Genomic DNA, 55636 nt, shown 5'->3' with positions numbered 1-55636 from the left:
CCGGCGCCGGTGAAACTCAAGAATTGCTGCAATTATACTATGCCTGATAGCGCATTGCCCGTTTCAAATCAATAAACCTCCGGTTCTGCCCAGGAACCGGAGGTTATTTATTTTTGTTAAATGAGGACAAGGGTGGCATATTTTTCATGATCGGTGAATACAAGTTTCGGTCCGGGCGGCATATACATAGAAGGGAAGGTGGGGCAGACTGGCTGCCGCGGGCGGCCGGGTGCCCGGGTAAGGAGGGGGAAGCGTGCAAGCTTGGACGGAAATGTTCGGAGTGATGAATACGGCTATCCCGATCTTCATCATTGTCATTCTCGGCATCATCGCAATGACGGCGGCGGGTGGAATTAAGCGTTATTGGTCCAACAGCCGGCAGCCGGTGCTGATCGTCCCGAGCGTGATCGTAAGCAAGCGGACCGAGGTTTCTCACAGGCATGATACGGATCTCTCTGTGAACCGCTCGGACAGTAAATATTATTTGACCTTTGAAGTGGAAAGCGGGGACCGTCTGGAATTCGCCGTGAGCGGGTACGAATACGGTCAGTGTTCGGAAGGGGATGAAGGGAAGCTTACTTTCCAAGGAAGCCGTTATGTCGGCTTTGAACGGATAAGTAAAGCCTACCAAGCCGGGTTGCGTGAATACCGCCATTATTAGAGTATGGATCCGATAAAAAATAATGAAGAGCTGCCCTGAAGAGGACAGCTCTTTTTGTTGGCGTTAGTAGAATGAATTAGTGCACAAGCGCCTTGGTCTCGGCTTTCTCCGCGAGCAGCATCCGGGCGGCGGCCCGGCCGCTGGAGAATGCGCGTTCCGCAAGCTCGCCCTTTCCTTCGCAGCCGTCGCCGCAGAATAGAAAAGGAAGTCCCGTCAATTTGTTAGGGAGCAGCTTGTTGGTATGAATGTTTTTCACACTGGATACCATGGCTTTCTTGGAAACCCGTTTCACTGCCGTATGTTCCCGCCAATCCGGGTAATACGTGTCAAACAGCGCCTCCATTTGCAGCGTCTTGCTCTCCAAATACTGCTTCTTTTGCTCTTCGTCGCCGAATTCGTCGTTCAGATAAGCGATCCCTTGCAAAAGCTGTCCGCCTTCCGGCACGATCGTGTGGTCGGTCGCGGAAACATCGCTGATAAATACTTTGTTGTCCATGTCGCTGATATAATGAAACGGCCGGGCGACTACTTTGGAGAAGCCGACGTCGTATACAAGCACTTCAGTGCAAGTGTTCTCCTTGTACGGATTGAGCGCCTGCGCCCATGGGGAGGACTCCAGCAGCTTGCAAACCTGCTGTACCGGCATCGCCAGGATCACCCGGTCGAATTCCACGGCCTCGCGCGTTTTGGTGCGCAGGATGAATTTTCCGTTCTCCATCGCGATCGATTCCACCGCTTCCTTGACCGCGATGTCCCATTGTTTGTTTCCGTTGATTTTACCGACAAGCTGATCCGTAATGGTCGCCCAGCTCCCGAGAATGTAATTGACCGGCTTCTGGGACAGGAACAAATTATGGTAATAATCGGCGATGACCTCGCCCGAAACCTTCCGCGCGTCTTCGGGGGTGATGAAGAAGTTGGAACAAACCAGGTGCGCCCAAAGCTCCTTTACATCCGCCGATGCGCCGGATTGATCCAAATATTCGCCAAGGGTCCGGTAACGCTTCAATTGATGAAGGTTGCCGATGACGGCGGCAATCTCGGCCACAAATCTTACCTTCTCCATCGCCGTGAGCACATCGGTCTTCATGATATTGATGAAATCCAGCGGGGCGGGGGTTAAATGGCCATGCTTGGCATACATGACCTTACGCTTATCCACCTGTTTGCTTTGGAACAGAAGCCCCAGTTCCTGTTCCATCTGCTGCAGCGTGTGCCTGTCGATTCCATATACGGCGTGAGCACCGTAATTGAGGGTGAAGCCGGATTTCTCGTAAGTGAAAGCACGTCCGCCAAGCTGCGGGCTGCGTTCGAACACCGTGCCTGAGGTGTCCTGGCTGTCGGAAAGATACGCGGCGGCTGTCAACCCGGCCAACCCGCCGCCAATGATAGCGATTTTCATGGGAGAACCTCCTAATAGGGTTTAGAGGTAATTCATAAAATCTTTATGCCTTTTTCACGGATAGCCTTGTTTCTCTTTACAGTATATGCTATTCGTGTAAGCGCGTCCATAGAAATGGACACGAAATATTCAAAATTGAAACCGTATACATAGATTGAATCGGATTTACAGCTTGACAGTTTGTATTTTTGTTTGGGCGAATACACCAAGATAGGCATACGCACATAGACTATAGCGTCGAGACGAGAGGAAAGGGGGAAATGATTTGGCTGTCATTAAAGCAAATTCCGAGGATGTTAAAACACTGGCAAGGCTGATGCGGGCGGAAGCCGAAGGGGAAGGCGAGCAGGGCATGCTGATGGTCGGCAATGTCGGCGTCAACCGGATCCTTGGGGGATGTCTCGATTTCCAGAACATACGCAACATGAATGATATGGTATTCCAGTCACCGGGCGGCTTCGAGGCCACGCAGAAGGGATACTTCTATCAAAGAGCCCGTGAGCGCGATATCCGGCTTGCCCAAAGAGTTATCAACGGGGAGAAGGTTTGGCCCGCCTCGAATGCGCTCTGGTTCTTCAGACCGGCGGGTGCTTGCCCGGGAACCTGGTACGATCAGCAAAATACCGGACGTTTCAAGGCGCATTGCTTCTTCGCCCCGACCTTCGAGAATTGCCCGGCAGTTTTTTGAAGGCAACAGTACCTATCCGTTCCTTGCCTCATTTAAACATGGGTTTACAAAGGTATTTTCACATTAAGGAGGACTTATTCAATGTTTAATCAATTTTATCGGCCGGTAGGCTACAGCATGAATGCCGTACCCGGCTCAGCTTACCCGATGGGAACCGCAGCGACCGGCCAACAGCCGCCGCAGGTTCCGAGCGGGGCTCCGATGACTTCTGCCGGCACGGTCGTGCCTACGCCATTCCCGGCCAACGAGCAATCGTTCATCGAGAACATTCTGCGTTTGAATCTGGGCAAGGTCGGAACTTTTTACATGACCTACGAGAACAACTCCGAATGGAACGCGAAAATCTTTAGAGGGGTGCTCGAAGCCGCCGGCCGGGATCATATCATTATCAGCGATCCGAAGACGGGCGTCCGGACGATCCTTCTGATGGTGAATCTGGATTTCGCCACGTTCGATCAGCCTCTCGTATACCAATACCCGGGAACGATCGGCAATCCGCCGACGACCCGAGGATAAGCAGCGCCCAGGGCCTCCGATAAGGAGGCCCTTTTTGTGAAAATCATTAAAAAAAAGGCCCGGCAGGCCCGCTTCCGTAGTCATACACCAGGGTTTGACTGTGTAGTGTATAATTATATAATTAAAGTAATTCATAATTTTTCAAACAGTTAAGGGAGAGGATTCCATTGGGAAATTGACGATATACGAAACCTGCTATGCATATCATTTTAAACCGCGAAGGAGGTGCACCTATTCGCCGCAGGGATAAGCGGGAATAGGAAACGTATTGACTGACCCTTTACCGAGTCTTTTTTCATTGGGACTGATGGTTTTACTGGTTTTGTTGAATGGATTCTTTGTATCCGCCGAATTTGCCATCGTAAAAATCAGAAGCGGCCGGATCGACACTCTGGCCGAAGAAGGACGAAAAAACGCCGTCATTGTCAAAAGCTTATTGAACCATCTTGACGGTTACTTATCCGCCTGCCAGGTAGGCATTACGCTTTGTTCCCTCGGCCTCGGCTGGCTCGGCGAACCGGTCGTAGCCCGGATGCTCAGCCCGTTATTCGAGCTCGTGGGCTTTGGCGAAAGGCCCGTTCATATCGTTTCATTATTTGTATCCTTCTTATTGATTGCCGTCCTGCATATCGTGCTGGGGGAACTCGCCCCCAAATCAATCGCCGTACGCAAGGCGGAACAGGTTACCTTACTTACGGCCCGCCCGATGCGGGTATTTTACAAAATGATGTATCCGCTTGTATGGCTGCTGAGCCGTCTGTCTTCCGGATTATTGAGATTGTTCGGCATCGCCCCGGTCTCCGGGCAGGACTCCTTGCATACCGAGGAAGAAATCCGGGTAATGATGAAGGAGAGCTCCGAGAGCGGATTGATCGACAGCACGGAGATGTCGCTGGTCGACAATATTTTTGAATTCGCCGATACGACGGCGCGGGAAATTATGATCCCCCGCACTGAAATGATTTGCCTTTATACTCAGAACTCGCTCGACGACAATCTGACGATTGCGCTGGAAGGAACGCGAACCCGTTATCCCGTATGCAATCATGATAAAGACCATATTATCGGATTTATCCACATTAAAGATTTGATCCGTTCCAACACGCAAGATTACCGCGATTTGCTGAGACCGATCATGGCCGTGCCGGAATCGATTCAGATCAGCGATCTGATGAAGCGGATGCAGCGCGGCAGAACGCAGATCGCCATTCTGATCGACGAATATGGCGGAACATCCGGCATGGTAACGCTGGAGGACATCGTCGAACAAATCGTCGGGGAAATTCAGGACGAATTTGATGAGGAGCGGCCGGGCATCGAACAATTGGACGAAAACAGTCATTCCATCGACGGCTTAATGCTGATCGAATCCGTCAACGACCGCTTCGGACTTGATCTGGATTCGGAAGATTATGATACGATCGGCGGCTGGCTTTATTCCAGAATAGAGATTCTGCCTCCGCAAATCGGCCAAACCGTGGACTACGCGGGTTACTGTTTTGTGGTGGAAGAGACCGACAACAAGAGAATTTCACGCGTCAAAATGCTGAAACAGCAGCTGCTTCCGCTTGAGGAAGCCGGCGCCTAACATACATGAAGAACCAAGCGGGCAGTCTCTAAGAGACTGCCCGCTTAAATTTGGGTTCGTTTAATTCAAGCCGTTGGCGATAGCCAGCATTTCTTCCTCGCTGACATCGCCGAAGGCGTTGAAATAGACATTCCCGATCATCATATTGATTTTGGTGAGGTCGCCCGTAGTAATAAACGCAATGTTTCCGTTGTCGAGCTCGACCTCCTTCGTGGCTTCCCGCTCCGTCGTACTGAGCAACTCATTGTTCATCAGCAGATCAAAAATGAGCCTTAACATATGGTCGTCCGCTGTCTTATAAACCAAGTGGGCGCTTTTCCCGAATGTATTGGGGTCCTCGGGAGTACCCTCGGGAATGACGACATTAAGGGACTGTAGGGTGAAACGTTCCGGTATATAGGTGATACGGGGGAGGGAAAAGGCCAACCGTTCCCTGGCCTCATCTATATTCATCTCCACATAATTATAGGTTCCCGCATCGACCAGGTGTACGGTTTTCTTAACTTCCCTGAGTTCATCTTCGGTCAGCCCGTCCGGAGGCGGCGGTGTCTTGGCCCCGGCGGAATTCTGTTGCTGCCGCCCGTAACCGAACACGAGTTGCGTTACCCCGCTGCCCAGGTTTTTGAGTTCCTGGTAAATGGGGGAGATCGCTTTGGTGACGACCGGCGGGCTGAACAAGGCGGCTCCCAGAATCATGGATGCCGCGACAAGGCCGAAAGTCTGCGCTTGGCGGCGCAGTCTGAGCCGTTTGCTTTGCCGGTTGACCCGATGTTTCACTTTCTCCCAGGACTGGCGGCGCTTCTCTTGCGAATAAGCGGGGAGGGAGTTGGCGGCTTTGCGGAAGGCGTCTTCGAACAGCGATTCATACTCTTCGGGATACTTTGGCAACCCCTTTTTCTCTTGCTTGATATTCGCCACCCCACTCTCTGAACAGCATTTTTTTGATTCCTTCCCGGGTTCTGAAAAGCCGCTGCCTGACAATATTCTCGCAGAGGTTCATCCGCTCGCCGATTTCTTTATAGCTAAGCCCCAATTTCCAGCGCATTTCGATCAATTGCCGGTATTCGGGCTTCAATCTGCTGAGATGGGCGGTTATCGCTTCTTCCATTAACTTCGTTTCCACCGTCTGTTCGACGGATGGGGTATAAGCGGCATTAGAATCTATATCCATAAAAACACGCTCTAAGTCCAGATGGTTACGAAATTTTTTATTTTTTCGGAAATAATTGATCGTCGTGTTCCGGGCAACCGTTTTCAACCACGATTTCATGACCTGTTCGTTTTCGAACCGGGGCTTCTTGGTCACAACTTTAATAAAAGCCTCCTGAATAATATCCTCGGCAGCCTGATGATCTTTAACCAGATAAAAAATGGTTCCATATACGAAATCGTAAAAGGCGTAGTAGACTTCTTCCTGGATATGGTCCGGCAGGTGATGATAATCGGCTCCGAGCAGCCACTCCAAGCGTTCCGGCATGGTACTCCCCTCTCTAGCCGTTAAGGCGCTTCTAAGTAAAGCTTCTATAAAAAACCAATACCCCGATTTTACTATATCCATGGCCGTAAAGGAACGTTTTTCCATAAAAAAACCGGAGGGATTCCCCATACGGGAGGAAACCTCCGGTGCACCGAGACATTCGCTCCGCCATCACATTAATCTTCGCCGGGCGCGAGCGAATCGTAATTCTTGGCGTTTCGCTTGGATGCCGTCGCGGGCGAATCGGAGTTACCGTACCCTTCGACGGTTCGCCAGGCATTCGCATCGTCGAATCGGCCCGCGTCCCGCTGGCGGCGTTCTCCGGAGCCCTTCGGCGGGGGAGTGATAACTTGTTCCTCGACGGGACGGTAGTCCGCTGCGTCCCGTTCAGGGGTATGCTCCACGCAGAAAGCGGTATAAGGTACCGCCTTCAGGCGTTCGAACGGAATTTCCGCGCCGCAAACGGCGCATCGGCCATAGTCGTCGCCGTTGGCGAGGCGCTCCAGAGCCTCGTTTATTTCGTCCAGGCGTTGTCCGAGATTATCGTCAACCGCCATATCGCGCTCCCGTTCAAATACCTCCGTTCCGACATCGGCCGGATGATTGTCGTAAAGGGATAATTCGCCGGTCGTGTTCCGGAGGGATTCCTCATCGCCGCCGGGCGCTCCGGCATCAAAGTGGGCCTCGAGTTCCCGCTTCTCCTGCCGAAGCAGCTCTTTCAAGTGCTGCAGCTGCGTCTGTGTCAGATGGCTCATGGTTTATCCTCCTTCTGAGTTAAGGCTGGCTTCGACTTTCGTCTACATAAGGTTTACCCGAAAGGGAAGTAGGGTGAAGCACGAAGAGGCCGCCGTGTCATCACGGCGGCCTCTTTCGATAGAGTCACAGTTGCTTAAAATGCCCAATTACCCTTGGCAAAGATTTGTTCTTCCTTGCCGTCGGCGGTTACCCCGAAGATGTCCATTTCCGCCGAGCCGACCATAAAGTCTTCGTGCGCGAAGCTGGCGTTCAGGCCATGCTCGTTCAATTGCTTGCGGGTCATCGATTTGCCGCCTTCCAGGTTGAAGGCATAAGCGTTGCCGATCGCCAAATGGTTGGAGGCATTCTCGTCGAACAGCGTATTGTAGAACAGAATTCCCGATTGCGAGATGGGCGAACCGTGCGGTACCAGTGCGACTTCGCCGAGATAATGCGATCCTTCATCCAGTTCGACGAGCTGTTTGAGGGTGGATTCTCCGACCTCCGCCGAGAAGTCCACGATCCGTCCGTTCTCGAATTTGAGCTGGAACCGGTCGATAATGTTACCGTTATAGCTGAGCGGCTTGGTGCTGGAAACCGTGCCGTTGACGCCGGTCTTCAGCGGTGCGGTGAAGACTTCTTCCGTCGGCAGGTTGGCGAGGAAGGTCTTTCCTTGCGCATTGATGCTTTCCGCGGCGACCCAAATATGCCCTTCGGGCAACTCGATGGTCAAATCCGTTCCCGGAGCGAGATAGTGGAGCTTCTTGTATTTCTTGGCGTTCAGGTATTCGGATTTCTCGGTCAGATTGGCGATATGCGTCCGCCAAGCGCCGATCGGGTCCGGCTGGTCGATCCGTACGGTCCGGAAGATCGCCTCCCAAAGGGCGTTCACTTGCTCGGATTCCGGCAGGTCCGGGAATACTTTGGCGGCCCAGGTCTTCGACGGAACGGCGACGATCGACCAACTGAACTTGTCGGCCATTTGCAGCTCGCGGTATTTGCTCATCGCTTTGCCGTAGGCTTTCTGATGGTTGGTGATCCGCTCCGGATTTACGCCCGTTAGCAAGTCGGGGTCGGAGGAGATGACATGCAGCACGGCCGCGCCGTTCTCCACATATTCCAGCATTTCTCCCGCATACCATTTCGGATCGTCCAGAAACGATTCATCCGCGGCCAGCTCATAGCGGAGCCGGGTGACGGTGTCGTCGCTCCAGTTGACTTTGACGAATCTGGCTCCCGCTTCATAGGCTTGCTTCACGATCAGGCGGACAAGCTCCGCCGAATCCACCGTGGCATTCACGATCAAATTTTGGCCGGGCTGTACGTTGACGCCTACTTTAACCGCCAATTCGGCATATTTTTGCAATTTGGTTTGAAAATCTGTCATGTCGGTTCCTCCGTAGTCTAAAAAATGGTTATTGATATATCATACTACGAATTAGTTATTCTATCCAATTAACCAATGGTTATTTTTCCTTCGGGGTATTTGTACAGCTCTTTTTCCGCTTTCGGCGCAATTGCGTAAGCCAAGGTGACCGGACCTACCCGGCCGAGGAACATGACGACGCAAAGTACGACTTTGCTGACATCGGTCAGCCGGGGAGTCAGGTCGAGGCTGAGTCCGGCCGTGGCGAACGCCGATGTCGTCTCGAACAGCAGGGGCAGAAATTCCCGGTCCTCAAGCGCCGACAGCACCATGGCGACGAAGATGACGAGGAACAGCGCCAGCCAGGTTTGCGTGATCGCCCGCATGATCGAGCCTTTGGACAGGCGTCTGCGGAAGAAGACGATGTCTTCGCGGCCGCGGATCATGGAATACATGGCTCCGAGCAGGATCGCGAACACGGTGACCTTGATCCCGCCGCCGGTAGAGCCGGGCGCGGCTCCGATGAACATGAGCAGAATGAGCAGAAACTGCGTGGAATGCTCCGTGTCGGCCATGCTTAGCGTGCTGACGCCGCCGGATCTTGAGCTGATCGAATGAAAGAACGAGCTCATGATCCGATCGCCCCAGTTCATCGGCTTCAGGGTCGCGGGATTGTTGGCCTCCAGGACCAGCATCAACAACGCTCCGGCGAAGATCAGGATCGCGGACATGCTCAGGACCACCTTTGAATGCAGGGAGAGCTTCCGCGTTCGCGGGTAGTGAAGCAAATCGGAAATGACGATAAATCCGATCCCGCCCAGCACGATGAGGATCATGACGACGACATTGACGAACGGATCGTCCGCATATTCCCCGAGCCCGCTGAACGGGCCGTGCACCGGCCCGAACAGGTCGAAACCGCCGTTGTTAAAGATCGAGATGCTGTGGAATATACCGAAATACAGTGCTTGATACCAAGGCATGTCCAACGACCATCTTGCGGCCAGCAGCAGGGCGCCGGTTCCTTCGATTACTGCCGCATACATGATCACCCGGCGAATCAGCGTCAGTAAGCCTTCCATAGAGTTATAGTTCATCGCTTCCTGCAACACGAGCCGGTCCCGGAGCGAGATGCGCCGGTTGAAAGCCAAGGCGATCAGCGTGCCGATCGTCATGAAGCCGAGCCCTCCGGTTTGGGTTAGTGCCATAATTACGATTTCGCCGAACAGGGAGAAATGCGTTCCCGTATCGACCACCGCCAGCCCGGTTACGCAGGTGGCCGAGGTAGCCGTGAAGAAGGCGTCGATCAGTCTGAGCGGTTTCCCGTCAGCAGAGGCGGGGGCCAGCGACAGCAGGAAGGTCCCGATGATTATAATCAAAGCAAAGCCGAAGCTGAGCACTTTGGCCGGAGTGAGCGGATGCGTAATACTGCGCAGTTTGGACATTTTGGACAATGTAGGTTCACCTCATACATGATCTTGCTATTGACGTAAAACATGGTACGATAAATGCAATAAGTTCAACTTTAAGCTTTTTCAATTATAAGCTCAACACTCCAATTATAGTTGAAACCCGTTATAGTTGAAACCTGCCGACAGTTAAAATGAGTTTAAAGAAATTTTGCGAAAAGGAGCTTAAGTGAAGCAATGAAACCGAATATTTTGGAAGCGAGCATGCGTAAAGACGAGGAAGGCGCGCTGCTCGGCAGAACGGTCTTTGAGGTGGAAGGACACAAAGCCGCCTACGAAATTACGTTTTACAGCAAAAAAGGCCAGGAATGGGACTACAGCTTGAATTATGCCAGCGAGTCGGGAATTGAAGCCGAGTTTCTCAGTGTTGACGAACGGGTCGAACAGGACGACGATTTCTTCGATGCTTTGCTGGACGCGGCGTGGGACACGCTTGAAGAGTAGAGGGTGCCGGCAAGCATAGGAACAAGGGTCTAACCGAGCCGAAAAGGGGGGATGCGCAGTTGATGGACAAGCCTTTTTACAGAAGGTGCCTTGGTGTTATTATGGTCCTCACCATCATTTATTTGATTCACAAGGTTCATTTTATTTTTAATCCGGTGGTGACGCTGGTTCAAATTCTGATCGTTCCGTTGACGATATCGGGGTTTCTGTATTATTTGCTGCGCCCGGTCGTTCAATTTCTGGAAGGCAAAAAAATGAACCGGGTGCTCTCGATTCTGCTGATTTATTTGCTGTTTGCCGGAGTCGTCACCATTTTCCTGATGGTCGTGTGGCCGCCGCTGCAGAAGCAGATTACCGAGTTCATCAACAATGTGCCGAAGCTTATCGACGGATTGCAGAGCCAAATGGATGAAATTCGTAACAACAGCTATTTCTCGATGTTTGACAATGAGAATACCCGGCTTATGGACAAGATCACCGAGTACATCAATGAAGCCGTTGAACGGGCCAGCGTATATATATCGCATGTTTTTAATTTCCTGAACGATTTCTTCATCGTGGTCGGTACCGTACCGATTATGCTCTATTACATGCTGAAAGAAGATCACCGGGTGACGCCTGCGCTGACGCGAATGGTTCCGAAGCGCTACCGGCATGAAGGGGAACAGGTCATCCACGATGTCGACACAATGCTGAAAGGGTTCATCGCCGGCAGAATGATCAGCGCCTTTGTCCTGGCGGTGATGTGTTTTGTCGGATTCTGGCTCGTCGGGCTGCCGTATGCGCTGCTTCTGGCCGTCGTCGGGGCGCTGTTCAATTTCATCCCTTATTTCGGCTCGCTGCTGGGGGCGATTCCTTGCGTCATCGTCGCATTCACCGTCTCGCCGACGATGGTGATCTGGGTGATCATTATTGTGGTCATCGCCCAGCAGGTGGAGGGGAATCTGGTCTCTCCTTACATTTACGGAAAGACGATCAACATCCATCCGCTGACCACGATCGTTCTGTTGTTGATTGCCGGCGACTTTGGCGGTATCCTTGGCATGATTCTGGCGATCCCGGTCTATATGACGCTGAAAATTATTGTCGTCCGGATTTACCAGATATTTCTATCGGAAAAAGTAGAAGAAATGAATACGTAATTATTTCCATTTGCTGCAAAATGGTGACGAAAATCATATCCCCATTTCCGGTCCTTGCGAGATGATTAACCTAGTAAATTGGTGATCAATAATTCTCGGGGGATGATATAGCAATGGCAGTAACCGCCAAAAACGGGAAGTATTTTTATGCCTGGAGCAAAATACTTCCCGACGGATCCTTTTACCTGCCGGATCAAGCCCTGCAGGAATACGATATTCATACCGATTCGAATGTCATACTCATGTCAGGCCGCAACACCGCCAAAGGCTTTAGCGTGGTATGTAAGGAACTGATCGATAACTCCCCGCTGGCGAAGGTGTTCGCAAGCCTCCCCGAACTGCTTAACTTCTCCATTCCGGAGGGACAGACCATCAGTTTTAAGGAACGGATATTTTGCTGGACGTATTTGAGCAGGGACCGCTACATTCGGTTACCGCTGGAGACCTGGAAGCAGCTCGACCTCGTTCCCGGGGACAAACTGCTAAGTTTGCGGGCTACCCATCTTGCCTTCAACAATCTTGCCGACGGGCCCTTTATCGAACTGGCCAAACAGGTCCGGGGGATGCCGGTTTACGAGTAACGACGGATTTGGAATTTCTTGAAAGGGCATTCTTGCCGCAATTTTGCGCAGGAATGTCTTTTTTCTTTGCTGCTTTCTTTCTCGTTTATGGGAATTGGCTCGGGGTAATGGTTAATAATTCACCGTTAGCTTGTGCAGAATGAACATGAGCGAAGAAAGGAGCGGAAGCATGAAGGCAGTCACCTATCAAGGCAAAAAGAGCGTTCGCGTCAAAGAAGTGCCCGACGCCAGGTTGGAGAAGAAAGACGATATTGTGGTCCGCATTACCTCGACCGCGATCTGCGGTTCCGATCTGCATATTTATAATGGAGAGATTCTCGGGATGTACGATGATTATGTCATCGGCCATGAACCGATGGGCATCGTGGAAGAGACGGGACCGGACGTGACCCGGGTGAAAAAGGGAGACCGCGTCATCATCCCGTTTACCGTCGCTTGCGGGGAATGCTATTTCTGCAAGCACCAGCTGGAAAGCCAGTGCGATCATGCCAATGAGAGCCGGGATACCGGCGGGTATCTCGGGTATTCCTCCCGTTACGGCGATTATGCCGGCGGGCAGGCGGAGCTGCTAAGGGTTCCCTACGGCAACTTCGTGCCTTTCGTCGTCCCCGAGCATGCGGAATTGGAGGACGAGAAGCTGTTGTTCCTGTCCGATATTGTGCCGACGGCATACTGGAGCGTGATCAACGGCGGGGTCAAGCCGGGGGATACGGTCATCGTGCTCGGCTGCGGACCGGTGGGGCTGTTGACGCAGAAATTCGCCTGGCAAAAAGGGGCGAAGCGGGTCATCGCCGTCGACCATCTGGATTACCGGCTGAATCATGCCAAGCGAACGAACGGAGTCGAGGTGTTCAATTTTGAGACAACGGACTCGCTTGAGGAACATTTAAAGGAGATCACTCTAGGCGGAGCGGACGTCGTGATCGACTGTGTAGGAATGGACGCCAAGAAATCGGCCTTGGAAATGGCCGAGACGGCGCTGATGCTGCAGGGCGGCTCGCTCGGTGCGTTCAACATCGCCTCCAAGGTCGTCCGCAAAGCGGGTACGATTCAGGTGACGGGGGTGTACGGGTTGAAATACAATCTCTTCCCGTTCGGCGACCTGTTTGAGCGGAATATTACCGTCAAAACCGGCCAGGCCCCGATTATCCACCTGATTCCGGAGCTGTACGAGCAAATCGCCGACGGGCGGTTTGACCCGACGGACATTATTACGCACCGGCTGCCGCTGGATCAAGGCGAGCACGGGTACAAAATTTTCAGCGAAAAACAAGACGATTGCATCAAAGTGATACTGAAACCGTGATAACGTTAAAAGGAGCGGTCAAGGGTGAGCGTTAAGGCCCCCATCGAGCGCTCCTTCTTTATATGCTTTATTTGGTGTCAGTGGTATCTCTCGATAATTCTATCATAAGCCTCCCGCGGCCGTAGCCCGATCAGTTTCTCCACAGGTTCCCCGTTATTGAAAAAGATTACGGTCGGAAGCGACATAATTCCGTATGATGCAGCCAGTTCCGTCGCTTCATCGCAATTCACTTTCAGCAGGTTGACTTTTCCTTCGTAATCGTCATGCAGTTGTTCCAGTACCGGGCCGAGTACTTTACAAGGCGGGCACCAGGGGGCGTCGAAATCCACCAAGGTGATTCCGGCAGAAGACATCTCTTGGCTAAATTCGGCAGGCGTTGTAACTCTTTTAATGCTCATCTTTGATATCCTCCTTCAATTTCGGATTTTCTTCCAGCAAGAAGGCGATCCGTTCTTCCAAATTGGATTTGATCGAGGTCAGCAAGGCAAGCTGCTCGTCGATTTCTTTCAGCTTACTGCGGTAGATCGGCATAATCTGTTCACAAAAAGCTTCTTTGCTCGTCATGACACAATTCAGGAAACCGGAAATTTGCTCGGTCGTGAGTCCCAATTGCAAATAGAACTGAATCGTTTTGACCTGCTCCACCGTTAAGCTGTAATAATCCCGGTACCCGTTATCGAGCCGCCGGGACGAAATCAGGCCCTGCTGTTCATAATAACGCAGCGACCGGATACTGGCGCCGGTGGACTTGGATAATTCGCCGATTTTCATATGGAAAGCTTCACCTGCCTTTTTGCTGCTTATCCTGTCTACCGTGAATTCATTATAAACCCTGACATTAGTGTCAGGGTCAATCTATTTTTTCTCGTTGAGCGGAAAAATGTGTATAATAGGATGAGCGAAATGCATGCTGCTGCATGGAGAAGACGCCATGGTGCAAATTCGCCAGTCCATGATGAGGAGGAATAGGAATGAAACCGGCTTTATTGATTATCGATATGCAGAAAGGTTTTACGGCAGGTCCGCGGGCAAGAGGAGAGATTGGGGAGGCCTGCGAGTATATTAACGCAACGGCGAATCTATTCCGGAAGGCCGAGTTGCCGATCGTTATTATCCAAGACATCGAAGCCCGGGAAGACGGCGGGGCGGAAGGATTCGATCTCATCCCCGAGATTGCCGTCAGCGGGACGGAGCTGCGGGTAGAGAAGGAATGGCCGAATTCATTCTTGCAAACTCCATTGGAGCAGCTGCTGAAAGATCGGGAAATTGATTTTGTGGTCGTGTGCGGCTTTGCCGCCGAACATTGCGTGACGTTTACTTTCAACGGTGCCCGTGAAAGAGGCTTCGGCGCGGCTTTTTTACAGAACGGAATCCTCGGCGAGCATCCGCGTGCCGTACAGGCCATATACGAGGTGCGCCCGCTTATATCCTATCCCGTGATCGCTTCCCTTTTGAAGCGGTAGGAGGGGAACATGATGCGGAGCGCCCACAGCGATTTTGTTCTGGAAGGAGCACGGTTGCGCATTAGGCCGACCCTCACCGATACCGAGCTGGATTATGTTCTCGAGCTGGAACATCACGAGGAGAATCGGCGGTTTATCGGGAATTGGACCCGTCGGCAGCATGAAGAGTTCAGCGAGGATGAGGATCATCTTCATCTTATTATCGAGAGTAAGGAAAGCGGCCGACCGGAAGGCTACATGCTTATTAAAGGAGTCTGTCTGAATCAAGGTTGTATTGAATTGACGCGCCTTGTCGTGGATTCCAAAGGCCGCGGATACGGACGCGAGGCTATACAACTCGTTAAAGACTGGGCCTTTTCCATAGCGGGCGCCCATCGATTGCAGCTCGATGTGAGGAGCATAAATTCCCGGGCCAAAGCGCTTTACGAGTCGGAGGGCTTCAATCAGGAAGGAATACTCCGCGATTGTTTTAAAGAAGAAGGCGGAGAGGGTTACACTTCGCTTTATCTGATGTCGATCCTGGAAGAGGAGTACCGGCATGTTTGATCCAACGATCTTCGAAAATTTAAAGGTTGTTGTCGAAGGAGCCGTCTATGATTTGGATTTTCGCGGCAAGCTCGAAATTATCGGCCGCACCGACCGGATCGAATTATCCGTAATGTCCAGGTATTACGCGATACAGTTCAGTCTGCCGGGACAGCCGGACAAATGGGCGGAGCTGAGATTATGGGCGGATACCGAGGACCTGGCCGGGGAAATTCTGGAGCTAAATACGGTCACGCTCGGTTGCCGGATGCAGCCCGTTTTTTACAAGCGTCTGAAAGACCCCGCCGGCGAATGCCCGGAGATTGAGCGATTGACCGCCGAAATTTGGGGCAATCATATCGGGCTAATGCAAAGAATCATAAGTGTGTACGGAGATAATGATTTCCTTCCCCTGGATGAAATCACCGTCGACTTCCAAAGGAGGTTCGGCGAAGAGGTGGTTCAGGATCTGCCGGAAATGCTGGAGCATATGCTGTTGATGCTGGACAAGCTGTAGCGCATATACTTCTATAGTAGTCTGGAATTTACATAATTCATGTCATGAATTAATGAGAGGATGATCGTGATGAATGCCCATGAAATGGGCGCCGGATTTTTCGGCGGACTCGGAAATCTGTTCGAGCGTTGACATTTTGCAGCTTGTGTAACTATTATAGTTACATTACGAGAAAGGGGGATAATCATGACGATCAGCTCGCGTTTTGCCGTCGCCATTCATGTCTTGTCCCTGCTTGAGCTGAACAAGGAAGGTGTCAACACCTCAGAATATATCGCGGACAGCGTGAACACGAACCCGGTTGTCATCCGCCGGATTTTGGGCATGCTGAACAAAGCCGGGCTGGTGCAGGTGCGGCCCGGGGTTGCCGGGTCCAAGCTGAACCGCCTCGTAACAGAGATTACCTTGCTGGATATTTACCGCGCGGTTCAAGTGGTGGAAGAGGACGCGTTATTTTCGGTTCATGACAAACCGAACCCGCACTGCCCGGTCGGGCGAAACATACAGGCGTCGATCGAACCGGTGTTCTCGGCGGCCCAGACTGCCATGGAACATACCTTGGAACTGGTGAAGCTGTCGGATATCGTAGACAACATCCGGACGACCGAGGCGTCTTGCGGTTCATCGTAACCCGTCTTGAAAACAGGAAATGCCGCCGGAGTATATATGATAAGTAAAATGCCCCTTTATGGGGCATATTTTTTTGGATAACGGAATTTAATATCCTGGGTTGACATCCACCCCCCCTGTAACTATACTGGTTACATAAAGTAATGTAACTAATGTAGTTACAAGTGTCTTGTTGTAAATTAGACAACGAAGGAGGTTCGAAGCTGTGGCTGAAACCATTCATCCCGGAACCCGTATCGGCGCGGTACGGTTAAAGATCAACGATATGGAGAGATCGCTTAAATTCTATCAAGAAGTGCTCGGTCTTCGTTTGCGGAAACGGGAGGACAACATCGCGGAATTGACTGCCGGCGGAGAACAAACGCTATTAATTCTTGAAGCCGATGAAGCTTTCCGGCGGCTTCCGGAGCGGACGGTATCGGGATTATATCATTTCGCGATTCTCGTGCCGGACCGTCCCGCTTTGGGCCTGGCGCTGCGCAATCTGGTCCGCCATCGCGTTCCCGTGGGACAAGGGGACCATCTGGTCAGCGAGGCGTTATACCTTAGCGACCCCGACGGGAACGGGATTGAGATTTACGCGGACCGTCCGCGCGATACCTGGCAGAAAAATGAACGCGGGGAAATCGTGATGACCACCGAACCGGTGGATATCGAAGGCCTGCTCGCCGCCTCGGAGGGCTTGGAGTGGACCGGGCTTCCGGCGGGAACCCGAATCGGCCACGTGCATTTTCATGTCGGGGACCTGGATACCGCCCGGCATTTCTATTGCGATGTGCTGGGCTTTGATTTGGTCGCCCGCTATGGCGGAGCGGCGCTGTTCATCTCCGCGGGCGGATATCATCACCACATCGGCTTGAATCTATGGGCTGGGGCGGGGGCACCCGCCGCTCCGGAAGACGCCGTGGGGCTTCGTTACTTCACGATCACGGTACCGGATGAAGCGGCGCTCACGGAAGTGGAGCGGCGAATCGCCGCCGAGGGCGCATCGTATGAGCATAACGCCGGCGGACTCGCTCTCCGCGATCCGTTCGGGATCGGCATTCGGGTAATTGTCGGGGCCGAGTGATTCTTTTAAATTAAGGAGGAAAATGATCATGGCAAAAATCGCGATTATCGGCGCAGCAGGAAAAGCGGGCAGCCGAATTATGAAGGAAGCTTTGGACCGGGGGCATGACGTGACGGCGTTCGTCCGGAATGCCTCCAAACTGGACAACAAAAATGTCCCGGTGGTGGAAAAGGACGTATTCGATCTCAAGGCGGACGATCTGAAGCCGTTTGACGTCGTTGTGAACGCCTTCGGCGCGCCGATGGGGCAGGAGCATTTGCATGTCGACGCCGGAAATGTTCTGATTGAAGCGATGAAAGGGGCGCCGGATACTCGGCTGATCGTGGTCGGCGGCGCGGGAAGCCTTTATGTCGACGAGGCGCAAACGACCCGTCTGATCGATACCCCCGAGTTCCCGGACTTTGTGAAGCCGACCGCGTCGAATCAAGGCAAAAACCTGGAGATTTTGCAGGGAACCGAAGGAATCCAATGGACTTTCGTCAGCCCGTCGGCGACCTTTGCTCTGGGCAGCCGCACCGGTTCTTACCGGACGGGCAAAGACCAACTGCTGGTCAATTCCAAAGGCGAAAGCTATGTCAGCTATGAAGACTACGCCGTCGCCGTCGTCGATGAAATCGAACATCCTCAGCACATCAACGAGCGTTTTACGGTCGTTTCGGAATCTTAATGTCCGTTCCTCCGTACACCCAACCCGTCCCAAGCATCGGCTTGGAACGGGTTTTTATTATGCGACTTCGGCAATATTTGCTAGAATGGAACCATAGTGCATCAAACTTAAAGAGAACGGGAGGAAGCTATGCCTGTAGGAATGGAACAATTGCGGAACATCGCCGTAACCGTCGTCGATATCCCAAAGCACTTCCGCCTGGAGATGGAGGACAGCGTCCCCAAACATCACGCAGAAGAGCGCTGCTTCATATGGGAAGATCCCGCTTGTGACGACAATAGGATCGAGGTCTCGCTGGATTTGGAAACCGGGCGGTTGCTTCGTTTGAAGATGGATAAAGCCGATGCGGCAGGATCAATAACAGAAAATAATAAAGATCTCCTTGCGGAGGCGAAGGCTGCGGCCGAGGCTTTTGTAACTAGGCACCATCCCGAGCATTCCAAGCTGACATGGACCCGGGTTCGCCATGACCGTGATCGTATAACCTTTACATATAGAGCGGAGGCGGGCGGATTGCCTTTGCCCGATACGGGCTGCGAGATTGCTGTTGATCATACGCTGAATCCGGTATCTTACCGTGCGGAGCTGGAGGATATTCTATACCCGGAGTATCCAGACATTGTCGATCAGGAAACGGTACGGCGCAAGCTTTTACGGGAAATACAAATGAAACCCGCCATCGTCTCTTTGCCATCTTCGCTATATTTGGTGGAGGAACACGAACCGGAGGATCGGCTGGTCTATGAGCCGACTCCCGATTTACGCTTTATAGACGCGGCTACAGGGGAGGATCTCCATTCGATCGATCATTATGTAATGCCCGAAAGCTATCCGCTTCCGATTTCTTCGCAGTGTATCGACCATTTCTGGGCTTTTGCACCGGTGGATGCCGATTCGATCACCACGTTGATCGACAAATGGGAAGGCGTACTGGGGATTGACCCCAACAGGTATGAGCTTGACAAGGTTAAGGAGGATGAGGAAAGAGTCTTTCTGTTCTACAAGGCTACCGGCAAGGAAGAGGAAACGGAAGAGGACGGATTGTCCGCAGACGCCTATATGAACCGCAAGTGGGGGAATATGCTGCGAAACTTGACGGCATCCCATCGTATCACGATCGAGAAATCAACCGGACGGCTGGCCGGATTTTATATAAATACAGAGGAGCCGGATGGCCCTGCCGCATTAAACCGGGGGCAGTGCTGGGAGGAAGCGAAGCGGTTTTTGCAAACCGTGTTTCCTGATTACGGGGCGTACCTGCAGCTTGAAAAGGATAAAGAAGAGGACGAGCTTGAGACCCGTGATCGTGAGTTCTTTTATTTGCCTGTAGTAATTCGGGGCATACCTGTTCAGCATCATCGCGTTACGATCATTGTCTCGACCAAAACCGGAAGAATCAAAGGGTATATGGGAGTCTCATATGATTATATTCGCATGCTGGCAAGCGGGGGGATGAGGCCGGCGATCGGCCCGGAGGAAGCGCTTGATATTTACGCCAAAAGCTTAAGGGTTGAGTTAAAGTGGATTAGCGAGCGAACAGAAGACGAAGCGGGGCGAGGATATCGCTTGGTCTATGTTCCTGTAGTCCATTCGGTAAAACGGCTCGCCTCCGGGGACGAGGCATCGGTAAAAATGCGCTATATCGACGCTTGCAGCGGCAAACCTGTTTGGCAGAGGGAGAGGTAACCGGATAAGAATACTTCGTGCCATCCGTAATTGTGCTTTCGCTCCCATTTCCTTTCCCCTATAATATAGAGTACCAATCCCCAATCCAGTACGAAAGGAACGAAGAGCTATGCCCTTTTTTCCGCAATTGGAGACCGAAAGATTTATTTTGCGTAAGCTGACGCGCGAGGACGCCCGCGATTTGTTTCATTATTTCTCCAATGACGAAGTGACCAAATACTATGATTTGGACCGTTTAGTGGAGCTTAGGCAGGCGGAGGAGCTGATCCAGACCTGGAACAGCCGATTCCAGGAGAAGAAAGGCTTCCGCTGGGCGATCACGGCCAAACCGGGGAACAAAGTGATCGGTACGTGCGGTTACCATAATTGGTCCAAAGAGCATTATAAAGCGGAAATCGGCTATGAGCTGAACCCCGAGTATTGGCGTCAGGGAGTCATGACCGAGGTGCTGCAGGAGATTATGAGATTCGGGTTCGAAGATCTCGGGCTCAACCGGGTTGAAGCCTATATCGATCCCGATAATATCCGCTCCCGCTTTTTGCTGGAGAAGACCGGCTTTCACGAAGAAGGCTATTTGAAGCAAAATTTTTATGAAAAGGGCCAGTTTGTGGATTCCGTGATTTTTGCGTTATTAAAGCATCAATATTTGGAGAACAGGGAAGCTTAACCCTACGGAACAAAACGATTGACTGATGTGCACGAGTCGTATTACAATTCATTTATTAATAATAGGCGATGGAGTTCGCCATAACCGCCGAGAGGCTGATGACTCCTACCAGAGAATATTTTCTTGTTCCCTGGTAGGAGTCTATTTTTTTCCGGGGACAGGGGTATGGAGAGAGGAAGCGATTAAGATGAAGGAATGGAAGCAAATCTGGGCCAAACGGTGCCGACAATGGACGGCCTTGGGGCTGCTGGGAGGCCTGCTGAAATGGATCGCGCTGGGCGGGGGCGTCGGCATTCTGGCCGGATCGGCCTCCGCCGTGTTTCTCAAAAGCCTGGATGCTGTGACAGGACTGCGCCTGGAGCATCCCTGGCTGTTGTTTTTGCTGCCTGCAGGCGGAGCCTTGGTCAGTTATTTGTATGTTAAATTCGGCCAAAACAGCGGCAAGGGCAACAATCTGATTCTGGAGCAGATCAACGGCGGGCAGGAAACGATTCCTCTGCGCATGGCGCCGCTGGTGTTGCTTGGTACGCTCGTCACCCATCTGTTCGGAGGCTCGGCGGGCCGAGAAGGAACCGCCGTGCAGATGGGCGGCAGCTTGGCCGAATGGTTCGGAAAGCTGCTGCGCGTCCGGCCGGACACCCGCCGGATATTGCTGATCTGCGGCATCAGCGGCGGTTTCGGTTCCATCTTCGGCACGCCCCTGGCGGGAACCGTATTCGGGCTGGAGGTGCTGGCGATCGGGCTGATCAGCCATGAAGCGCTTATCCCGGCGTTCATCGCCAGCTTTGTCGGAAATCTCGTCACCTCGTCGGTCTGGGGCGTGTCCCACATACATTATCAGATCGGCGAGATTCCGGAATTAAGCTGGCTCGTGGTGCTAAAGGTCGTGTTTGCGGCTATCCTGTTCGGATGGACAAGCATGCTGTTCAGCAAATTAACCCATGCCATGAAAAGAGGGTACGCCAAATTATTTAAGAATCCGATGATCAAAAGCGCCGCAGGCGGGTTCGTCATCATCGGACTTACCTATGCAATAGGAACGCGGGATTATCTGGGACTTGGCATTCCTCTGATCCAGAGCTCGTTTACGGACCTGGTGTCCCCGTTCGCGTTCTTATGGAAGCTGCTGTTTACATCATTCACGCTTGGGGCCGGCTTTCAGGGGGGAGAGGTCACGCCGTTATTTGCCATCGGGGCAACGCTCGGCAACGCCCTTTCCGGCTTTTTGCATCTGTATGCGCCTTTTTTGGCCGGACTTGGGTTTATCGCGGTATTTTGCGGCGCGGCCAACACGCCGATCGCCTGTTTTATTATGGGAATCGAACTGTTCGGTTCCGATGCCGCCGTCTACCTGTTTATCGCTTGCATCGTCAGCTATCTGTTCTCGGGGCATACCGGAATTTATACGTCGCAGCGGCTTGGCGTATCCAAAAGCGGACACTCGCCCTCATAAGCGTCTCAATCATGGCCTCACATTGCTTTTGTCGAAATATGTATATTTTTGTGGACAAGTAAATTTTGTCATTATATGATTTAGCATATAACGAGATAAAGAATGGGGTAGGGGCTTGGATGAAGTTTTTAAAAGGATTTACGATTGCCATGGCGATCACACTTTCGGTTGTGGCCGCCGCAATGCTGCTGCTTGTCCTGGCCGTGCGGATTTCGCCGGCGGCGGACAACAACGCGATCAAAACGGAGGCCGCCGCAAATGCAGCCGAACAATCCGGGGGGAAGGCGAATAACGAAACGGCGGATACAGGCGCTAACGAGGCAAAGGGCGATACGCCTTCCGAAGACTCCCAGGGGGCAGCGAAGACAACCGCCTCTCCTCCGGAAGAGGACTCGGAAACCAGGGCCGGTTCCAATGAGGAAGGGGCTAACGCGTCCGTTGCGGAGTCGTATGAACCTGCGGCCGTGGATAGTGCCGGTCTGATCGGGGAGCCTACGACGTTTAATTACAGCGTAAACAGCGCGGATGGCGTCAAGCTGACCTGGATAGCCCAAAATCTGACCGGCAAAACGATCAATTACTATACCGTGAAGATCAGCACATTTAATCCCGTCGGCGATCCTTCCTATGATCAGCTTACCGGGGAAAGCAGCTTTTCCGTGAAATATGTCGGACCGGTAGAGCCGGATGACGAGCTGCTTGTATTCGACCTGTTTACCTATCAGGGAGCGCTTGAAACGATCCGCATCGATGAGATTGTGCTGCAGTACAACGACGGCAGTGAAGTGACCGTAAACTACGGCTATCAGACATCCGATGACAGCGGGCTCTAAACATAAGGGACGAAAAGGCCTCCGAACAAAAGTACATATCCTTGCACGGCAAAGCAAGAGCACTTCCAAACGGAAGTGCTCTTTTGCTTTGTTTTACATAATCCAAGATTATATGGAAATAATTAGTTGAACACCATGGACAATCAAACGGAGGCATATCCATCATGGCGGGAAAAGTTTTTATAAATCCTAAAGAATTATTTTCTTTAATGATTTTGTTCGAGTTTGGTACGGCGATTGTGGTTCCGATCGGGCTGCAAGCCGATCATGCCATTTGGCTTGCTATTTTGGCGGCCATCCCCGGCGGGATTCTGCTTTATTTACTGTATAATTACCTGTTCCGGCAATACCCGGATCAAATCATCAGCGGCTGCATTCGCAAAATTGTCGGGCCGTTTCTGGGCTGGCCTTTATCTTTGTTCATCCTTTCCTATTTCCTGTACAACGCCGCACGGAATTTAAGAGAAGGCGGGGATCTACTGGTCTCGTCGACATATGACGAAACCCCGTTATTCGTGATCAATTTCATTACGGCCTTCGTCATGATCTATGTGTTAAGCAAGGGCGTTGAAGTATTTTTTCGGATGGGTCAAATTTATTTGTTTGTGATTTTACTCACGGGTATAGTCGGTATTGTTGTGCTGATCTTCTCCGGAGATATGAAGATCAGCAATATTCTCCCTCTTTTTGATAGTTGGACATCCGTCCTGCGAACCGCTTATCCCTCGATTCTGTTGTTTCCGTTCGGAGAAATATTCTGCTTTATGACCGTGCTGCCGCTTCTGACGGATAAGCAATCATCCGGTAAAACGGGAGCGGCAGCGGTCGCCATAAGCGGGTTGTTGCTTTCATTAACTCATGCCCTTCAGATTATAATGATCGGAAGCAGCATTTATACCCGTTCCAATTTCTCGCTGCTGGCGGCAATTTCTATAGTTGACATCGCCAATTTCCTGCAACGGCTCGATGCACTTGCTATTCTAACGCTGATAATTTGCGTTTTTTTCAAAATGAGTATGTATTCCTACGCGGTGATGGCCATTCTTGCCGATCTGCTCCGGATTTCCTCACCCCAAAAATTGGCCGTTCCGGTTGGGATTGTTGTTTTATTTATGTCGATATTTTCGTCTTGGAGCTTTCCCGAGCATGTAAACGAAGGGAAAACGGGATCCTTACCGCTGCTTCTCGTGGTAACGGTGGTCATACCGCTGCTTTTGTTTATTGTTCATCTTGCCAAAAAGACAATTCGCCGATCAGTAAGGAGGCTTAAGGCATGAATAAGTTTCTGACTAGAACTTCAGGTGAGAACAAAGATTCAAGCTCCGCACGGAGAGCCCCGTTATACACCGGCCTGGAGGAAAATTTGGCCTATCTCCGGGACAAACTCGGCCCCAGTGCAGATCTCAATATTCGCAGCCTGTCTTATATAGCGGACAAATCACCCGCCGCAGTCGCTGTATTTATGTCAGGTTTGACTGACAAGACAGCGGTAAATGCTATTTTGTCCTCTTTTCTGGATGAAATGAACAACAGCGGAGACACGTCGTCGGAGCTACCCGATTTGGCAAACATAAAAGCGGGCCTTATGGGCCATGTTCAGCCGGTACGTGATTTTGATGAAGTCATTCTCGGAATTTTGTCGGGAGAAACGATCATCATGCTGGAAGGATCCGGAGAAGCCTTAAGCTGCAACACGCAGGGGAGCGAACAAAGAGCGGTAGAGGAGCCTTCATCCCAGGTGGTTATCCGCGGCCCCAAGGACGGTTTCAACGAGTCGATCGGAACGAATGTCGCCTTGGTTCGCAAGCGCATAAAAAGCGGCAATCTTTGGCTGGAGAAAATGAGCATCGGCAAGGTCACTCATACCGATGTCGCCATTCTGTACCTCAAGGGAACGGCTGGCGAGGGTGTGGTCGCAGAAGTCAAAAAGCGCCTCAATGCCATCGATTATGATTCCATCCTGGAATCCGGATATATCGAGAATTTCATACAAGACAAAGCCATAACTCCGTTTCCCACCCTCTATAACACGGAGCGGCCGGACACGGTCGCCGCCAATTTGCTCGAGGGCCGGGTAGCCATTTTTGTGGACGGAACGCCATTCGTGCTGATCGCACCCACTACCTTTTTTATGTTCTTCCAGGCTGCGGAAGATTATTATCAGCGGTCCGACGTGTCCACGGCCATCCGGTTGCTGCGCTATTTTGCGTTATTTATTTCGCTGTTCGGCCCTTCCATATATATTGCCGCGATTACCTTTCATTACGAATTGATTCCGACGCAGCTTTTGATTTCATTGGCTACGCAGCAGGAAACGGTGCCTTTCCCCGCGCTGGTCGAAGTGTTGATCATGGAGGTGACATTTGAGATCCTCCGGGAAGCGGGCGTTCGAATGCCGCGGGCCATCGGGCAAGCGGTCTCGATTGTAGGCGCGCTGGTACTGGGACAAGCTGCGGTGCAAGCGGGAATCGTGTCCTCCGCGATGGTGATCGTCGTGGCGCTAACGGGGATATCGAGCTTTTCCACCCCTTCGTTTAACATGGCCTTGTCCATCCGGCTGCTTCGTTTTGCCTGTATGATCTTTGCTACGTTTATAGGCTTTTTCGGCATCGTTGTCTTTAGCATGCTCTTGGTCGCGCATTTGTGCGGACTGCAGTCATTTGGAGTCTCCTACATGGCTCCGGCAACGCCTTTCAATCTTGAAAGGCAGAAGGATGCGCTGATTCGATTCGGGTTTAACAAAGTGACTTCACATTCAAAAGCCGTTCGCTCCGAAGAGTCCAACAGAGAAAGCACCCAATAAGAAATCTCGAGTGGAAAGGTGGATTTTATGTGATTGGCCATTACCGCCGTTATCTTGTTCCGATTACTTTTGCACTTAGTATAAGTCTATTGGCCGGGTGCTGGAACAGCCGGGAATTAACAGATATGGCGTTTGCCGTTGGTATGGGAATCGATTCCGTACCGGATTCGAATAAGTATCGCGTTACCTTTCAGATCGTAAATTCCGGGGCTTTAACTGCAGGTACGGGGGGCCAGGGCGGTACGGGAGGGATGCCCATTATCGTGATCAGCGAACAAAGCGATACATTGTACGGTGCGATTCGCAAAATTTCGAGAAAAGTTCCCCGGCGGATGTTCTTCGGTCATATTCAGTTGGTAGTCATCGGGGAATCCTTGGCGCAAAAGGGAATAACGGATCTTTTCGACTTTTTTGAGCGCTCCCATGAGGTTCGGTTGAATTCCACCGTATTGATCTCGAGAAACATCACAGCGGAAAAAGTAATTGAAGTTTTATCGCCTATGGAGAAGATTTCGTCCATCGGCATAGCCAAACGATCGCGAATTACATCCAGCATTTGGGCGGAAAATGTAAATTTCAATATTGCGGACACCATCAATGGACTTGTGAGTCCCGGGGAACCGGTCCTTGGCGGAGTTAAAGTGGAGGGGGATTTGGAGATCAGCCATACCGATGACAATTTAAAACGCTCTAATCCGCCGGCATATGTAAAGGTTGAGGGTATATCCATATTCAAGCAGGGGAAATTGATCGGATGGTTGGACGGTGATCTGGCAAGAGGGCTGATGCGGATCAGAAACGAAATGAAAGGTTCACTGCTCGAATTGCCGGGCGAAGAACCGGAAAGTAAATATGCCGTCGTCATTGTCCGTTCCAATACAAAAATCAAATCATCGCTCGATCACGGCCGGCCCAAATTCACGATTCATATCAAGGAAGAGGGAACTCTCGGCGAAGCAGCCGGCTCAAGTTTAACGGAGTTAAATAATAGGGACAATATCATTCAAATTCAAAATGAGTGGGCCAAGCGAACGGAAAAAGAAATTACCGGGACGGTTAGGAAGGCGCAGCAAGAAGGAAGCGATATTTTAGGGTTCGGTTCTGTCTTGAAACAGTATCACGCCAAGGAATGGAAAAAAATTGAAAAGGATTGGCCGGAACTTTTTCCTGGTTGCACCGTGGACGTTGAAGTAGAAGCCTACATCAGAGGTACCGGAATGAGGGGGAACAGCTACGAAGAAAAAATGGGCGAAGAAAAGGCGGAATGAGATTAGGGTCGGCTTTGGCTTTTCTTTGGACGCTTACTCATTGCTTTGAATAAGGATTTGACGGCCGGTATGATGGGGAGCAAGACGGTTACGGGAATAAGGATTAGTTCGACGGATGTAAGCACCGCGAAAGGATGGGTCATAATCTTGAGCGATTGATTCAATGACAGTCCGCTCATCAAATCCGTGGCGATTAACAGCGTAAATCCGAGCAGGATGAGTAGCAGGTAAGCTCCAAAGCTTTTCATTTTGACCCTCCGTTCTAATGAATCGTAAATAATTAGGTTATTACATAAGCTTCCTCCCGTAAAAGCAATTTATTAATAGAATCGGCCTCTGCCGAGTATCTGTCTTCCCGAAAGCGAAGAATTGCAGGAAAGGCTTGTTCCCGGCCGTAGATTCCATTTATAATATGACGAGTACACAGCAAACAGAAAAGGTGTTAATTCATGAGCATATTAAATGTAGAAAAGCTTAGTCACGGATTTGGAGATCGCGCCATTTTTAGTGACGTTTCTTTCCGACTTCTGAAGGGAGAGCATATCGGACTGATCGGAGCCAATGGTGAAGGGAAGTCAACCTTCATGAACATTATTACCGGTAAGCTCCAGCCGGATGAGGGAAAAGTGGAATGGGCCAGACGTACCCGTGTCGGTTATCTGGATCAGCATGCGGTGCTTACCAAGGGTATGACGATTCGCGACGTGCTGCGCAGCGCATTCCAGTACCTGTTCGATATGGAGCAGGAGATGAACGATATGTACGCCAAAATGGGCGACGTGTCGCCCGAAGAATTGGAGCAGCTATTGGAAGATGTGGGAACGATCCAGGACACGCTTACCAATCAGGACTTCTATCTGATCGACTCCAAGGTCGAAGAAACGGCGCGCGGACTGGGTCTGACGGACATCGGCTTGGACAAGGACGTCAACGATCTCAGCGGCGGTCAGCGGACGAAGGTACTGCTGGCGAAGCTGCTGCTCGAGAAACCGGACATCCTGCTGCTGGACGAACCGACCAACTATCTGGATGAGCAGCATATCGAGTGGCTGAAGCGTTATTTGCAGGAATACGAGAATGCGTTCATTTTGATTTCGCATGATATCCCGTTCCTCAACAGTGTAATCAATCTGATTTATCATATGGAAAATCAGGAGCTGAACCGCTACGTCGGCGATTACGACTACTTCCAGCAGGTGTATGAAGCGAAGAAGCAGCAGCTCGAGTCAGCATACAAGCGGCAGCAGCAGGAAATCGCAGATCTCAAGGATTTCGTGGCCCGCAACAAAGCGAGTGTGGCTACGCGCAACATGGCGATGTCCAGACAGAAGAAGCTGGATAAGATGGAGATCATTGAGCTGGCCAAGGAAAAGCCGAAGCCGCAATTCAATTTCAAGGACGGAAGAACGTCCGGGAAAGTGATCTTTGAAACGAGCGATTTGGTCATCGGTTACGATTCTCCGCTATCCCGCCCGCTTAACCTGCGCATGGAGCGCGGGCAGAAGATCGCCTTGGTCGGCGCCAACGGGATCGGGAAAACGACGCTGCTTCGCAGCATTTTGGGCCAAATCCCGGCGATTTCCGGCTCGGTCCAGTTGGGAGAGCATCTCGAAATCGGATATTTCGAGCAGGAGATGAAGGAAGCGAATTACAATACTTGCATCGAGGAGATTTGGAACGAGTTCCCGTCGTTTTCGCAGTTCGAGGTACGGGCGGCACTCGCCAAATGCGGGCTAACCACGAAGCATATCGAGAGCAAAGTCGCCGTGCTGAGCGGCGGGGAGAAGGCGAAGGTGCGGCTGTGCAAGCTGATCAACCGCGAGACGAATTTGCTGGTGCTCGACGAACCGACCAACCACCTGGACGTGGACGCCAAGGATGAGCTGAAGCGCGCGCTTCAAGCGTATAAAGGCAGCATTTTGCTGATTTCCCACGAGCCCGAATTCTATCGCGATGTCGTGACGGAAACGTGGAATTGCGAGAGTTGGACGACAAAGGTATTCTGAGATCTGAATATATGGAAACACGCGGTCTGTGCATTGCATGGAAATTCCTGCAAAAATGCAGTTATTGCGGTGATGTCTCCATGAACAGAAAAAATTCCTGCTAAAGTGCAGGAATTTTTTCATAAATCGGCCTGTTGGCCTAAAAAGAAGGGTTGTTTCTTATTGCTTCTGTCTGTTTTTCCGCTTAACTATGAATCGACTAACAAAAAGAATGAGGAAAATAATCACAAACATCAGAGCCAAGGCGGTTACATATACAGCTAAGCCCCACCAAACCCCCTTTTCAAACGTTTCTATTATGTAATCAGGTTTAAAAATAAGCTTAACAATCAAATTGAAAATGAACAGAAATGCGGTTAAAATAGCCGTCTCTTTAATAATCTTCAACCGGGACATCCTTTCTCCATCACAGATATAAAGAATAATAGGAATACTATGGAAAATGATAAATGAAATATGTTAATATCATATCAAATTTATGGGTTTTATCCCATTAAGCATGTCAAATTCATCGCATTACGGAAAAGGAGTTGATTCAGGTTGGTTGATCATGGAAGCGCCATCTTTAAAGCCGGATCTTTACCGATAGAGAACCGGGTCGGCAGTGTGTTTGTGCATGTCACGGATTTGCGCAGGGCGGCGGAATGGTACAGCCGCTTGCTCGGTTTGCCGATCATGGAAGAACGGTTGAATGGCGGTCCGGTTTACTGGTTTGATTTCCAGGGGGCGCATCTGATCCTTGATTCCGATGCCGCCAACCGGGAAAATCCGGACTGGAGCGAGGAAATGATGCCGCGCATCATGTTCCCGACCCGAGATATTGATCTCGCTTACCAATACATCCGTGACAAGGGAGTAACCGTTTGGGAACCGGAAAGGCACGGGACGATGGCTTTCTTCAACTTCCGCGATCCCGAAGGAAACACGCAAATGGTCTGCTGGTCGGAACAAAACGAAGTCGCCAGCCGGTTTGAAGGACAAAGTCCGATTATGCCGCGGGTCGGCGGGGTGTTTGTCGATGTGAAGCATATGCCGTCCGCGGCACGCTGGTACTGCGAATTGCTGGGTGTCCCATATGAGGAAGATGCTGCGGCACAGCACGTATATTCCATCCGGACGGCCTCCGGGGCGGCGCTTTTGCTCGATCAAAACCGCCACTTGAACGGGGATTCGTTTACGGAGGTGTTCTATTTCGAAACGGAAGATTTCGAGGGTGCGCTTAATTATGTTCGGGACCAAGGGTTTGAGCTGGCCGGAGAGCCGGGCGATTTCCCCGATTTGAGCGAATTCGCGCTGCTTGATCCGGAAGGCAACCGGATCATAATCGCGCAGATGAAATAAGGGGTAAACCTTGCGCATCCGCATGAAGAGGCCTATGCTAATATGCATAGGCTTTTTGCAATTTTGCTAGTTTAGGAGGAGTTATATTCATGGTACCGGCTTTAACTTTAACAAGCATCGAATCGGAGGGAGCGGTTACGGAACTGGCTCGGCTGGCGTCGGAAATATGGCACGAGTACTTTGTAACGATTCTTTCCGATGACCAAATCGATTATATGGTGAATAAATTCCAGTCCTATTCCGCGCTTACGGATCAAATTCGGCATCAAGGGTATGAATATTATTTTATGACCGTTGAGAACCGTTATATCGGCTATTTGGGCATCAAGCAGGAAGACGGCAAGCTGTTTCTGAGCAAATTTTACATTCAAAAAGAGCACCGCGGCAAAGGATACGCAAGTCAGGCGATGGAGCACTTGGTTGCGGTCTGCCAAAACCGCGGGCTGCGGGCCATCTGGCTTACCGTAAACCGGTACAACGCCTCAACGATCGCGGTTTATGAGAAGAAAGGCTTCAAAACGATCCGCACTCAAGTTGCCGATATCGGGGGCGGGTTTGTGATGGACGATTATGTGATGGAGAAGCAAATCTTGTAACAAAGGGCAACGATAAAATGCGGATTTTGGGCATTTTGTCGTTGCCCTTATTTAGGGCTATATTACATAAAAGAATTCCTGAATCTCTTTATCTTGCTTCTCCTTGATTCCCAGTTCGAACGTATCCTGGCGGAGCCCCCGGCGCATCGCTTCCAGTGAAAGAACATCGCTTGGCGGAATATTGCCCAAATGTGCTTCGGGGCCCAATTTGTTCAGGAACAACGCCTGCTGGCTTTTTAGCGGCGCTTCCCACATCAACTGTCTCGGGTCGGCGACAAAGTTTAAAATATCGTCCATAATATTCATCCGACAGTTTCCGAGATCATCGAAAACCCCGACCCCGAGTCCCGATTCCCGGGCTTCGACCGTTAAAAGCTCTGACCCGGCTTCCAAATCGGTTTCCAGCGTATCCGCCAGAATGGCCGCATCGATCCGCGATCCCGACAATTTCTTGCCGTATTCCGAGAAAACGGAGAGTCCCCGCTTCTTACCCTCCCGGATCAGTTCCGTCCGTTTGTCACGGGGGAGCTCGATCGTACCGTCGGATACTTCAACACCATTAAAGCCCAGCTTACATATGGTGTTAAAAAATTCAGGAACGACGTCTTGCTGTACGGCCGTTTCCAATAAGGTTCCGCCCGGCATGACGATAATCCCGTTCTGTTTGGCCAAGTTAATTTTGTAAAGCAGCAATTCGGTCTTATACAGAGGGGCGGTGCCGAATCCGAATTTGATGCAATCGATATAATTTGCGCCCGTTTCCATCAAATCCATGAATGCGTTTCTGCCAAGTCCCTTGTCGATGACCATCGTACGTCCCCGGGCTTCCGCTTTTACCGGGGCACTGGGTACGCTTTCGCATTCGGACTGCTTGCGATGACCGCACGGGTCATACAATTCTGTCGGCCAAACGGCATGTAAAGAGCTCTTCATTTCAATTCTCCTCAATTCTTTTGACTTTTCGTGATCCAACTGACATAGGCATTTTATGCGCATGATTTATGACATGTGCCCATGAATTTGTTGTCTTTGATCGGATACGGTTCAGTCGATTTGAGGAGGGGGCTTGATCAGAAAAAACACAAAACCGAGCGCAATCAGCGACAGCGCGGACATCGTAATGAAAACGAGACTATCGGATTTATCCATCATCCAGCCGAATAACGGCGGGCCGGCCGCTACCCCCAAAAAACGCAAGCTGTTATACAGCGAGGTAATCATGCCGCGTTCGCTCTTTTGCACCGCACCGGTGATCATGGTATTCAGGCAAGGCAGCAGAAGCCCGGTGCCAATGCTGCTGATCGTGATAAGCGCAATAAATAAATAGATATTCTTCAAAAAGAATATCGTGGCGGCGAGCGAGAGCGTCATGGCGATTAGCCCGATATTGATCAGCCAGCGGATCAATTTGCCGTTCTTTTTAATCAAGCTGCCCGTTGTATACGAGGTGACGACCATACCCAATAACGGGATGGCCAACACCGCGCCTTTGAGCACACCGTCGATATTATAAGGCTTCTCCTCAAGGATGTTGGATAAATAAAATAACATCCCGAACAAAATAAAAAGGCCTAAGGATCCCGCAAAAAACGAGGTGATGAGCCACTTTCCCTTTTGGGCGAACAATTCCTTGATCTTGCCCAAATATTTTTTTAATTCCTGTTTTTGACCATGTTTCGGCTCTTTGATCATAAAGATGACGGCCAGCAGCGATAACACGCAGAATACGGGGAAAGCGAAAAAGGAGGCGTACCAGACGATTAAAACGAGCAGGGAGCCGAGAATCGGACTCAGTACCTTTCCCGCGCCATTGGAAGCTTCGATCAAGCCAAGCGCCTTGCTCTCCGTCGCACCGTTGTATAAATCGCCGACAAGCGCCATAGCGATCGGTGCCGTTCCCGCCGCGGCGAGGCCTTGTATCGCCCGGGCTACCAGAATCAAGGAATAAGAGCCCCAAATGGCTCCGAACCCGGCCAAAATTCCGGCTCCGCCGTAAACGATCAGCGCCGGTATAATGATGAGCTTGCGGCCGAACCGGTCGGATAAATAGCCGATGATCGGAATGAAAATCCCCGATGCCAATGAAAAAATGGTGATGATCAAGCTGCTCTGAAATTTGCTGATCCCAAGCTCTCTTTGCATGATGGGGAGGATTGGCACCAGCATCGAGTTGCCGAAAACAAGCACAATCGGAATTGTGGCCAAGGCGATGAACTCCCGGATATGTCCCTTGGAGTCCTTGTCCGACCTGGATGGAGCGTCTTTGGCTTCCGTTGCGCCGGTTATTTGGAAATCGGGCTTAAAACTGACGCGTGTTTTTGTCTTTTCCATAAAGTATCGGCTCCTTTGATGGAATATCCGGTACTGCAAATTCCCGGTAAAACGCGAGACCGCAAACTAATTATTTGCAAGTCCCATCATTTGTATTCCTTTTTCGGTTCACGGAAAGGAGCACTCTTTTCGCCGGAAAATATAATGTTAAAAAATGTGGCCTATGTGCTTTAGTGAGAGGAGTTATTTAATGACCTTGAGGATTATTCAGGGACACCGCCCCATACCGGGCCCTTCGCAAATCAATATCGTAATTGATGTGATACGGGCCTTTACCGTAGCGCATTACGCTTTTATTAAAGGGGTGGAGGGCATCGTCCTGGCAGGTAATCCGGAGGAAGCGTTCCGTTTAAAACAACGGAATCCGGAATTTCTGCTGGCGGGCGAAATTGGAGGGCTTCACGTTCAAGGGTTCGATCTGGATAATTCGCCCGAACGCTTGACCAAGCGGGATGATCTGGAGGGGAAATACCTGATTCAAATGACAACCAATGGAGTAAAAGCAACCTTAAACGCATTGAATGCCGATTGCACATTTGTGACCGGATTTTCCAATGCTAAAACGACGGCGGAATTTATAAAAAGCAAATTCGGCGCTACGGGACGGACAGGGGCCGTCAATATCATCGCATCCCATCCGTCGGGCGACGATGATCTGGCTTGCGCGCAATATATGGCCGGTATTCTCCGGGGCTTGAACGTTCCGTCGGCCGATCAAACGATGGAACGGATCCGCGCCTCGGAAGCGGCTCAAAAATTTTATGATGTTAATAAACCCGAATTTTTGGCGGAGGACATTTCGCTTTGTGCGAAGGAGATAAGCTCGGATTTTGTCATGAAGGTAAATCGGAATACCGTGCCGTTGATTGAGAAAGTCCGGGTGGAGGGAGGCCCGATTCCAGTTTCTGCAGCTCATTTTGTTAATGCAGTTAAATAATTACTTTTTGCGCCAAGCGGGATGATAAATCGATTTGAGTCCGGGAAATTGGTGAAGCCAGTTGATAATCCGGGTCGACAGCCATTGGCAGACAAACGCAAGGATGATAATTTTCCAATCGATCACATAAGCGGTAAGAGAAAAAATCAATCCGTTCATCCAAAACAAGGAGGTGCCCGGATTGATTCTTTTGTATTTGTAAAGCGCCAGGGCGATATATCCGATTCCACCGTTAGATACCCGCTGTCGAATCAGGATGGATATCCCCGTTCCTAGAAGAACTGAGCCTACCAATAGATCGATCCATACATTATTGAATGGCGGTTCCAAAAAGACCTCGAAAAAGTTTACCGAAACGGAAGTTGCCGTGATGACGAATATCGTCCCGACGGCGCTGACGCTGCCAAGATAATGAACCGTGAAGAGGATAAAAACAATATTGGCCAGCCATAGGCCGAAGCCTACAGGCAATCCGAATTTATGACTCAGGAGAACCGCGATTCCGGCACCTCCTCCGGAGGGGATGGCATGAGGGAACAGAAACATCGCCATTGCGAAAGCTTGAATGACGGAGCCGGCCGTGATGAAGAGAAATTTCTTCGCGAGACGGCGAAACAAATCGGCTCTGCTTCCGCCGCGTATGATCTGTATGTTCACCACTTGAAATCATCCTTCGCAGATTGAATTGTAACGGATTTGACCCAGACTGTAGCGGATCGAAAGCCAGTCCTGCTTTTTATAGTGTATGTCTACTGCCAATAGGGGATGCCGGATATTCAACAAAAAGATATTTTGGAGTTCGACTCCTGTGGGATGGAATTTGACAACAAGATCTTCACAGTTACCGTGGACGTGGCGAATGGAAATTACGAGTACTAAATAATCAAAGCCGCAAACGGGCCCATATGATATGAGCCCGCTTGCGGTGTCAGAGGACAATAACATACTTCCATAAGAACCGGTATCCCGCTGGGTCTTCTATTTTATAAGGGACCAAGTACTTGTTCCAAAAGTACAATATGGCGTAAGTCTACTACTTATTGAATTTGGTGAGCTTTTTGTAAATCAACGATATCAATAGAAGAATAATATTGGAGTGGAGTGGGCCCGAAGCGAATTTATGTTTGACAAATCGGCTGGTTGAAGCCGGACAAAAGGGTCGGAGGACATAAACAGGAGCATATACAACTTAAAGAGTCGAGTTTTTCGCTTCTAGCGATATAAGTTTTTATCTCGAACTAAAGACAAACATAAATCAAAAAGACGAAACTCAACAAGTAATAAAGCAACATCAGATTATAAAAAGCTGCTCATCAGTTTGCAGACACTAGGGACTGCCACCATAATGTGAGACAGATGTTTTTATTTTATAATGTCACAATTGTTCTAAAATCATAGCAAATGGATTGAAAACCATGTATTACCATGTTATAATTTGTTATACATTAATTGATTGTTCCAAATGTGGATTGTTTGAGTAAGTAGACAGCGTATCTTATTACATAAAATTAATATATAACATGCTGGTTTATTGATGCTAAAACGAAAGGTGATTCATATTTATGGGGTTTAAAGATAATAACTCTAAAAGGATCCAAAAAAAATTGTTTATCGGAATAATCGTTGTTGGTTTATCAACAATTACGGCTTGTATTCCTAAAGAAATTAAACAAACAGAGTTAATAACCGATTATAATCGCCATTTGATTGGAAAAGAAGCAAGGGGCGATTATATTATATATCGAAACGGGGCATTTATTGATTCTAACGGAGTTGAGTTATCACCAGAAGAATTAATGAAAAGAACACGAAATACTCTTCCTGAAAACAGGATTATCACAAAGATAATGGAAGAGAATTTTATACCTACATCAATTATTGAGATTAAAACAAATGAAAAAAAGGGAGTATTTATTTCTCCAGAGATAATTACTGTAAATGGTTCGATAAGCGTCTTAACTGATATTAGGGGAAGGGGGTGGGAACTAAAAAGTGGTGATTCTGTAGAATATGCATTTGAAAAGTATAAATCGGAGGTGGTTGAAAATCAAAATATATTAATTGGTTACATTAAAGACGGTGTCCTAAATCCATGGCAAAAATTCGATCAAATAAAGGGAAATTACAATTTAACTATTGAGGAATCAGGGCAATATTACTTTTACATAATAAATGCAAGTTCTGACACAATTGCTTTGAAAGAGGGAGCGTTAAAGCTCATACAAAACTGATATTTTATTTTTACAAATTTGCAATTCATTCTACCCTATTAATTTTAATTTTAAGGAGATATAATATGAAGAAAAAAATGATGAGTTTATTATCAGTTTTATTTTTGTCACTTTTTCTAGCAGTATCGGTAAGCACTGCAGCATCTATTGATGGTGCCAAAGGAGCGTCTTCTAGCACTGATATTACCTGGGCTTATACAAAGATTGATGCTGATGGCAAAGTCATCGAAGAAGGAATTATTCCTATGCAGAGCGCAGAAAATGGTACTATTAAGCCTCAAATGGTTTGGAAAGGGATAATTTTGGAAAATAATGAAGGTGCGTATTTTTATCCGGTTGGTCAGAGCTCGGGTCTATATGCAGTCGAGGATACAGAGATGATCATTAAATACCAATTAAGCAGATCTGCAAAGCATCGTGCATGGGTTAGAGCTTATTACACCCCAGGAGAAGAATGGGCATTTGAAGGTACAACATCTAGTCTATCAGCTTTGTATTACACTCCCGTAGATGATTATTACTTAGGATGGCTGAAGAACCTATCCTCTGACGAGTTTACCATTAACCAATTTGAAATTAGTTTTTAATAAATGCTTTTTTATACTTTGAGATTAATAATCCTTTATACAAACAGTGTTTCAAAAGGCTCTGTTGTAGTAAATTAGTTAATCAAATTATATTAATTAAGTAGCTGCGTTTACGTAGCTTTCAGGCTGTCAAGAAAGTCTTGACAGCCTTTTTTAGTGCGCCCGGCATGGGCGATAACTTGGCGGGCGCACTAAATCAAAACCGCAAGCGGGCTCAAATGAGCCAACTTGCGGTTTTATTATGGATACGCTTAAATCCTCCGGTCTTTAATGTATACATGTATATTGAAATTAAGTATATTAAAATTGAGGCATTATGCCGGACAATCCATCCAATAGGAGGAACAGGATTATGATCAATCAAATCGGCCAAATTATGCTTTACGTGGACGACCAAGATCAGGCGGTACGATTTTGGACCGACAAAGTCGGATTTGTCGTCATTTCGGAAGAGGATAACGGCCAAGGGATGCGTTGGATCGAAATTGCACCGAACAAAGGAGCCCAAACTTCTTTCGTGCTTCATAACAAGCAACTGATCGCCCGGATGCAGCCGGAGCTGAACCTGAATACACCGTCCCTCATGTTTTATGACGATGATCTGGACGGCTTGTACCAAGCCTTTCAGGAAAAAGGAATAACGGTCGGGGATCTGGTGAATATGCCGCAAGGACGGGTATTCAACTTTGCCGACGATGAGAATAACTATTTTGCGGTTATAGAAAAAAAGTAAGTTGGAAAAATTAGCAAATGACAAATAACATAATATATATTATGTAAACTTAAATTTCATTAACAAACCTCTGTCAACAAAACAGGAGGGATGCCGGGTGCATCGCCTCCTGTTTTGCTACCCTTCGTTAAGTTGTGACAAGGCGACTTCGCGTTCATTTTCCCGGTCGTTGAGCGGATAGATACGTGCCGTTTCCTTTTTTTCGTCCACATGCTGAATATAGACCGAAACACCGTCGCAAGTCACGTTCACCATCGTGGGTGAGTCGGCGATTTCTTTTGCGCGTTGACTGTTCATTGCATACCTCCGAAGTAGTTTGGACTAGGCAGATTCTACTACATTCTACTACCCTAAGTTGCCCTCGCAGGACCGAAAATATCCATTCAATATGAGAAAAAGCAACAGATAAGCGAGTTTTGTTAATGCTTTGTAAATTTAAATAGCGTAGTTTGTTCGAATTATTTACATCCAAATCTATTAAATTTATATTAAATAGTGTAATAGTAAACTTGATAAGTGAAAGAGGAGGATTTAGTAGATGCGGTTATCGAACAAGTCACTCGCCAAGCTTCTTGCCGCCGCGGTCGTCGCTGCCGGACTGGTTCCCGGGGCGGCCGGCGGGACGGTCAGCGCGGCCGAGAGCGCAGGCGGTTCCGGGGAATTTCAATTGCGGATCTTGCATACCAATGATACGCATGCCCACCTGGACAACATCGACCGGCGGGTAACGGCCGTGCAGGGTGCCAGAACCGACAATACCCTGCTGCTCGATGCGGGAGACGTATTCTCGGGTACGCTGTATTTCAATCAATTCAGCGGTCTGGCGGATCTGTATTTTATGAATGAAATGAAATACGATGTGATGACCTTCGGGAATCATGAATTCGATAAAGGCCCCGGCGCCTTGGCCGAATTTGTGAAACAAGCCAAATTCCCGTTTGTCAGTGCCAATGTCGATTTCAGCGCCGAACCCGCGCTTAGCGGTGTGCTCCAAAGCGGAATCGGAGCGCCCGGGGAAGCGGGTCATATTTATCCGTCGCTGATTAAGGAAATCGACGGCGAAAAGATCGGCATTATCGGTCTTACCACTCCGGAATCCTCCGTACTTTCTTCACCGGGACCCAACATTAAATTTCTGGATGAGGTAGAAAGCGCCCAAAAGCAAGTGGATGCGCTTGAAACGGAAGGCATCGACAAGATTATCGTATTGTCTCATCTCGGGTATACGGTGGATCAGCAGCTGGCCGAGAGCGTAGACGGGATCGATATCATCGTCGGCGGCCATTCCCATACCCAGCTTGACGTTCCCGAAGTGCACCATGCTGAAGCCGAGCCGACACTGATCGTGCAAACGGGCGAATATGACGAACATCTGGGACAGCTCGATGTGACGTTTGACGAAAACGGCGTGCTGGATACATGGGAAGGCAAGCTGATCGATCTTAACGCCCAGGACGATGCCGGCAATTATTTGATTCAAGGCGATGCAAAGGCCGCGGCCAAGCTGGCCGAGTATACGGCTCCGCTGGAAGAACTGAAAAAGACGGTCGTCGGGAAGTCCGATGTAAATCTTGACGGCGAGCGCGACAATGTGCGCAAGCAGGAAACGAACCTCGGCAATCTGGTCGCCGACGGGATGCGTTCGAAAGTCATGAGCATTGTGAAAGAGTCCGATGTTAAAGGCTATGTCACGATTCAAAACGGCGGCGGCATCCGCGCTTCGATCGACACAGGAGATATCACGCTCGGCGAATTGCTGACGACCATGCCGTTCGGCAACAACTTGAGCGCACTTAAAATGACCGGCACTGAGATCATCGCGGCTCTGGAAAACGGAGTAAGCGGTGTCGAGAACGGCGAAGGCCGGTTCCCGCAGGTTTCGGGATTGCGCTTCTACTACGATTCGACCAGAGATCCGGAAGTGATCGATGATGTGACCGGGGCGAAGACGCAAACCGGACAACGCATCGAGAAGGTCCAAATCCAAAATGAAGACGGCACGTATTCCGATATCGACCCGAAGGGCTACTATATCGTGGCCACAAATTCTTATATGGCCGATGGCGGCGATTTCTACAGTTCGATGAAACAGGCCAAAAATGACGGCCGTTATTATGAATTGAACCTGGTCGATTATGAAGTGTTCCGCGAATATCTGGAGAAGGTCGGCGCCGTGAACATCGCTGCGGAAGGCCGGATCACGGATTTGAAGGGAGCCGCCCTTCCTGGAGAAGCCGGGGGCTCGAACACGGGCTCAAGCCAGGAGCCGGGAGAAGGCACGAACGCTCCGAATTCATACCGCTTCAAGGACATCGCGAATGATCCGAATGCGGCGCTGATCGAACAAGCGGCGGGAGAAGGAATTATTGAGGGTTATGGCGACGGAACCTTCCGTCCGGACGAATACGTAACGCGCGCCGAATTTGCGGTAGCGGTTAACCGTATTTTTAAATTGGAGGAATCCTCGAGAGATAGCGGATATAGCGATGAAGACAGTATTCCGGAATGGGCATTGCCCGCAGTTGCCGCCCTTACGGAAGGCGGATTCATGGGCCCGTTCGGGGACAACAACTTCGGGCCGGATCAAACTCTGACCGTAGGGCAAGCCGAAAAGGTCTTCGCTGCCTTTAGCGGCCCAGTCAATAATACGTCAGGCTTGGAAGCGAACGCAACGTTGACGCGCAGCGATCTGGTTTTGCTCATCATGTCCGAATTGCTGCAACATAATTAATTGATTATATTAAGCGCTGCAAACGCATAGTTTGCGGCGCTTTTTTGCGTAAATGGTAAAAAGATCCCATCTTTAAAGTTTGGAAAATTGGTTACCATATTTTCTGGGGATCAATAATCCAAAGGAGGAATACGATGAAAAAGTTATCGGTTGCCATTTTGACAGCGTGTCTGTTGCTTTCTTCGGTCTCGGCCGTTAGCGCGAGCGCTGCTCCGGTCGGCCAAAAACAGGAACAAAAGATTCATCAGAAGAGTGTGAAGAAGAAAGAGGAAGCGAAAAAAATTCGCGCCAAAGCCACTCATAAAGCAGGTGTTCATAAAAAATCTACCGGCGCCGGCAAGATCAAAGCAAAAAGCATGAAGACCAAGAGCATCAAAACCAAGGCTACTGAAATGCCGAAATCCGGTTTCGGCGGCGCGAGCGAACAAACCGAATAGGGGGATGAAAGAGGGCGCCTACAATCCCTCTTTCTTTCTTAATATGAAGATAAAGCAAGGGATGAAACGGTCGCTGCTTTTATTATCATTTATCGTTTGCTTTACCGGCTGCGCTCAGGACGCCGGCAACAAAACTCAGAGTCCAGCACCTGCTCCCGTTCAATCTTCCCGTACCCGTGTTCCGGAAAAGACCAATTGGACCCCGGAAAACAAAAGTTCGGTTCAAGCAAAGAAACTTACCGTAAAGGAAGCCGTTTCGCCCTTCATCCCAACTCATTTAATCATTCCCGCCATTAAAGTTTCCGCGCAAGTCGTACCGGTTGGGGTGCTTGAGAACGGGCAGATGGATATCCCGAAGCGGACCGAATTGTAGGAATTCTGCATCCGGGAACGCTTGCCGGGAAGAAGGGCAATATGGTCATGGACGGGCATGTGGACAGTTATACGGGCCCCGCCATTTTTTTTGATCTGAAAAAACTGCAGCCCGGCGACGCGATCATTGTCCGAAACCGGAAATCGGACCGCTCTTTGATCTACAGGGTCGAATCGGTTGAAGCATTTAATACGTCCGAAGCGCCTATTGAACGAATCTTTGGCGAAACGGATGAAATTCGTCTTAATTTGATAACCTGTACCGGTAAATACAGCCGTAAGAAAAAAGAACATGAGAAAAGACTTGTTGTCTTTGCAAAGCTGGATGGTGATGACAAATGAGAACAATTGGCAAATGGATGATATGCATGATCGTTTTGTCGGTATGCTGCTTATATCGCGGTGAAGAGGTCTTGGCCAAAAGAAACAAGCCTAAAGATGAAGTTGAAGTTTATTTGAAGCATGTGTTCGACAAGAGAGCCGATGTCTTGGTAAATCAGAAAATATCGGATCTAGAGGCCGATTACTTAACCAATAAAGTGAGCAGAAACGCCCTGTTTAACGAATTTAGACGCGTTAAATATATCAATACCTGGGCGGCCATCCGAGCGATCAAACTGATTGATGCGGACAGCGAAATCCGGATTGTGCGGACCAAAGTAACCGACGAAACCGCGGTTGTGTCTATAGTTCAATCCCTGAAAATCAGCTACGATTATCTGAATGAGATTGTTCCCGTTCAATCTTTCGGCATCGGCACCCGTCATTTTATCACCTTAAAGAAATCGGAAGGCGAGTGGAAGATCGCCCGGGAATGGTATCTGGACCCGCTTGACGAAAATCCCGACAAAATCGCCGAAACTAAAACCGGTGTGGCTCCTTCCGTCAAAACCAAGGTGGATTGGGACGGCGGCAAGAAATTCAACCGGAAGCAGGCGGTCGCTTACGCGAACAAGTATGCCGGATTAGCCTGGGGGGCCGGGAATAACCGGCGCTACAACCAATATTACCTGGATTATACAAGCCGGGGAGGAGACTGCACCAATTTTGCTTCGCAAGTGATCGGAGATAAGAAGGGGGGCGGGCTCCCCATGACGAGCAATTGGCGCTACGGCAAACATTCCGGCGGCACTCAATATTGGGTTCGGACGGACTCCTTCAGTTATTTCCTCACGCGGAGCGGGTACGGAAAGCTCGTGGGTAAAGGAGATTTTCAGCATATTGTTGAGCCGACCAAGGAACATCCTCAAGGAGCGATCGCTCGTCTGCTGCCCGGGGATCTGGTCGGGTATATTATAGACGGAAACGATGTGGATCATTTTTCGGTGATTGTCGGATTCGACGATTACGGATACCCGCTTGTCAATTCACACACCGCGGACCGCTACCGCGTGCCATTTGATTTGGGCTGGGATCGTTATACCAAATATGTGCTGATTCATATTAACGACGAATGAGGTGCTTGTCAGCATAACTTTTTTTCAAGTGCAATAAAAATGAGGTATAACGTTATCCTTGGGGGAAACATGAAAAATCCTCATTTATTATTGCAGTCCGCGATCAGAGCCGGCGCGATGACCGTTGTGAAGCTGTTTGGTCTAATCGGCCGGGTCATCCTCGTCAGGCTGGTAGGCGCGGAAGGAATCGGGCTCTACCAAATGGGTTACTCCTTATACGGTTTTCTGGTTACGTTGTTTGGGGGCCTGCCGACCGCTTTGGCGATCATCACGGCCAAGAAGCCGAACCAGGGGTGGCAGCTGCTTAAGCTTTTATCGGTGGGCATCATATTTTCGAGCGGGATGATCAGCCTTGCGGTTTTCTGGGAAGCCCCCATAATTGCGGGGCTCTTGGGCAATCCCGGCTTAATCCATGCGCTGAAAAGCTTAGCGCCGGCCATTTTGGCCGCTCCTTTATTGGGCCTGCTACGGGGCTATTTGCAGGGGATGGAGCGCTTTGGCATTATCGCGGCTTCCGAAGTAATCGAGCAGGCCTGCCGGATCTTTATTATGGTGCTGATTATTTATTATTGCCTTCCTTTCGGCATAGAGATAGCCGTCGGCAAAGGTCTGTATGCCACCTTCTTGAGCGTGCTCATTTCCTTTGTCATATTAACCGTTTATGTATCCATCTACGGTGCGGCGAATTCATCCCGAATCCGTCTTTCTAAAGAAGGCGTTTCTCTGCCTATGGTCTGGTTTTTTCGGACCTCTCTGATGATTTCGCTTACCCGCCTGTTGGTTCCGGCCTCCGAGTTTATCGATGCCATTTTGATTCCAAATCGTTTGATGATCGCCGGGCACAGTCCCTCGGAAGCCACATCGATGTACGGGGTCATTACCGGAATGGCCGTTACATTAGTGTATACTCCTTCCCTGATCACGGAAGCTTTAAGCCATACGATGACCATGAGAATCGCCGCCGAATCGCAGCAAAGGGGGGGAAGGGCACAAACGCTTTTGCAGTTGGCCATGAAGTTAAGCTGGCTCTGGGGCTTAATCTCGGGTTCTTATATTTTTGTTTATGCCAATGAGCTGTCGTTTTTTCTGTTTAATACCGGCGAAGCCGGTCAATTAATCCGATATTTAGCGGTCATCCCCGTGATCGTGGGGCTGCGGGAGATGACGACGAGCATCCTGTGGGTTCAAGATAATAAAAAGATTCCTTTCTTCGGCCTCGGCATCGGGATTTGCTGCTCCATAGTGATTCAATATTTTGTTATAGCCATCCCCGGATACGGATACATAGGCGCAGCCGCCGGCATCCTTGCTATGGAACTGATCGCCACATTATGGAATATGAAAGAAATAAATAGAAACGTCTCCATATTCAAAATGATTCCTCTAGCTTTGCTCGACACCGCGGTAATTATCTGCATTGTCTTTGCGATCCAGTTCGCGGATATATCCGCCAGTTTAACGAGTTTCTTGGCGACCAGCGCTTTATTTTTTATTGTTGCCGGGGGATATATGTTGCTTAGGTGCAAGCCTTTCAATGTTACCAAGTGACCGTGAGCATCTCATTCATTCCGACCAAGCCTTCGGTAGGCTCGCGGGGTGAGGCCGGACAGCTTTTTGAACATTTTGCCGAAGTGCGAAAAGTTATCGAATCCGGCGAGCTCCGACACCCGAGTGATGCTGTGATCCGTTTCACGAAGCAGCCGCTCGGCTTCTTTAATGCGAGTAATGTTGATATATTCGGAGAAGCCGAAGCCGGTTACCTCCTTAAACATCCGGCTTAGATGACTCTTGCTGATGAAGAATCGGCGGGACAAGCTGTCCAGCCCGATCGGCTCGTTAAAATGCAGGTTGATGTACCGGACTATATCCGATACTTTCTTCTGCGCGGGAGTGGGTTCATAGTGCGGATTCGTTTCGCGTCTTTGAAAGCTCCGGGCTATAAACAGCAGCAGTTCCCCGGCCATATGGCGAATATGTAGCTGATAGCCGGGCGGACGGGCATGCAGCTCCGCGAGCAGGGAAGAGAGCAAGCCTTCCACCTGCAGCCGCTGCTGCAGGTTTAGCTTCATCAGCGGGTTACCATGGGTGAATGGGGCCAGAAGCAGCTCCCGATCTTGCGCCGAATATCCGTCAAAATAAGCGGGCGTAAAATAAAGCACGACCCGTTCATGGTTGGGCACACCCATATCGGAGGTTTTATGCACGGCGTTGGATTCCACCAATACCAGATCTCCGGAATGAATGTGGTAGGCGCTGTCTTTGATGAAGTAGTTCCGCTCGCCGTTAAATAAATAATAGAGTTCGTATTCCTCATGGTAGTGATTGGCCGCCATCGTGTAGTGACCCGTTCTTCGATCGAATTCGAGATGGAACGGATCATTTTGTTGCCCGAAGCGGAGCAGATCCGGGAGCTGCGGGAGCGACATTGAGATCACCTTCCGAGCGTATTTTTTCATTTTATTATAGCAAAAAAGGCGGGATTTCTTGATTAAATGCGTTTATTCGCGGAGAAATCAATCTATTATTTTGATAACCTCTACTCGAGAAGGGATCACAGGAACAATAATGACAAAATGGAGGAGGAGTAAACATGATCAAGCAAGGCAATCGCATCGAGCAGCTGCAAATCGCTTACATCGGAGGGGGCTCCCGCGGATGGGCATGGGGGCTCATGAGCGATCTCGCGCTAAGCGAGGAATTGTCCGGTACGGTGAAGCTGTACGATATCGACAAGGAGGCGGCCCGCCGGAACGAAATCATCGGAAACCGTTTGACCGCGCTGCCCGAATCCAAGGGTCAATGGAAATACGAGACCGCGGATTCGCTGGAAGAAGCCCTGCGCGGCGCGGATTTCGTGATCATATCGATTCTGCCCGGAACCTTTGAAGCTATGGCTTCCGATGTTCATACTCCGGAAAAGTACGGAATCTACCAATCGGTTGGCGATACGGTCGGTCCCGGCGGCATTCTCCGCGCCCTGCGCATCATTCCGACTTATGTTCAATTTGCCGAAGCGATTAAATCGTTTTGCCCGGAAGCTTGGGTCATCAACTATACGAATCCGATGACGGTATGCACCCGGACTTTGTATGAGGTTTTTCCGGAAATAAAAGCTTTTGGCTGCTGCCATGAAGTGTTTGGAGTGCAAAAGCTGCTCGCCGATATGCTGGAGGATATGCTGGGCATAAACGGGGTTCGGCGTGAGGAAATCAACACAAATGTGCTGGGGATCAACCATTTCACCTGGATAGACTCCGCGGAATACGACGGAATGGATCTGCTGCCGATCTATAAGGAATTCGCCGGGAAGTATTACGAGGAAGGCTTTGGCAAGCATGATATAGAGAATTGGATGAATAGCTATTTCGAATCGGCCCACCGCGTCAAATTTGATTTGTACCGGCGTTACGGTCTGATTGCGGCTGCCGGTGACCGCCATTTGGCCGAATTCTGCGGCAAATCCTATTTGTCTTCTCCGCAGGATATCGCTTCCTGGAAATTCAGTTTAACACCGGTATCCTGGCGGATGGACAACCGGAAACGCCTGATCGAGCAATCCGAACGGTTGGTGAACGGGGAGGAGCAGCTAAAGCCGAAGGGCTCTGGCGAGGAGGGCGTGCTTCAGATCAAGGCGTTATTGGGTCTCGGCGATATGGTGACGAATGTGAACCTCCCGAACATCGGCCAAATGGCCGGGCTACCGATGAACGCCGTCGTCGAAACCAATGCCGTGCTCTCGCGCAACCGAATCGCGCCGGTTGCCGCCGGCCGCCTGCCGGCAGAGGTTGAGTCGCTGGTGATGCGGCACGTCGTGAACCAGGAGACGACATTAAGGGCCGGTCTGGAAAGGGCCGAAAACCTCGCTTTTCGCGCCTTTTCGGCCGACCCGCTTGTGGCACTGGGCGTAGAGGACGCGAGAGCCTTGATGCGGGAAATGCTGCTGAATACGAAGGAATATTTGCCGGGTTGGGATTTGGCTTGAATTCGTTTGTACTTGCTCAGGGAGGACTTAACTTGACGATAGTTTCTATGCGTTATGAGTGGTAACGCTTACATAAAGTTGAATCAATTACATTTATTCAGTGAATGCGAATTGCGGATGCCACAAGAAAGATTCTTAGATGATGATCAGCAAAAGACCAAACTTTTACTTGGTACTAGAAAGCCCGGGTGACGAAAATCGGAATATTAACGCATCGAATATTTTTATCATGACAATCAATGACAAGCCACAAAGTCGGCTGAAGCTCAAGTATCAGTAGCAAAGCAACTACAATATAAGCAACCCGCAAGCGAAATTTTGAAAAGAACTCCTTGCGGGTTGCGCAAAAGTAAATGAAGAGTAGTAGCCAGGAATGTAGTTAATAAAGATTAAAATACTATTCGTAAAAGAAAGCCGCCAAATAAGGTAGTCGTGTAAAAGATAATGCCGAGAAAGCCGCTTTTTAAATTTATCATATTACTTCTTCACAAAACTCGTATTTTGTACATATGTATATAAGTTGATATCCGTCCTACCAAGATCTTGTCTAATCTAAGTCTAATCATGTATCTTGATAAACCTTTTCTTAGCAACTGTTTTATTTGGACAGAGAAACCTAATTAGATTATTATCAATATTAATAAAACCCACCGAATGCCGGTCAGCCTATAACGGTGGGTTTCTCCTTCATTCTCATCATCAAATCGGCAATGGTACGATGTTCTTGTCAACAAGCCAAAAACCGAACATTTAACATTAATCGCTCCTACTCTTTTAGTTTAGGAGTTTGTAACGGTATCCGTTGATCGCCCTGCCTTAAATCCTGAAGCGAGCAGCAGCACAAGAAATCCCCCGGCTACGCCCCACAAGATCAATGCATTTGAAGAGGCCGCATCCAGTCCGCCGAAGTACATCACTTCTCGCAACCCGTCTGCCGCAAACCGTAATGGCGTCCACGAGTAGATCCAATCTCGTGTTATCTGTGGCAAGAACTCGGGAGCCATGTTCAGCAGCGGGATGGAGAAGAACATCAGAAGTACGAGCAGCGGCATCGCCCGGAATCCGATCCAATTCAGCAAGGAAGATTGCAGCAGGAAAAACGTCGATCCGGCCAGCCATAAGAACAACCAAGTCCCCCCTGCATCTGCCATTTCCATGCCGTACCACGACATGGCCATCCAAATAGTAAATCCTGATGCAATGCTGATGATTGCAAGTCCCACGATCGCTTGCACCGCGATGACCGACCATCTACTTGAAGCTGCGGCAACCTCTTTCTTGCCAGCTAGGAACAAGAAAATTCCAGTCACCAGGCTTCCGATCCACATAATCTGGGTCAACAAAGCCGGCGCGTTCCCCGACGCATTGTTCATCCCCGGTGAATGTATGACTTCTTCCTGAATGTTCACGGGCGTCACTAAAGCTTTAGCTGTCTCAACTGGAACTTGCTCCTTTTGCTGTACGAACTGCTCAAGCAGTTGAAGTGACAGTTCTACGTTGATCATTCTCAGAGCTTGCTCCAATGCCTGTGTTACTACCGTCGAGGCTTGAGTGCTCATTCCTTCGTTGGATATGATCTTCACATGAGGGTAGATCGGCGAAGAGGTTACTAATGAATACAAGCAGCTGCTCAGATCAGCCGGAAGTACCAACGCTCCGTAATAATCGTGATTATCCAGTCCTTTCCGAGCTTCTTCCTCGGAGCCCACAACATGCCAGACGAACGGCAGCGCCGAGTTCGAACTCAATGTCGTCTGGATCATCTTCCCTACCTCTAACGTTCCGCCTGTTGGCAACTCCATCGGTTGGTCAAGGACCACGAGGGCCACTGGAAGCTCCTTTGGCTCTGACCCAAGCACTGAACCCATCATCGCAAATCCGAATACAATCAACACGACCAGGACGATTGCCACTCCCAGCCACGTCATTTTTTCTTTCAGTATGCTCATACTTCTCTACTCCTTGTCCGTTTACAATAGACATATAGTTGATGATCTCTTTGTTACGAATAAAAATAGCGCTGCTTAAGCAACGCTTTTATATCCATTTGAAGGGAAATCCTCAGAATCTACTGTTCGAATTTTTTCGTTTCTCTACCGGCAATATGGCCTCGATGACGTCCCAATGCTCAGCGATCTTTTCGTTCTCTACGCGAAACAGGTCGTAGAAAGCAGTTTCTTGACCATCGAATAGACCTTCACTCACTGCAAGCACAAAATCACCTTGTCCAATCACTTGATGGAGATGAGTATATTCGAATTTTATGTTTTTCTCATTCAGAGCCTGCAATGCTGCATGGAGACCGGACAGGCCGTCTGCAATATGCGGACTATGCTGAATGTAATTGTCCCCATCAAAGTAAGAGGCTAGCAGGCCTAGGTTTTTCCCAAGCAAGATGTTTTCAACATAGTTTTTGACAAATTGTTTGTTAGCATCCGTTTTGTCGATATCCTTTACCGTAACTGGTCCGTCAATCATCGTGTGATTACTTGGTGTCTTTCCTTCCATCTCTTGCATGTTGTCCCAGTGTTCAACAATTAATCCATCCTCAAAGCGGAAAATATCAATAATGATTTTGGGACCAAAAAACTCATATACGGAGTGAAGAACTACATAATCTCCATCAACCAAAGCACGCTTAATACTTACCTTTGTACCAATTTGCTTTAAATGATCAAGTGCACCAAGCATGGCTGCACGACCATCGAGTAAGCTTTGGTTGTGCTGAATATATTGATTTGGATTTACGTAAGCCGTAATCGCTTCGGGGTTTCCGCTCTCGAAACTTTCCAGTACAGCGACTGCCTTTAGAACAAGCTCATTTTGATTTTCTGATATCATTTGGGTATCCTCCTTGGTTTTTACAATCATTTGATAAATAATGAGCACTTGTTGTTTATTTATCTATCGCTCATTATAATAAAGGCTATAATTACACTCAATATTCAATAATTTTAGTTTTGAAGGATAACAGACAACTCATCAAACTTTGTCGTATAACGACTCAAAATAAACTTAGGAGGATCAAAAAAATGCACAAAAAGACCGACCTGAGAATACTACGCACGAAACAATCCATTCGAAAGGCATTTTATGAGCTTATTCAGGAAAAGGGATATGAATCGATAACCATCCAGGATATTGCCGATCGGGCCATAATCAACCGAAACACTTTTTATCTTCACTATCAAAACAAGCCTGATTTATTGGAAACATGTATAAATGAATTGTTGAGCGAACTAAAGGATGCCGTCGTTCTTTGTCCCGTCAGCATGAATCCCTTCAGCATTTCTATACTTGAAACGGTCATGAAAACTGTCCTAGAACATATCTCATGCAACAAGACCTTTTACTATGCCATGTTAATTGAAGAGAACAGAATCTATCAGTTTAGAGCAAAAATGGAGAATATCATTAAAGATAAATTAAATGGGGTGGGCGATCCTTCTCAGGGCCAATCGCATTTAGCGATTTCTAAGGAATTGCTGCTTGAATATCTTGTATCGGCTTTCATGGGGGTTGTTAATTGGTGGATTAAAAACGATCAGCCTCTTTCTGTTGAAGAAGCTTCATCTCAGTTTAGTAGAATTGTTAGCTATGGGCATTTGAAAGCTGCGGGCATCCTTGTCGAGGAATAAAAGTATCGAAGTCCTTCCCGAGTGTTTTTCTCTCTAAAGATAATCCGAAGATTTCTCTTATACTTGAAATCTTCGGATTATTAACGCAAATCACTATGGTTTAATGGCTTTAATGACTGCTGACAATGTATAGTCCTCAATATTACCGCCCGGTACCCAGTCCTTAATAAATTCACGCGATTCGTCTTTAGGTTCAACAATTATATTCGTAAATCCGCTCAATTTTAGCATTTCTTTGACTTCATCTACCGTAGATGCTCCAGATATACAGCTGGCCAAGGAATCAAGATCACTCTTGATTTCTTCCGGAAACTCGGCGGTCGCCACAACATCGGAAATGGCTAAACGGCCACCGGACTTTAATACACGGAATGCTTCACTGAAAACTTGAGATTTATCCGGAGACAAATTAATCACACAGTTTGAAATTATTACATCTACCGAATTATCGGACATAGGCAGATGTTCGATTTCACCAAGCCGGAATTCAACATTGTTGTATCCGTTAGTTTGAGCATTGTGCCGTGCACGGCTCACCATTTCCGGCGTCATATCGACCCCGTAGACCTTGCCCGACTCCCCTACTTGCTTGGATGCCAGAAAGCAATCAAAGCCGGCTCCACTGCCTAAATCGAGAACGACCTCCCCAGGCTTCAGCGATGCAATGGCTTGAGGATTTCCGCAACCAAGGCCAAGATTCGATCCTAACGGAACAGCCGACAATTCTTCTTCCGAGTATCCCAGTTTTGCGGATACTTCATCAGGCGTACCGCAGCAGCTAGTAGCTGATGGACTTGGCGAACAACAACTTGAATCAGAGCCGCTCTCCACAACAATTTGTTTGTAACGATTACGTACATGCTGACGAACTTCATCATTTTTCATTTGGCTCATGGATTACCTCTCCTTCAATAAATCAAATTAATTTGATTAATAGTTTAAAATGAAACCCACTATGTGGGATCACGAACAACAACCGCTTTGCCGATCGTCTAATTTCCGGAAGATACAGCACAGTTCAGGCGACAATAATCGATTTACTTCAGTATGATTTAACTCGTAATAGCTCCATGTCCCTTTCGTCTCTCGAGTAATTAAACCGGCATCAAGCAAGATTTTTAAGTGATAAGAGAGTTTAGACTGAGGCATATTTACGATTTCAACCAAGTCGCATACACACACACTTCCCTTTTGAGTGAGCTCATACATAATCTGTAAACGTTTTTGATCAGCTAAAGCTTTAAACTTGGCTTCATAGCTGGCAAAGTCAACAGCCTCTTGAGATTGTGAAATAACCGGGAGTTCTTTAATCATGTAGACACCTCCATTTAGCAGCAAGCTGGGCAACAATTCGCAATTGGCTGAGTGATATTCAGAGATGCTTTCTTTTCCTTCTCTTCTTTCATGATCGCCCATTTCCATGCGTGCCGCGCTTTTTGTTCAATTTCTTTTTGTTGATATTCCATGAGTCGTTCAAACAAGTAATAGCTAATCATTAGATTAACCTCCATACATCAAATTATTTTGATGAAAGCATCGTAACACGCTCAATTGGAAAATTCAAGTATTAATCAAAATAAATTGATTAAATAAATTTTAAAGTCATTGCCAATCATTAAAATGTTAAAATATGATCGAATATAATCACTTGCTAATATAACTGAATGATTATATAATCGACCTGCCAAAACATTACTGATGAAATAAGAAAGGAGTAAAAAATATGGTTCTGTCCGAAACATCTATCGCTGAGATGGCGGAGACGATGAAATTACTTTCTGATAAGACTCGATTAACGATTCTAGCCTTGCTCAAGGAAAGAGAAATGTGTGTATGCGATATTGTTGATATTTTGGAGACAACTCAGCCGAATATCAGTCAGCATCTAAAAAAACTTAAGACAGGTGGCATCGTAAACGAGACTCGCCGAAGCCAGTGGATATATTATTCGCTTAACATGAGCGACAAGCCTTATTTGCACGAGATCTTTATTCATCTTCCTTCCATGAAGGACAAAATCGATGCTCATAAACCGAATAGTTGTTGTTAAAATGGAGGTCCTATGCTCGCCATCGCTTCTATTATCTTTCTTGTTACTTTGATCTTTGTTATTTGGCAGCCCAAAGGGCTTGGAATTGGATGGTCCGCTTGCGGTGGTGCGATTGTTGCTTTAATCTGCGGAGTTGTTAATTTCCAAGACGTCTGGGATGTGACTCAGATCGTATGGAATGCCACACTTGCATTCGTTGCGGTTATTTTGATCTCTTTAATCCTGGATGAGATCGGATTTTTTGAATGGTCCGCACTTCATATGGCCCGTTTTGCCCGCGGCAATGGCACTCTCATGTTTGTTTATGTTATCTTGCTCGGTGCCGCAGTCGCCTTTTTCTTCGCAAATGATGGAGCAGCGCTCATTTTAACGCCAATCGTCCTCTCTATGGTAAGGGCGCTCAAATTCGACGATCGGATGATTCTCCCCTTCATCATGGCTAGCGGGTTTATTTCCGATACGGCTTCTTTGCCGCTGGTTGTAAGCAACCTGGTGAATATTGTGTCGTCCGATTTCTTTGGTGTTGGTTTCGTAGAGTATGCAAGCCGCATGATCGTACCCACACTCTTCTCGGTCGCGGCCAGTTTGCTTGTCCTGTATTTATTCTACCGGAAGAGCATTCCTAAGCATTATGACTTATCACAACTGAGGAAACCCAAAGATGCCATTAAAGATATGCGAATGTTTAAGATTTCTTGGGTCATCCTTGGTGTCCTTCTTATTGCTTATTTATTAAGCGAATTTATCGAAGTTCCCGTATCCATTATTGCCGGGGCTGTAGCTATCGTCTTTTTGCTTCTGTCAAAACAGAGTCAGCAGATCCATACTTGGAAACTTGTTAAAGGCGCACCTTGGTCTATTGTTGTCTTCTCCGTTGGTATGTATGTTGTCGTCTATGGGCTTAGAAACGTAGGTTTGACAGATCGACTTGGGGCTGTCTTTAACTGGGTTGGCGAACAAGGTTTATTCATCGGAACAGTTGGTACCGGATTTATAGCGGCTATCCTCTCATCTGTTATGAATAACATGCCTACAGTTATGATCAATGCCTTGGCTATAGACGGAACAAACCCAACGGGGATCCTGCGGCAAGCATTTATTTACGCAAATGTAATTGGTTCTGACCTGGGTCCGAAAATAACGCCGATCGGTTCGCTCGCTACCCTGCTATGGCTCCATGTTCTGTCTAGCAAAGGCGTTAAAATCTCATGGGGTGCTTATTTTAAGACAGGGATGGTCCTGACTATTCCCGTGTTGCTCATAACACTCTGTGGTTTGTACTTATGGCTTAAGGTTATAGGCTAATTATAAAATCAAACATAAAAGGAGTAATTGATAATGAACGATAAACCACTTGTCTATTTTTTGTGTACGGGGAATTCTTGCCGCAGCCAAATTGCTGACGGCTTTCTAAACGCTCTGAGTGGAGAAAAATACGAAGTTAAAAGTGCCGGCCTGGAAGCGCATGGACTGAATCCACGAGCAGTTCAAGTTATGAAAGAAGTCGGCATTGATATTAGCGGAAATAGTTCAGACGTGATCGATCCAGAAATTCTAAACCGAGCAACCTATGTCATTACGTTGTGTGGACATGCTGATGAGCATTGCCCCGTTATCATGAATCCAAATGTGATTAAATGGCATTGGGGTTTCGACGACCCGGCGAAGGCCACCGGTACCGAAGAAGAGATCATGGCGCAGTTTAGAAACGTCCGGGATGCGATCAAAAGCCGGATCGACTTATTTATTGGCCAGGGGCATTAAAAAAAAGAAGTTCCATCCGAACACGGATAAACTGGCCCCTTAGTCAAGGACACTTTAAAAAAAGGGTTAAGCCGCACTTAAAAGATGATTCCTGTATTGAACAGGAGTCATTTTTTTTCGTCCCCATTGATATCTGTGGTAATTGTAATAGCGAATGTAGCGATGAATCTCTCGTTCCAATTCAGCCAGTGTTGCACAGTTTCGGCTTTTTATATGATCTTTCAAATGTCCAAAGAAGGACTCCTGAGGGGCATTATCCCAGCAGTTTCCGCGTCGCGACATGGACTGTCCAAGGCCTTTCATTTTCAATAAGTGCTGGTAGGTGGGACTTGTGTAGTGGCTCCCTTGATCTGAATGGATGAAGGCGTCCTTATGGAGCTTCAATCGACGCTGTCTCGTTAATGATTTAACGGTGTCTGTCGCAAGACTTAAATGGAGGGTAGTGGAGAAGTTATGGGCAAGCAGTTCGCCTGTGGCGGCATCCAACACGGTCGACAAATAAGCCGTCTGCGATTTGCCATACGGGAGATAGGTGATGTCGGTGAGCAGCGCAAGTCCGGGAATCCCCTTCTTGAAATCCCTCTGCAGCTCATTAGGAACGGTGCGATGCTCGAGTGTTGCTTTCGCCATACGCCGATACGGATTGGCCCGTCGATGGGGACATATGAGATTAAACTTATTCATGAGTCGTTTGATTCGCTTGAGGTTGTACACCGTGTCATACTCATGTTCCAGTGTCATTTTGATCGAGCGCGAACCTTTCTTGAATCCTCTTCGATGAAAGGCTTTCTTAACAAGGGCTCCGGCTTGTTCATCCCTTCGCATACGTTCTTCACGCTTACCGGCAGATAAAAGGTAGTTGTAATAGCCTGAGCGTGATACGTCTAGCAGCTCACAAAGGAAGCCCGTCATGCGTGTGTATCCTTGTTCAATCGCGCCCTGGATAAGTTCGAATCGTTCACTTTTACCTAGGTTTTCTCCGTTTGCTAACAGCCTCCTTTCGCTCCTGTCTAACTTTTTTACGTATTCCAGTTGTGCCTCCAGCAGCTTGATCTTTGCTTCTTGTTGGGCAATAATCTCATCGGGTGATAACGTTGGTTTCAACGGACGTAAAGCTGCCTCTTTGCGTGAATCCGCCAGTCCGATGATTCCGTCTTTGTCATAGGCTTTCTTCCAACGATCCGCACTCTGCTCGACTCGCTTGATCCCGAGCATCTCCACGTCAAAGCCGTTTGCTTCAAAAATCTCTCGAGGAGTCCTTCCTAATAGATACTGGTCGATGAATACGCGTTTGAACGCATCGGCATACGTGATTGATTTCTCACTGACCCGCAAAACATTTGGATTATTCGCTAAAAGCGTACGTTCATTTTTATTAAAGAGTTTCTTACTCATGCCCTCGCCCCCACTATTGATTCCAGTATACAAAAAGGTACCCATACGCTAAACACTTTTTTCTAAGTGTCCAGTGTATGGGTACCAGTTTA

The 55636-nt window shown here is 48.9% G+C and carries 61 protein-coding genes and 1 riboswitch (1 of these 62 cut by a window edge); of the genes, 40 read left to right on the top strand and 21 right to left on the bottom strand.

What is annotated here, in order from left to right; all coding sequences use genetic code 11:
* On the top strand, positions 1 to 47 hold the end of the coding sequence (locus tag V3851_RS15300; RefSeq protein ID WP_331847424.1) for a hypothetical protein. The gene continues 145 nt to the left of window position 1, outside the view; only the last 47 of its 192 coding nucleotides appear in the window; its start codon lies off the left edge, out of view; it ends in the stop codon at positions 45 to 47.
* 206 nt (positions 48 to 253) lie between these two features.
* The gene (locus V3851_RS15295) at positions 254 to 661 is read left to right on the top strand and encodes a DUF2500 domain-containing protein (RefSeq protein ID WP_331847423.1); all 408 of its coding nucleotides are present in this window, start codon (positions 254 to 256) and stop codon (positions 659 to 661) included.
* Positions 662 to 737: 76 nt separating this feature from the next.
* On the opposite strand, the gene V3851_RS15290 is transcribed toward V3851_RS15295, so the two are convergent.
* A complete protein-coding gene (locus V3851_RS15290; protein WP_331847422.1) occupies positions 738 to 2063 on the bottom strand; it encodes a phytoene desaturase family protein in 1326 nt (441 codons plus the stop codon).
* 265 nt (positions 2064 to 2328) lie between these two features.
* On the opposite strand from V3851_RS15290, the gene V3851_RS15285 reads away from it, so the two are divergent.
* The 3 genes from V3851_RS15285 to V3851_RS15275 all read left to right on the top strand — a co-directional run bounded on the left by V3851_RS15285 (position 2329) and on the right by V3851_RS15275 (position 4855).
* Positions 2329 to 2751 carry a cell wall hydrolase gene (locus V3851_RS15285; RefSeq protein WP_331847421.1) on the top strand — a complete coding sequence of 141 codons (423 nt, stop codon included), beginning with the start codon at positions 2329 to 2331 and terminating at the stop codon, positions 2749 to 2751.
* 81 nt (positions 2752 to 2832) lie between these two features.
* Positions 2833 to 3267: a spore coat protein GerQ gene (gene gerQ / locus V3851_RS15280; RefSeq protein WP_414859323.1), complete on the top strand. Its 435-nt coding sequence runs from the start codon at positions 2833 to 2835 to the stop codon at positions 3265 to 3267.
* A gap of 307 nt (positions 3268 to 3574) precedes the next feature.
* Positions 3575 to 4855 (top strand): hemolysin family protein, encoded by a 1281-nt coding sequence (locus V3851_RS15275; RefSeq protein WP_331847589.1) that lies wholly within the window; start codon positions 3575 to 3577, stop codon positions 4853 to 4855.
* Between the two features lie 60 nt (positions 4856 to 4915).
* Here the strand turns inward: V3851_RS15275 and V3851_RS15270 are convergent, their stop codons facing one another.
* From V3851_RS15270 to V3851_RS15250, 5 genes are all read right to left on the bottom strand, one after another.
* On the bottom strand, positions 4916 to 5743 hold the full coding sequence (locus V3851_RS15270) for a DUF4367 domain-containing protein (RefSeq protein WP_331847420.1): 828 nt from the start codon (positions 5741 to 5743) through the stop codon (positions 4916 to 4918).
* On the bottom strand, positions 5718 to 6332 hold the full coding sequence (locus V3851_RS15265; RefSeq protein WP_331847419.1) for an RNA polymerase sigma factor: 615 nt from the start codon (positions 6330 to 6332) through the stop codon (positions 5718 to 5720). The genes V3851_RS15270 and V3851_RS15265 overlap by 26 nt, the downstream gene beginning before the upstream one ends.
* Before the next feature lie 176 nt (positions 6333 to 6508).
* A complete protein-coding gene (locus V3851_RS15260) occupies positions 6509 to 7087 on the bottom strand; it encodes a TraR/DksA C4-type zinc finger protein (protein WP_331847418.1) in 579 nt (192 codons plus the stop codon).
* Positions 7088 to 7221: 134 nt separating this feature from the next.
* Complete coding sequence (locus tag V3851_RS15255) at positions 7222 to 8454, bottom strand: aminopeptidase (protein ID WP_331847417.1); 1233 nt, start codon at positions 8452 to 8454, stop codon at positions 7222 to 7224.
* A 68-nt stretch (positions 8455 to 8522) separates the two neighbouring features.
* The gene (locus tag V3851_RS15250; RefSeq protein WP_331847588.1) at positions 8523 to 9878 is read right to left on the bottom strand and encodes a TrkH family potassium uptake protein; all 1356 of its coding nucleotides are present in this window, start codon (positions 9876 to 9878) and stop codon (positions 8523 to 8525) included.
* 201 nt (positions 9879 to 10079) lie between these two features.
* On the opposite strand from V3851_RS15250, the gene V3851_RS15245 reads away from it, so the two are divergent.
* The 4 genes from V3851_RS15245 to V3851_RS15230 all read left to right on the top strand — a co-directional run bounded on the left by V3851_RS15245 (position 10080) and on the right by V3851_RS15230 (position 13375).
* Positions 10080 to 10346 (top strand): hypothetical protein, encoded by a 267-nt coding sequence (locus V3851_RS15245; RefSeq protein WP_331847416.1) that lies wholly within the window; start codon positions 10080 to 10082, stop codon positions 10344 to 10346.
* Positions 10347 to 10408: 62 nt separating this feature from the next.
* Positions 10409 to 11488, top strand: coding sequence for an AI-2E family transporter (locus tag V3851_RS15240; RefSeq protein WP_331847415.1), 1080 nt, complete (start codon positions 10409 to 10411; stop codon positions 11486 to 11488).
* Positions 11489 to 11601: 113 nt separating this feature from the next.
* On the top strand, positions 11602 to 12069 hold the full coding sequence (locus V3851_RS15235) for a hypothetical protein (RefSeq protein ID WP_331847414.1): 468 nt from the start codon (positions 11602 to 11604) through the stop codon (positions 12067 to 12069).
* Positions 12070 to 12238: 169 nt separating this feature from the next.
* Entirely contained in the window at positions 12239 to 13375 is a 1137-nt protein-coding gene (locus V3851_RS15230) for a zinc-dependent alcohol dehydrogenase (RefSeq protein ID WP_331847413.1), read from the top strand.
* Positions 13376 to 13452: 77 nt separating this feature from the next.
* Here the strand turns inward: V3851_RS15230 and trxA are convergent, their stop codons facing one another.
* On the bottom strand, positions 13453 to 13773 hold the full coding sequence (gene trxA / locus V3851_RS15225; RefSeq protein ID WP_331847412.1) for a thioredoxin: 321 nt from the start codon (positions 13771 to 13773) through the stop codon (positions 13453 to 13455).
* Positions 13763 to 14146: a MerR family transcriptional regulator gene (locus V3851_RS15220; protein WP_331847411.1), complete on the bottom strand. Its 384-nt coding sequence runs from the start codon at positions 14144 to 14146 to the stop codon at positions 13763 to 13765. Before V3851_RS15220 ends, trxA begins: the two co-directional genes overlap by 11 nt.
* 200 nt (positions 14147 to 14346) lie before the next feature.
* Between V3851_RS15220 and V3851_RS15215 the strand changes: the two genes are divergently transcribed.
* The 13 genes from V3851_RS15215 (at position 14347) to V3851_RS15155 (ending at position 26956) form a co-directional block, all read left to right on the top strand.
* A complete protein-coding gene (locus tag V3851_RS15215; RefSeq protein ID WP_331847410.1) occupies positions 14347 to 14838 on the top strand; it encodes a cysteine hydrolase family protein in 492 nt (163 codons plus the stop codon).
* 9 nt (positions 14839 to 14847) lie between these two features.
* The gene (locus tag V3851_RS15210) at positions 14848 to 15384 is read left to right on the top strand and encodes a GNAT family N-acetyltransferase (RefSeq protein ID WP_331847409.1); all 537 of its coding nucleotides are present in this window, start codon (positions 14848 to 14850) and stop codon (positions 15382 to 15384) included.
* The gene (locus V3851_RS15205) at positions 15377 to 15880 is read left to right on the top strand and encodes a hypothetical protein (protein ID WP_331847408.1); all 504 of its coding nucleotides are present in this window, start codon (positions 15377 to 15379) and stop codon (positions 15878 to 15880) included. The genes V3851_RS15210 and V3851_RS15205 overlap by 8 nt, the downstream gene beginning before the upstream one ends.
* Before the next feature lie 186 nt (positions 15881 to 16066).
* Positions 16067 to 16510: an Rrf2 family transcriptional regulator gene (locus V3851_RS15200; RefSeq protein ID WP_331847407.1), complete on the top strand. Its 444-nt coding sequence runs from the start codon at positions 16067 to 16069 to the stop codon at positions 16508 to 16510.
* A 205-nt stretch (positions 16511 to 16715) separates the two neighbouring features.
* Entirely contained in the window at positions 16716 to 17579 is an 864-nt protein-coding gene (locus V3851_RS15195) for a VOC family protein (RefSeq protein ID WP_331847406.1), read from the top strand.
* Positions 17580 to 17607: 28 nt separating this feature from the next.
* The gene (locus V3851_RS15190) at positions 17608 to 18246 is read left to right on the top strand and encodes an NAD(P)-dependent oxidoreductase (protein ID WP_331847405.1); all 639 of its coding nucleotides are present in this window, start codon (positions 17608 to 17610) and stop codon (positions 18244 to 18246) included.
* Between the two features lie 129 nt (positions 18247 to 18375).
* Complete coding sequence (locus tag V3851_RS15185; protein WP_331847404.1) at positions 18376 to 19932, top strand: YcdB/YcdC domain-containing protein; 1557 nt, start codon at positions 18376 to 18378, stop codon at positions 19930 to 19932.
* A gap of 109 nt (positions 19933 to 20041) precedes the next feature.
* Positions 20042 to 20599 (top strand): GNAT family N-acetyltransferase, encoded by a 558-nt coding sequence (locus V3851_RS15180; protein ID WP_331847403.1) that lies wholly within the window; start codon positions 20042 to 20044, stop codon positions 20597 to 20599.
* Positions 20600 to 20654: 55 nt separating this feature from the next.
* A riboswitch (Fluoride riboswitch) is annotated at positions 20655 to 20714 on the top strand.
* Positions 20715 to 20786: 72 nt separating this feature from the next.
* Positions 20787 to 22052 carry a voltage-gated chloride channel family protein gene (locus tag V3851_RS15175; protein WP_331847402.1) on the top strand — a complete coding sequence of 422 codons (1266 nt, stop codon included), beginning with the start codon at positions 20787 to 20789 and terminating at the stop codon, positions 22050 to 22052.
* Positions 22053 to 22171: 119 nt separating this feature from the next.
* Entirely contained in the window at positions 22172 to 22885 is a 714-nt protein-coding gene (locus V3851_RS15170; protein ID WP_331847401.1) for a hypothetical protein, read from the top strand.
* Between the two features lie 164 nt (positions 22886 to 23049).
* Positions 23050 to 24162: a GerAB/ArcD/ProY family transporter gene (locus V3851_RS15165; RefSeq protein ID WP_331847400.1), complete on the top strand. Its 1113-nt coding sequence runs from the start codon at positions 23050 to 23052 to the stop codon at positions 24160 to 24162.
* Positions 24159 to 25688: a spore germination protein gene (locus V3851_RS15160; protein WP_331847399.1), complete on the top strand. Its 1530-nt coding sequence runs from the start codon at positions 24159 to 24161 to the stop codon at positions 25686 to 25688. The genes V3851_RS15165 and V3851_RS15160 overlap by 4 nt, the downstream gene beginning before the upstream one ends.
* 29 nt (positions 25689 to 25717) lie before the next feature.
* Positions 25718 to 26956, top strand: coding sequence for a Ger(x)C family spore germination protein (locus V3851_RS15155; protein ID WP_331847398.1), 1239 nt, complete (start codon positions 25718 to 25720; stop codon positions 26954 to 26956).
* Between the two features lie 2 nt (positions 26957 to 26958).
* Here the strand turns inward: V3851_RS15155 and V3851_RS15150 are convergent, their stop codons facing one another.
* Positions 26959 to 27204 carry a hypothetical protein gene (locus V3851_RS15150; protein ID WP_331847397.1) on the bottom strand — a complete coding sequence of 82 codons (246 nt, stop codon included), beginning with the start codon at positions 27202 to 27204 and terminating at the stop codon, positions 26959 to 26961.
* Between the two features lie 201 nt (positions 27205 to 27405).
* Between V3851_RS15150 and V3851_RS15145 the strand changes: the two genes are divergently transcribed.
* Positions 27406 to 28962: an ABC-F family ATP-binding cassette domain-containing protein gene (locus V3851_RS15145; protein WP_331847396.1), complete on the top strand. Its 1557-nt coding sequence runs from the start codon at positions 27406 to 27408 to the stop codon at positions 28960 to 28962.
* Positions 28963 to 29121: 159 nt separating this feature from the next.
* Here the strand turns inward: V3851_RS15145 and V3851_RS15140 are convergent, their stop codons facing one another.
* Positions 29122 to 29349, bottom strand: coding sequence for a hypothetical protein (locus V3851_RS15140; RefSeq protein WP_331847395.1), 228 nt, complete (start codon positions 29347 to 29349; stop codon positions 29122 to 29124).
* 153 nt (positions 29350 to 29502) lie between these two features.
* Here V3851_RS15140 and V3851_RS15135 point away from each other — a divergent pair, with 153 nt between their 5' ends.
* Together V3851_RS15135 and V3851_RS15130 are read left to right on the top strand one after the other, a co-directional pair.
* Complete coding sequence (locus tag V3851_RS15135) at positions 29503 to 30303, top strand: VOC family protein (protein WP_331847394.1); 801 nt, start codon at positions 29503 to 29505, stop codon at positions 30301 to 30303.
* Between the two features lie 89 nt (positions 30304 to 30392).
* Positions 30393 to 30899 carry a GNAT family N-acetyltransferase gene (locus V3851_RS15130; RefSeq protein ID WP_331847393.1) on the top strand — a complete coding sequence of 169 codons (507 nt, stop codon included), beginning with the start codon at positions 30393 to 30395 and terminating at the stop codon, positions 30897 to 30899.
* A 57-nt stretch (positions 30900 to 30956) separates the two neighbouring features.
* On the opposite strand, the gene comA is transcribed toward V3851_RS15130, so the two are convergent.
* Positions 30957 to 31832, bottom strand: coding sequence for a phosphosulfolactate synthase (gene comA, locus V3851_RS15125; protein ID WP_331847392.1), 876 nt, complete (start codon positions 31830 to 31832; stop codon positions 30957 to 30959).
* A 111-nt stretch (positions 31833 to 31943) separates the two neighbouring features.
* The gene (locus V3851_RS15120) at positions 31944 to 33230 is read right to left on the bottom strand and encodes an MFS transporter (RefSeq protein WP_331847391.1); all 1287 of its coding nucleotides are present in this window, start codon (positions 33228 to 33230) and stop codon (positions 31944 to 31946) included.
* Between the two features lie 190 nt (positions 33231 to 33420).
* Here V3851_RS15120 and V3851_RS15115 point away from each other — a divergent pair, with 190 nt between their 5' ends.
* The gene (locus V3851_RS15115; protein WP_331847390.1) at positions 33421 to 34167 is read left to right on the top strand and encodes a 2-phosphosulfolactate phosphatase; all 747 of its coding nucleotides are present in this window, start codon (positions 33421 to 33423) and stop codon (positions 34165 to 34167) included.
* Here V3851_RS15115 and V3851_RS15110 read toward each other — a convergent pair whose 3' ends face one another.
* Positions 34168 to 34824 (bottom strand): YitT family protein, encoded by a 657-nt coding sequence (locus V3851_RS15110; RefSeq protein ID WP_331847389.1) that lies wholly within the window; start codon positions 34822 to 34824, stop codon positions 34168 to 34170.
* Positions 34825 to 35729: 905 nt separating this feature from the next.
* Here V3851_RS15110 and V3851_RS15105 point away from each other — a divergent pair.
* From V3851_RS15105 to V3851_RS15095, 3 genes are all read left to right on the top strand, one after another.
* Complete coding sequence (locus V3851_RS15105; protein ID WP_331847388.1) at positions 35730 to 36398, top strand: hypothetical protein; 669 nt, start codon at positions 35730 to 35732, stop codon at positions 36396 to 36398.
* 65 nt (positions 36399 to 36463) lie between these two features.
* A complete protein-coding gene (locus tag V3851_RS15100; protein WP_331847387.1) occupies positions 36464 to 36985 on the top strand; it encodes a hypothetical protein in 522 nt (173 codons plus the stop codon).
* Between the two features lie 352 nt (positions 36986 to 37337).
* The gene (locus V3851_RS15095) at positions 37338 to 37718 is read left to right on the top strand and encodes a VOC family protein (RefSeq protein WP_331847386.1); all 381 of its coding nucleotides are present in this window, start codon (positions 37338 to 37340) and stop codon (positions 37716 to 37718) included.
* Positions 37719 to 37835: 117 nt separating this feature from the next.
* On the opposite strand, the gene V3851_RS15090 is transcribed toward V3851_RS15095, so the two are convergent.
* Positions 37836 to 38015, bottom strand: coding sequence for an H-type small acid-soluble spore protein (locus tag V3851_RS15090; protein ID WP_331847385.1), 180 nt, complete (start codon positions 38013 to 38015; stop codon positions 37836 to 37838).
* A gap of 241 nt (positions 38016 to 38256) precedes the next feature.
* Here V3851_RS15090 and V3851_RS15085 point away from each other — a divergent pair, with 241 nt between their 5' ends.
* The 6 genes from V3851_RS15085 to V3851_RS15060 all read left to right on the top strand — a co-directional run bounded on the left by V3851_RS15085 (position 38257) and on the right by V3851_RS15060 (position 44263).
* Positions 38257 to 40449 (top strand): 5'-nucleotidase C-terminal domain-containing protein, encoded by a 2193-nt coding sequence (locus V3851_RS15085; protein WP_331847384.1) that lies wholly within the window; start codon positions 38257 to 38259, stop codon positions 40447 to 40449.
* Between the two features lie 134 nt (positions 40450 to 40583).
* Entirely contained in the window at positions 40584 to 40886 is a 303-nt protein-coding gene (locus V3851_RS15080; RefSeq protein ID WP_331847383.1) for a hypothetical protein, read from the top strand.
* A gap of 4 nt (positions 40887 to 40890) precedes the next feature.
* Positions 40891 to 41259 carry a sortase family protein gene (locus V3851_RS15075; protein WP_331847382.1) on the top strand — a complete coding sequence of 123 codons (369 nt, stop codon included), beginning with the start codon at positions 40891 to 40893 and terminating at the stop codon, positions 41257 to 41259.
* A 41-nt stretch (positions 41260 to 41300) separates the two neighbouring features.
* On the top strand, positions 41301 to 41600 hold the full coding sequence (locus tag V3851_RS15070) for a class F sortase (RefSeq protein WP_331847381.1): 300 nt from the start codon (positions 41301 to 41303) through the stop codon (positions 41598 to 41600).
* Positions 41597 to 42715, top strand: a complete 1119-nt coding sequence (locus V3851_RS15065) for an amidase domain-containing protein (protein WP_331847380.1) — start codon at positions 41597 to 41599, stop codon at positions 42713 to 42715. The genes V3851_RS15070 and V3851_RS15065 overlap by 4 nt, the downstream gene beginning before the upstream one ends.
* A gap of 69 nt (positions 42716 to 42784) precedes the next feature.
* Positions 42785 to 44263: an oligosaccharide flippase family protein gene (locus V3851_RS15060; protein ID WP_331847379.1), complete on the top strand. Its 1479-nt coding sequence runs from the start codon at positions 42785 to 42787 to the stop codon at positions 44261 to 44263.
* Between the two features lie 11 nt (positions 44264 to 44274).
* Here V3851_RS15060 and V3851_RS15055 read toward each other — a convergent pair whose 3' ends face one another.
* Positions 44275 to 45141 (bottom strand): helix-turn-helix transcriptional regulator, encoded by an 867-nt coding sequence (locus tag V3851_RS15055; RefSeq protein WP_331847378.1) that lies wholly within the window; start codon positions 45139 to 45141, stop codon positions 44275 to 44277.
* 164 nt (positions 45142 to 45305) lie between these two features.
* Here V3851_RS15055 and V3851_RS15050 point away from each other — a divergent pair, with 164 nt between their 5' ends.
* Positions 45306 to 46697 carry a family 4 glycosyl hydrolase gene (locus V3851_RS15050; RefSeq protein ID WP_414859322.1) on the top strand — a complete coding sequence of 464 codons (1392 nt, stop codon included), beginning with the start codon at positions 45306 to 45308 and terminating at the stop codon, positions 46695 to 46697.
* Positions 46698 to 47476: 779 nt separating this feature from the next.
* Here the strand turns inward: V3851_RS15050 and V3851_RS15045 are convergent.
* Together V3851_RS15045 and V3851_RS15040 are read right to left on the bottom strand one after the other, a co-directional pair.
* Positions 47477 to 48646, bottom strand: coding sequence for a YhgE/Pip domain-containing protein (locus tag V3851_RS15045; protein ID WP_331847377.1), 1170 nt, complete (start codon positions 48644 to 48646; stop codon positions 47477 to 47479).
* Between the two features lie 112 nt (positions 48647 to 48758).
* A complete protein-coding gene (locus V3851_RS15040) occupies positions 48759 to 49538 on the bottom strand; it encodes a nuclear transport factor 2 family protein (RefSeq protein WP_331847376.1) in 780 nt (259 codons plus the stop codon).
* Positions 49539 to 49729: 191 nt separating this feature from the next.
* Between V3851_RS15040 and V3851_RS15035 the strand changes: the two genes are divergently transcribed.
* Positions 49730 to 50335: a TetR/AcrR family transcriptional regulator gene (locus V3851_RS15035; RefSeq protein WP_331847375.1), complete on the top strand. Its 606-nt coding sequence runs from the start codon at positions 49730 to 49732 to the stop codon at positions 50333 to 50335.
* A 93-nt stretch (positions 50336 to 50428) separates the two neighbouring features.
* Here V3851_RS15035 and V3851_RS15030 read toward each other — a convergent pair whose 3' ends face one another.
* The 3 genes from V3851_RS15030 to V3851_RS15020 form a co-directional block, all read right to left on the bottom strand.
* Positions 50429 to 51229: an arsenite methyltransferase gene (locus V3851_RS15030; RefSeq protein WP_331847374.1), complete on the bottom strand. Its 801-nt coding sequence runs from the start codon at positions 51227 to 51229 to the stop codon at positions 50429 to 50431.
* A gap of 69 nt (positions 51230 to 51298) precedes the next feature.
* Positions 51299 to 51649, bottom strand: a complete 351-nt coding sequence (locus tag V3851_RS15025; RefSeq protein ID WP_331847373.1) for an ArsR/SmtB family transcription factor — start codon at positions 51647 to 51649, stop codon at positions 51299 to 51301.
* A gap of 14 nt (positions 51650 to 51663) precedes the next feature.
* Positions 51664 to 51831, bottom strand: coding sequence for a hypothetical protein (locus tag V3851_RS15020; RefSeq protein ID WP_331847372.1), 168 nt, complete (start codon positions 51829 to 51831; stop codon positions 51664 to 51666).
* 227 nt (positions 51832 to 52058) lie between these two features.
* Here V3851_RS15020 and V3851_RS15015 point away from each other — a divergent pair, with 227 nt between their 5' ends.
* The 3 genes from V3851_RS15015 to arsC are packed head-to-tail and all read left to right on the top strand — an operon-like array spanning position 52059 to position 54149.
* Positions 52059 to 52385: an ArsR/SmtB family transcription factor gene (locus V3851_RS15015; protein WP_331847371.1), complete on the top strand. Its 327-nt coding sequence runs from the start codon at positions 52059 to 52061 to the stop codon at positions 52383 to 52385.
* Positions 52386 to 52397: 12 nt separating this feature from the next.
* Entirely contained in the window at positions 52398 to 53690 is a 1293-nt protein-coding gene (locus V3851_RS15010) for an arsenic transporter (RefSeq protein WP_331847370.1), read from the top strand.
* 33 nt (positions 53691 to 53723) lie between these two features.
* Entirely contained in the window at positions 53724 to 54149 is a 426-nt protein-coding gene (gene arsC / locus V3851_RS15005; RefSeq protein WP_331847369.1) for an arsenate reductase (thioredoxin), read from the top strand.
* A 66-nt stretch (positions 54150 to 54215) separates the two neighbouring features.
* On the opposite strand, the gene V3851_RS15000 is transcribed toward arsC, so the two are convergent.
* On the bottom strand, positions 54216 to 55544 hold the full coding sequence (locus V3851_RS15000; protein ID WP_331847368.1) for an IS3 family transposase: 1329 nt from the start codon (positions 55542 to 55544) through the stop codon (positions 54216 to 54218).
* Positions 55545 to 55636 lie beyond the last annotated feature (92 nt).

The sequence above is a fragment of the Paenibacillus haidiansis genome, assembly GCF_036553665.1.
Taxonomy (GTDB): domain Bacteria; phylum Bacillota; class Bacilli; order Paenibacillales; family Paenibacillaceae; genus Fontibacillus; species Fontibacillus haidiansis.
Note: the sequence above shows the minus strand (reverse complement) of the source record. Positions and strands in the feature narration are given on the sequence as shown.

Excerpts from the sequence above, each read along its gene's own strand:
- V3851_RS15290 (WP_331847422.1), bottom strand. The coding sequence starts at position 2,063 with ATGAAAATCGCTATCATTGGCGGCGGGTTGGCCGGGTTGACAGCCGCC.
- gerQ (WP_414859323.1), top strand. The coding sequence starts at position 2,833 with ATGTTTAATCAATTTTATCGGCCGGTAGGCTACAGCATGAATGCCGTA.
- V3851_RS15275 (WP_331847589.1), top strand. The coding sequence starts at position 3,575 with ATGGTTTTACTGGTTTTGTTGAATGGATTCTTTGTATCCGCCGAATTT.
- V3851_RS15265 (WP_331847419.1), bottom strand. The coding sequence starts at position 6,332 with ATGCCGGAACGCTTGGAGTGGCTGCTCGGAGCCGATTATCATCACCTG.
- V3851_RS15260 (WP_331847418.1), bottom strand. The coding sequence starts at position 7,087 with ATGAGCCATCTGACACAGACGCAGCTGCAGCACTTGAAAGAGCTGCTT.
- V3851_RS15255 (WP_331847417.1), bottom strand. The coding sequence starts at position 8,454 with ATGACAGATTTTCAAACCAAATTGCAAAAATATGCCGAATTGGCGGTT.
- V3851_RS15250 (WP_331847588.1), bottom strand. The coding sequence starts at position 9,878 with ATGTCCAAACTGCGCAGTATTACGCATCCGCTCACTCCGGCCAAAGTG.
- V3851_RS15245 (WP_331847416.1), top strand. The coding sequence starts at position 10,080 with ATGAAACCGAATATTTTGGAAGCGAGCATGCGTAAAGACGAGGAAGGC.
- V3851_RS15240 (WP_331847415.1), top strand. The coding sequence starts at position 10,409 with ATGGACAAGCCTTTTTACAGAAGGTGCCTTGGTGTTATTATGGTCCTC.
- V3851_RS15235 (WP_331847414.1), top strand. The coding sequence starts at position 11,602 with ATGGCAGTAACCGCCAAAAACGGGAAGTATTTTTATGCCTGGAGCAAA.
- V3851_RS15230 (WP_331847413.1), top strand. The coding sequence starts at position 12,239 with ATGAAGGCAGTCACCTATCAAGGCAAAAAGAGCGTTCGCGTCAAAGAA.
- trxA (WP_331847412.1), bottom strand. The coding sequence starts at position 13,773 with ATGAGCATTAAAAGAGTTACAACGCCTGCCGAATTTAGCCAAGAGATG.
- V3851_RS15220 (WP_331847411.1), bottom strand. The coding sequence starts at position 14,146 with ATGAAAATCGGCGAATTATCCAAGTCCACCGGCGCCAGTATCCGGTCG.
- V3851_RS15215 (WP_331847410.1), top strand. The coding sequence starts at position 14,347 with ATGAAACCGGCTTTATTGATTATCGATATGCAGAAAGGTTTTACGGCA.
- V3851_RS15210 (WP_331847409.1), top strand. The coding sequence starts at position 14,848 with ATGATGCGGAGCGCCCACAGCGATTTTGTTCTGGAAGGAGCACGGTTG.
- V3851_RS15205 (WP_331847408.1), top strand. The coding sequence starts at position 15,377 with ATGTTTGATCCAACGATCTTCGAAAATTTAAAGGTTGTTGTCGAAGGA.
- V3851_RS15200 (WP_331847407.1), top strand. The coding sequence starts at position 16,067 with ATGACGATCAGCTCGCGTTTTGCCGTCGCCATTCATGTCTTGTCCCTG.
- V3851_RS15190 (WP_331847405.1), top strand. The coding sequence starts at position 17,608 with ATGGCAAAAATCGCGATTATCGGCGCAGCAGGAAAAGCGGGCAGCCGA.
- V3851_RS15185 (WP_331847404.1), top strand. The coding sequence starts at position 18,376 with ATGCCTGTAGGAATGGAACAATTGCGGAACATCGCCGTAACCGTCGTC.
- V3851_RS15180 (WP_331847403.1), top strand. The coding sequence starts at position 20,042 with ATGCCCTTTTTTCCGCAATTGGAGACCGAAAGATTTATTTTGCGTAAG.
- V3851_RS15175 (WP_331847402.1), top strand. The coding sequence starts at position 20,787 with ATGAAGGAATGGAAGCAAATCTGGGCCAAACGGTGCCGACAATGGACG.
- V3851_RS15170 (WP_331847401.1), top strand. The coding sequence starts at position 22,172 with ATGAAGTTTTTAAAAGGATTTACGATTGCCATGGCGATCACACTTTCG.
- V3851_RS15165 (WP_331847400.1), top strand. The coding sequence starts at position 23,050 with ATGGCGGGAAAAGTTTTTATAAATCCTAAAGAATTATTTTCTTTAATG.
- V3851_RS15160 (WP_331847399.1), top strand. The coding sequence starts at position 24,159 with ATGAATAAGTTTCTGACTAGAACTTCAGGTGAGAACAAAGATTCAAGC.
- V3851_RS15150 (WP_331847397.1), bottom strand. The coding sequence starts at position 27,204 with ATGAAAAGCTTTGGAGCTTACCTGCTACTCATCCTGCTCGGATTTACG.
- V3851_RS15145 (WP_331847396.1), top strand. The coding sequence starts at position 27,406 with ATGAGCATATTAAATGTAGAAAAGCTTAGTCACGGATTTGGAGATCGC.
- V3851_RS15130 (WP_331847393.1), top strand. The coding sequence starts at position 30,393 with ATGGTACCGGCTTTAACTTTAACAAGCATCGAATCGGAGGGAGCGGTT.
- comA (WP_331847392.1), bottom strand. The coding sequence starts at position 31,832 with ATGAAGAGCTCTTTACATGCCGTTTGGCCGACAGAATTGTATGACCCG.
- V3851_RS15120 (WP_331847391.1), bottom strand. The coding sequence starts at position 33,230 with ATGGAAAAGACAAAAACACGCGTCAGTTTTAAGCCCGATTTCCAAATA.
- V3851_RS15115 (WP_331847390.1), top strand. The coding sequence starts at position 33,421 with ATGACCTTGAGGATTATTCAGGGACACCGCCCCATACCGGGCCCTTCG.
- V3851_RS15105 (WP_331847388.1), top strand. The coding sequence starts at position 35,730 with ATGGGGTTTAAAGATAATAACTCTAAAAGGATCCAAAAAAAATTGTTT.
- V3851_RS15100 (WP_331847387.1), top strand. The coding sequence starts at position 36,464 with ATGAAGAAAAAAATGATGAGTTTATTATCAGTTTTATTTTTGTCACTT.
- V3851_RS15095 (WP_331847386.1), top strand. The coding sequence starts at position 37,338 with ATGATCAATCAAATCGGCCAAATTATGCTTTACGTGGACGACCAAGAT.
- V3851_RS15090 (WP_331847385.1), bottom strand. The coding sequence starts at position 38,015 with ATGAACAGTCAACGCGCAAAAGAAATCGCCGACTCACCCACGATGGTG.
- V3851_RS15085 (WP_331847384.1), top strand. The coding sequence starts at position 38,257 with ATGCGGTTATCGAACAAGTCACTCGCCAAGCTTCTTGCCGCCGCGGTC.
- V3851_RS15080 (WP_331847383.1), top strand. The coding sequence starts at position 40,584 with ATGAAAAAGTTATCGGTTGCCATTTTGACAGCGTGTCTGTTGCTTTCT.
- V3851_RS15075 (WP_331847382.1), top strand. The coding sequence starts at position 40,891 with ATGAAAGAGGGCGCCTACAATCCCTCTTTCTTTCTTAATATGAAGATA.
- V3851_RS15070 (WP_331847381.1), top strand. The coding sequence starts at position 41,301 with ATGGTCATGGACGGGCATGTGGACAGTTATACGGGCCCCGCCATTTTT.
- V3851_RS15065 (WP_331847380.1), top strand. The coding sequence starts at position 41,597 with ATGAGAACAATTGGCAAATGGATGATATGCATGATCGTTTTGTCGGTA.
- V3851_RS15060 (WP_331847379.1), top strand. The coding sequence starts at position 42,785 with ATGAAAAATCCTCATTTATTATTGCAGTCCGCGATCAGAGCCGGCGCG.
- V3851_RS15055 (WP_331847378.1), bottom strand. The coding sequence starts at position 45,141 with ATGTCGCTCCCGCAGCTCCCGGATCTGCTCCGCTTCGGGCAACAAAAT.
- V3851_RS15050 (WP_414859322.1), top strand. The coding sequence starts at position 45,306 with ATGATCAAGCAAGGCAATCGCATCGAGCAGCTGCAAATCGCTTACATC.
- V3851_RS15045 (WP_331847377.1), bottom strand. The coding sequence starts at position 48,646 with ATGAGCATACTGAAAGAAAAAATGACGTGGCTGGGAGTGGCAATCGTC.
- V3851_RS15040 (WP_331847376.1), bottom strand. The coding sequence starts at position 49,538 with ATGATATCAGAAAATCAAAATGAGCTTGTTCTAAAGGCAGTCGCTGTA.
- V3851_RS15035 (WP_331847375.1), top strand. The coding sequence starts at position 49,730 with ATGCACAAAAAGACCGACCTGAGAATACTACGCACGAAACAATCCATT.
- V3851_RS15030 (WP_331847374.1), bottom strand. The coding sequence starts at position 51,229 with ATGAGCCAAATGAAAAATGATGAAGTTCGTCAGCATGTACGTAATCGT.
- V3851_RS15025 (WP_331847373.1), bottom strand. The coding sequence starts at position 51,649 with ATGATTAAAGAACTCCCGGTTATTTCACAATCTCAAGAGGCTGTTGAC.
- V3851_RS15020 (WP_331847372.1), bottom strand. The coding sequence starts at position 51,831 with ATGATTAGCTATTACTTGTTTGAACGACTCATGGAATATCAACAAAAA.
- V3851_RS15015 (WP_331847371.1), top strand. The coding sequence starts at position 52,059 with ATGGTTCTGTCCGAAACATCTATCGCTGAGATGGCGGAGACGATGAAA.
- V3851_RS15010 (WP_331847370.1), top strand. The coding sequence starts at position 52,398 with ATGCTCGCCATCGCTTCTATTATCTTTCTTGTTACTTTGATCTTTGTT.
- arsC (WP_331847369.1), top strand. The coding sequence starts at position 53,724 with ATGAACGATAAACCACTTGTCTATTTTTTGTGTACGGGGAATTCTTGC.
- V3851_RS15000 (WP_331847368.1), bottom strand. The coding sequence starts at position 55,544 with ATGAGTAAGAAACTCTTTAATAAAAATGAACGTACGCTTTTAGCGAAT.